General features: G+C 70.1%; 56 protein-coding genes and 1 tRNA gene (1 of these 57 cut by a window edge). 22 read left to right on the forward strand and 35 right to left on the reverse strand.

The genetic code is table 11. From position 1 onward, the window contains the following. Positions 1–140 precede the first annotated feature (140 nt). Both AC067M_RS28020 and AC067M_RS28025 read right to left on the reverse strand, forming a co-directional pair. Positions 141–1,484, reverse strand: a complete 1,344-nt coding sequence (locus AC067M_RS28020) for an ABC transporter substrate-binding protein (RefSeq protein WP_478699808.1) — start codon at positions 1,482–1,484, stop codon at positions 141–143. Between the two features lie 101 nt (positions 1,485–1,585). Then, positions 1,586–2,605: a LacI family DNA-binding transcriptional regulator gene (locus tag AC067M_RS28025; protein WP_478699809.1), complete on the reverse strand. Its 1,020-nt coding sequence runs from the start codon at positions 2,603–2,605 to the stop codon at positions 1,586–1,588. A 182-nt stretch (positions 2,606–2,787) separates the two neighbouring features. On the opposite strand from AC067M_RS28025, the gene AC067M_RS28030 reads away from it, so the two are divergent. The 3 genes from AC067M_RS28030 (at position 2,788) to AC067M_RS28040 (ending at position 5,247) form a co-directional block, all read left to right on the forward strand. Next, on the forward strand, positions 2,788–4,137 hold the full coding sequence (locus tag AC067M_RS28030) for a glycoside hydrolase family protein (RefSeq protein ID WP_478699810.1): 1,350 nt from the start codon (positions 2,788–2,790) through the stop codon (positions 4,135–4,137). 157 nt (positions 4,138–4,294) lie between these two features. Further along, positions 4,295–4,849, forward strand: coding sequence for a hypothetical protein (locus AC067M_RS28035; protein WP_478699811.1), 555 nt, complete (start codon positions 4,295–4,297; stop codon positions 4,847–4,849). Positions 4,850–4,944: 95 nt separating this feature from the next. Beyond that, on the forward strand, positions 4,945–5,247 hold the full coding sequence (locus tag AC067M_RS28040; RefSeq protein WP_478699812.1) for a hypothetical protein: 303 nt from the start codon (positions 4,945–4,947) through the stop codon (positions 5,245–5,247). A 65-nt stretch (positions 5,248–5,312) separates the two neighbouring features. Here AC067M_RS28040 and AC067M_RS28045 read toward each other — a convergent pair whose 3' ends face one another. Further along, positions 5,313–6,275: a GlxA family transcriptional regulator gene (locus tag AC067M_RS28045; protein WP_478699813.1), complete on the reverse strand. Its 963-nt coding sequence runs from the start codon at positions 6,273–6,275 to the stop codon at positions 5,313–5,315. Between the two features lie 143 nt (positions 6,276–6,418). Here AC067M_RS28045 and AC067M_RS28050 point away from each other — a divergent pair, with 143 nt between their 5' ends. Continuing rightward, the gene (locus tag AC067M_RS28050; RefSeq protein WP_478699814.1) at positions 6,419–6,868 is read left to right on the forward strand and encodes a hypothetical protein; all 450 of its coding nucleotides are present in this window, start codon (positions 6,419–6,421) and stop codon (positions 6,866–6,868) included. Here AC067M_RS28050 and AC067M_RS28055 read toward each other — a convergent pair. Further along, on the reverse strand, positions 6,855–7,220 hold the full coding sequence (locus tag AC067M_RS28055; RefSeq protein ID WP_478699815.1) for a VOC family protein: 366 nt from the start codon (positions 7,218–7,220) through the stop codon (positions 6,855–6,857). The two genes, AC067M_RS28050 and AC067M_RS28055, sit on opposite strands and share 14 nt — an antisense overlap. A gap of 158 nt (positions 7,221–7,378) precedes the next feature. Between AC067M_RS28055 and AC067M_RS28060 the strand changes: the two genes are divergently transcribed. After that, positions 7,379–8,842: an alginate lyase family protein gene (locus AC067M_RS28060; RefSeq protein ID WP_478699941.1), complete on the forward strand. Its 1,464-nt coding sequence runs from the start codon at positions 7,379–7,381 to the stop codon at positions 8,840–8,842. Between the two features lie 71 nt (positions 8,843–8,913). On the opposite strand, the gene AC067M_RS28065 is transcribed toward AC067M_RS28060, so the two are convergent. Then, positions 8,914–10,419 carry an MFS transporter gene (locus AC067M_RS28065; RefSeq protein ID WP_478699816.1) on the reverse strand — a complete coding sequence of 502 codons (1,506 nt, stop codon included), beginning with the start codon at positions 10,417–10,419 and terminating at the stop codon, positions 8,914–8,916. A 52-nt stretch (positions 10,420–10,471) separates the two neighbouring features. Further along, positions 10,472–11,803 carry a DUF445 domain-containing protein gene (locus tag AC067M_RS28070; protein ID WP_478699817.1) on the reverse strand — a complete coding sequence of 444 codons (1,332 nt, stop codon included), beginning with the start codon at positions 11,801–11,803 and terminating at the stop codon, positions 10,472–10,474. A gap of 197 nt (positions 11,804–12,000) precedes the next feature. Between AC067M_RS28070 and AC067M_RS28075 the strand changes: the two genes are divergently transcribed. Beyond that, complete coding sequence (locus AC067M_RS28075) at positions 12,001–13,335, forward strand: SGNH/GDSL hydrolase family protein (protein ID WP_478699818.1); 1,335 nt, start codon at positions 12,001–12,003, stop codon at positions 13,333–13,335. 240 nt (positions 13,336–13,575) lie between these two features. Here AC067M_RS28075 and AC067M_RS28080 read toward each other — a convergent pair whose 3' ends face one another. The 4 genes from AC067M_RS28080 to AC067M_RS28095 all read right to left on the reverse strand — a co-directional run bounded on the left by AC067M_RS28080 (position 13,576) and on the right by AC067M_RS28095 (position 17,046). After that, positions 13,576–14,394: a DUF1707 SHOCT-like domain-containing protein gene (locus AC067M_RS28080; RefSeq protein WP_478699819.1), complete on the reverse strand. Its 819-nt coding sequence runs from the start codon at positions 14,392–14,394 to the stop codon at positions 13,576–13,578. A gap of 33 nt (positions 14,395–14,427) precedes the next feature. Next, entirely contained in the window at positions 14,428–15,375 is a 948-nt protein-coding gene (locus AC067M_RS28085; protein ID WP_478699942.1) for an ABC transporter ATP-binding protein, read from the reverse strand. Positions 15,376–15,401: 26 nt separating this feature from the next. Further along, on the reverse strand, positions 15,402–16,166 hold the full coding sequence (locus AC067M_RS28090; protein WP_478699943.1) for an ABC transporter permease: 765 nt from the start codon (positions 16,164–16,166) through the stop codon (positions 15,402–15,404). Positions 16,167–16,245: 79 nt separating this feature from the next. Further along, entirely contained in the window at positions 16,246–17,046 is an 801-nt protein-coding gene (locus tag AC067M_RS28095; RefSeq protein WP_478699820.1) for an ABC transporter permease, read from the reverse strand. Between the two features lie 239 nt (positions 17,047–17,285). On the opposite strand from AC067M_RS28095, the gene AC067M_RS28100 reads away from it, so the two are divergent. After that, a complete protein-coding gene (locus tag AC067M_RS28100) occupies positions 17,286–19,679 on the forward strand; it encodes a transglycosylase domain-containing protein (RefSeq protein ID WP_478699821.1) in 2,394 nt (797 codons plus the stop codon). Between the two features lie 138 nt (positions 19,680–19,817). Here AC067M_RS28100 and AC067M_RS28105 read toward each other — a convergent pair whose 3' ends face one another. Further along, on the reverse strand, positions 19,818–20,174 hold the full coding sequence (locus AC067M_RS28105) for a GroES family chaperonin (RefSeq protein ID WP_478699822.1): 357 nt from the start codon (positions 20,172–20,174) through the stop codon (positions 19,818–19,820). Between the two features lie 44 nt (positions 20,175–20,218). Beyond that, complete coding sequence (locus tag AC067M_RS28110; protein WP_478699823.1) at positions 20,219–20,548, reverse strand: DUF3618 domain-containing protein; 330 nt, start codon at positions 20,546–20,548, stop codon at positions 20,219–20,221. Between the two features lie 148 nt (positions 20,549–20,696). On the opposite strand from AC067M_RS28110, the gene bcp reads away from it, so the two are divergent. Together bcp and AC067M_RS28120 are read left to right on the forward strand one after the other, a co-directional pair. Continuing rightward, the gene (gene bcp, locus AC067M_RS28115; RefSeq protein WP_478699824.1) at positions 20,697–21,164 is read left to right on the forward strand and encodes a thioredoxin-dependent thiol peroxidase; all 468 of its coding nucleotides are present in this window, start codon (positions 20,697–20,699) and stop codon (positions 21,162–21,164) included. 80 nt (positions 21,165–21,244) lie between these two features. Further along, positions 21,245–21,327 (forward strand) — tRNA-Leu (locus AC067M_RS28120). Positions 21,328–21,368: 41 nt separating this feature from the next. On the opposite strand, the gene rdgB is transcribed toward AC067M_RS28120, so the two are convergent. The 4 genes from rdgB to AC067M_RS28140 form a co-directional block, all read right to left on the reverse strand. Then, a complete protein-coding gene (gene rdgB, locus AC067M_RS28125) occupies positions 21,369–21,971 on the reverse strand; it encodes an RdgB/HAM1 family non-canonical purine NTP pyrophosphatase (protein WP_478699825.1) in 603 nt (200 codons plus the stop codon). 47 nt (positions 21,972–22,018) lie between these two features. After that, complete coding sequence (locus tag AC067M_RS28130; RefSeq protein ID WP_478699826.1) at positions 22,019–22,423, reverse strand: hypothetical protein; 405 nt, start codon at positions 22,421–22,423, stop codon at positions 22,019–22,021. A 144-nt stretch (positions 22,424–22,567) separates the two neighbouring features. Beyond that, positions 22,568–23,305: a ribonuclease PH gene (rph, locus tag AC067M_RS28135; protein ID WP_478699827.1), complete on the reverse strand. Its 738-nt coding sequence runs from the start codon at positions 23,303–23,305 to the stop codon at positions 22,568–22,570. Positions 23,306–23,391: 86 nt separating this feature from the next. Beyond that, positions 23,392–23,625 carry a PTS sugar transporter subunit IIB gene (locus tag AC067M_RS28140; RefSeq protein WP_478699828.1) on the reverse strand — a complete coding sequence of 78 codons (234 nt, stop codon included), beginning with the start codon at positions 23,623–23,625 and terminating at the stop codon, positions 23,392–23,394. 243 nt (positions 23,626–23,868) lie between these two features. Between AC067M_RS28140 and AC067M_RS28145 the strand changes: the two genes are divergently transcribed. Next, positions 23,869–25,119, forward strand: coding sequence for a PTS transporter subunit EIIC (locus AC067M_RS28145; RefSeq protein WP_478699829.1), 1,251 nt, complete (start codon positions 23,869–23,871; stop codon positions 25,117–25,119). A 72-nt stretch (positions 25,120–25,191) separates the two neighbouring features. On the opposite strand, the gene AC067M_RS28150 is transcribed toward AC067M_RS28145, so the two are convergent. Continuing rightward, on the reverse strand, positions 25,192–25,944 hold the full coding sequence (locus AC067M_RS28150; protein WP_478699830.1) for an MBL fold metallo-hydrolase: 753 nt from the start codon (positions 25,942–25,944) through the stop codon (positions 25,192–25,194). Between the two features lie 213 nt (positions 25,945–26,157). Between AC067M_RS28150 and AC067M_RS28155 the strand changes: the two genes are divergently transcribed. After that, the gene (locus tag AC067M_RS28155; RefSeq protein WP_478699831.1) at positions 26,158–26,658 is read left to right on the forward strand and encodes a type II toxin-antitoxin system PemK/MazF family toxin; all 501 of its coding nucleotides are present in this window, start codon (positions 26,158–26,160) and stop codon (positions 26,656–26,658) included. A 181-nt stretch (positions 26,659–26,839) separates the two neighbouring features. On the opposite strand, the gene AC067M_RS28160 is transcribed toward AC067M_RS28155, so the two are convergent. From AC067M_RS28160 to clpS, 9 genes are all read right to left on the reverse strand, one after another. Next, entirely contained in the window at positions 26,840–27,790 is a 951-nt protein-coding gene (locus AC067M_RS28160) for a PLP-dependent cysteine synthase family protein (protein WP_478699832.1), read from the reverse strand. 6 nt (positions 27,791–27,796) lie between these two features. Further along, a complete protein-coding gene (locus AC067M_RS28165; RefSeq protein WP_478699833.1) occupies positions 27,797–28,075 on the reverse strand; it encodes a MoaD/ThiS family protein in 279 nt (92 codons plus the stop codon). An 88-nt stretch (positions 28,076–28,163) separates the two neighbouring features. Continuing rightward, positions 28,164–28,259, reverse strand: coding sequence for a putative leader peptide (locus AC067M_RS28170; protein WP_478699834.1), 96 nt, complete (start codon positions 28,257–28,259; stop codon positions 28,164–28,166). 173 nt (positions 28,260–28,432) lie between these two features. Beyond that, positions 28,433–28,930: a hypothetical protein gene (locus tag AC067M_RS28175; RefSeq protein WP_478699835.1), complete on the reverse strand. Its 498-nt coding sequence runs from the start codon at positions 28,928–28,930 to the stop codon at positions 28,433–28,435. Then, positions 28,930–30,225: a tyrosinase family protein gene (locus AC067M_RS28180; protein ID WP_478699836.1), complete on the reverse strand. Its 1,296-nt coding sequence runs from the start codon at positions 30,223–30,225 to the stop codon at positions 28,930–28,932. The genes AC067M_RS28175 and AC067M_RS28180 overlap by 1 nt, the downstream gene beginning before the upstream one ends. Before the next feature lie 176 nt (positions 30,226–30,401). Continuing rightward, a complete protein-coding gene (locus AC067M_RS28185; RefSeq protein WP_478699837.1) occupies positions 30,402–30,824 on the reverse strand; it encodes a M67 family metallopeptidase in 423 nt (140 codons plus the stop codon). A 142-nt stretch (positions 30,825–30,966) separates the two neighbouring features. After that, on the reverse strand, positions 30,967–32,391 hold the full coding sequence (locus AC067M_RS28190) for an amino acid permease (protein WP_478699838.1): 1,425 nt from the start codon (positions 32,389–32,391) through the stop codon (positions 30,967–30,969). A gap of 341 nt (positions 32,392–32,732) precedes the next feature. Next, a complete protein-coding gene (locus AC067M_RS28195) occupies positions 32,733–33,335 on the reverse strand; it encodes a DUF2017 domain-containing protein (RefSeq protein WP_478699839.1) in 603 nt (200 codons plus the stop codon). Between the two features lie 41 nt (positions 33,336–33,376). Beyond that, a complete protein-coding gene (gene clpS / locus AC067M_RS28200; RefSeq protein ID WP_242773010.1) occupies positions 33,377–33,694 on the reverse strand; it encodes an ATP-dependent Clp protease adapter ClpS in 318 nt (105 codons plus the stop codon). A 136-nt stretch (positions 33,695–33,830) separates the two neighbouring features. Between clpS and AC067M_RS28205 the strand changes: the two genes are divergently transcribed. Continuing rightward, positions 33,831–35,177 carry a nicotinate phosphoribosyltransferase gene (locus tag AC067M_RS28205; protein WP_478699840.1) on the forward strand — a complete coding sequence of 449 codons (1,347 nt, stop codon included), beginning with the start codon at positions 33,831–33,833 and terminating at the stop codon, positions 35,175–35,177. A gap of 205 nt (positions 35,178–35,382) precedes the next feature. Continuing rightward, positions 35,383–35,967 carry an isochorismatase family protein gene (locus tag AC067M_RS28210; protein WP_478699841.1) on the forward strand — a complete coding sequence of 195 codons (585 nt, stop codon included), beginning with the start codon at positions 35,383–35,385 and terminating at the stop codon, positions 35,965–35,967. Between the two features lie 25 nt (positions 35,968–35,992). Here the strand turns inward: AC067M_RS28210 and AC067M_RS28215 are convergent, their stop codons facing one another. Together AC067M_RS28215 and AC067M_RS28220 are read right to left on the reverse strand one after the other, a co-directional pair. Beyond that, the gene (locus AC067M_RS28215) at positions 35,993–36,340 is read right to left on the reverse strand and encodes a hypothetical protein (protein WP_478699842.1); all 348 of its coding nucleotides are present in this window, start codon (positions 36,338–36,340) and stop codon (positions 35,993–35,995) included. Between the two features lie 122 nt (positions 36,341–36,462). Beyond that, positions 36,463–38,814: an immune inhibitor A domain-containing protein gene (locus AC067M_RS28220; RefSeq protein WP_478699843.1), complete on the reverse strand. Its 2,352-nt coding sequence runs from the start codon at positions 38,812–38,814 to the stop codon at positions 36,463–36,465. 300 nt (positions 38,815–39,114) lie between these two features. Between AC067M_RS28220 and AC067M_RS28225 the strand changes: the two genes are divergently transcribed. Next, positions 39,115–39,387 (forward strand): hypothetical protein, encoded by a 273-nt coding sequence (locus tag AC067M_RS28225; RefSeq protein WP_478699844.1) that lies wholly within the window; start codon positions 39,115–39,117, stop codon positions 39,385–39,387. 55 nt (positions 39,388–39,442) lie between these two features. Here AC067M_RS28225 and AC067M_RS28230 read toward each other — a convergent pair whose 3' ends face one another. Next, on the reverse strand, positions 39,443–40,102 hold the full coding sequence (locus AC067M_RS28230) for an RDD family protein (protein WP_478699845.1): 660 nt from the start codon (positions 40,100–40,102) through the stop codon (positions 39,443–39,445). A gap of 67 nt (positions 40,103–40,169) precedes the next feature. After that, positions 40,170–41,732: an RDD family protein gene (locus tag AC067M_RS28235; RefSeq protein WP_478699846.1), complete on the reverse strand. Its 1,563-nt coding sequence runs from the start codon at positions 41,730–41,732 to the stop codon at positions 40,170–40,172. A gap of 277 nt (positions 41,733–42,009) precedes the next feature. Between AC067M_RS28235 and AC067M_RS28240 the strand changes: the two genes are divergently transcribed. Next, on the forward strand, positions 42,010–42,423 hold the full coding sequence (locus tag AC067M_RS28240) for an SsgA family sporulation/cell division regulator (RefSeq protein ID WP_478699847.1): 414 nt from the start codon (positions 42,010–42,012) through the stop codon (positions 42,421–42,423). A gap of 1 nt (position 42,424) precedes the next feature. On the opposite strand, the gene AC067M_RS28245 is transcribed toward AC067M_RS28240, so the two are convergent. Next, positions 42,425–43,885 (reverse strand): FAD-binding oxidoreductase, encoded by a 1,461-nt coding sequence (locus tag AC067M_RS28245; protein ID WP_478699848.1) that lies wholly within the window; start codon positions 43,883–43,885, stop codon positions 42,425–42,427. Between the two features lie 92 nt (positions 43,886–43,977). Between AC067M_RS28245 and AC067M_RS28250 the strand changes: the two genes are divergently transcribed. Next, a complete protein-coding gene (locus AC067M_RS28250; RefSeq protein ID WP_478699849.1) occupies positions 43,978–45,438 on the forward strand; it encodes a tetratricopeptide repeat protein in 1,461 nt (486 codons plus the stop codon). A gap of 7 nt (positions 45,439–45,445) precedes the next feature. On the opposite strand, the gene hppD is transcribed toward AC067M_RS28250, so the two are convergent. Continuing rightward, positions 45,446–46,591 carry a 4-hydroxyphenylpyruvate dioxygenase gene (hppD, locus tag AC067M_RS28255; RefSeq protein WP_478699850.1) on the reverse strand — a complete coding sequence of 382 codons (1,146 nt, stop codon included), beginning with the start codon at positions 46,589–46,591 and terminating at the stop codon, positions 45,446–45,448. Between the two features lie 123 nt (positions 46,592–46,714). Between hppD and AC067M_RS28260 the strand changes: the two genes are divergently transcribed. The 5 genes from AC067M_RS28260 to AC067M_RS28280 all read left to right on the forward strand — a co-directional run bounded on the left by AC067M_RS28260 (position 46,715) and on the right by AC067M_RS28280 (position 50,869). Further along, the gene (locus AC067M_RS28260) at positions 46,715–47,197 is read left to right on the forward strand and encodes an Lrp/AsnC family transcriptional regulator (RefSeq protein ID WP_478699851.1); all 483 of its coding nucleotides are present in this window, start codon (positions 46,715–46,717) and stop codon (positions 47,195–47,197) included. Between the two features lie 19 nt (positions 47,198–47,216). Beyond that, on the forward strand, positions 47,217–47,864 hold the full coding sequence (locus tag AC067M_RS28265; RefSeq protein WP_478699852.1) for an ABC transporter permease: 648 nt from the start codon (positions 47,217–47,219) through the stop codon (positions 47,862–47,864). Beyond that, on the forward strand, positions 47,857–49,095 hold the full coding sequence (locus tag AC067M_RS28270; protein ID WP_478699853.1) for a betaine/proline/choline family ABC transporter ATP-binding protein: 1,239 nt from the start codon (positions 47,857–47,859) through the stop codon (positions 49,093–49,095). The genes AC067M_RS28265 and AC067M_RS28270 overlap by 8 nt, the downstream gene beginning before the upstream one ends. Continuing rightward, positions 49,092–49,919 carry an ABC transporter permease gene (locus tag AC067M_RS28275; RefSeq protein WP_478699854.1) on the forward strand — a complete coding sequence of 276 codons (828 nt, stop codon included), beginning with the start codon at positions 49,092–49,094 and terminating at the stop codon, positions 49,917–49,919. The genes AC067M_RS28270 and AC067M_RS28275 overlap by 4 nt, the downstream gene beginning before the upstream one ends. Before the next feature lie 68 nt (positions 49,920–49,987). Next, on the forward strand, positions 49,988–50,869 hold the full coding sequence (locus AC067M_RS28280; RefSeq protein WP_478699944.1) for a glycine betaine ABC transporter substrate-binding protein: 882 nt from the start codon (positions 49,988–49,990) through the stop codon (positions 50,867–50,869). Between the two features lie 181 nt (positions 50,870–51,050). Here AC067M_RS28280 and AC067M_RS28285 read toward each other — a convergent pair whose 3' ends face one another. The 3 genes from AC067M_RS28285 to AC067M_RS28295 form a co-directional block, all read right to left on the reverse strand. Beyond that, on the reverse strand, positions 51,051–51,842 hold the full coding sequence (locus AC067M_RS28285) for a S16 family serine protease (protein WP_478699855.1): 792 nt from the start codon (positions 51,840–51,842) through the stop codon (positions 51,051–51,053). Between the two features lie 195 nt (positions 51,843–52,037). Continuing rightward, positions 52,038–52,679 (reverse strand): IclR family transcriptional regulator, encoded by a 642-nt coding sequence (locus AC067M_RS28290; protein ID WP_478699856.1) that lies wholly within the window; start codon positions 52,677–52,679, stop codon positions 52,038–52,040. A gap of 367 nt (positions 52,680–53,046) precedes the next feature. Beyond that, on the reverse strand, positions 53,047–54,840 hold the full coding sequence (locus AC067M_RS28295) for a DEAD/DEAH box helicase (protein ID WP_478699945.1): 1,794 nt from the start codon (positions 54,838–54,840) through the stop codon (positions 53,047–53,049). 297 nt (positions 54,841–55,137) lie between these two features. Here AC067M_RS28295 and AC067M_RS28300 point away from each other — a divergent pair, with 297 nt between their 5' ends. Beyond that, on the forward strand, positions 55,138–55,612 hold the beginning of the coding sequence (locus AC067M_RS28300) for an MFS transporter (protein ID WP_478699857.1). Its footprint extends 815 nt past the window's final position; only the first 475 of its 1,290 coding nucleotides appear in the window; it begins with the start codon at positions 55,138–55,140; the stop codon falls past the right edge of the window.

Raw genomic sequence — 55,612 nt, forward strand, 5'->3', positions numbered from 1 at the left:
GAGAGAAGGGAGGGTGGGGGGGGGGAATCATGACCCGCGGGGGAGGCATGGGTCGGCCGCCCCCAGTCGCCTTCGTGGTGTCTTCCCCCCCCCGGGGGGGCCGCCCCCCCCCCCCCCCCCCCCCCCCCGGCCGATGGGTCCTACGGGATCTCGTAGCCGGCGTTGTCGGAGAAGTCCCGGTCGATGGCACGGGCGGCCTTGGACAGGGCGTCCTTGGGGTCGGCGCCGCCGTAGATGGAGCTCAGGGCCTCGCTGAACTTCGCGGTCACCACGGGGTATCCGGCGGTCACCGGGCGGGTGACGGCCACGCACGACTTGGTGATGTCACGGTCGCCGCACGGCTTGGCGAGCTGCTCGGCGAAGAGCTGGAGCGGGCCGCCCTGCTTGTACAGGTCACTCGCGGCGAGCGCGGACTTGGTGGCCGGCACCGCGCCGTTGGCCTTCGTCATCTCGGTGACGTGGGTGTCGCCCAGCAGGTTGTCGAGGAAGGCACCGGCCGCCTTGGCGTTCTTGGTGTTCGCGCCGATGCCCCAGGACCACGAACCCTGGCCGGCCTTGGGGCCGTTACCGAAGTTGGGCAGGGGCATCACGACGAGGTCGTCGCCGAGCGCCTCGCTGTACGCGGGGTACATCCAGTGGCCGACCCAGCTGAGCGCGACCCGGCCCTTGGCGAAGGCGCCCGCGTCGGTGTTCGGGTCGACGGAGGGCTTCCAGGACTGGAAGGTCTTCAGTGCCGAGACGACGGCCGGGGTGTCGAGGGCGCCGGCCGCCTTGCCGTCCTTGAGGAGCGAGCCGCCGGCGGACCAGACGACGGGGGCGAAACCGTAGGTGCCCCACTCGTTGTTGAGGCCGTTGTTCTCCTGGAGGTCGAGGACCTTGCCGTCGGAGTCCTTGGCCTTGAGTGCCTTCAGCGCGGCGCCGAACTGCTCGGCCGTCCAGTCGTCGGACAGGCTCTTGGGGTACTTCACCCCGGCCGCGTCCAGCAGCTTCTTGTTGCCGTACATACCGAGCCCGGAGTCGAACATGCCCAGGCCGTAGTGCTTGCCGTCGATCTCGCCCTGCGCCTTGTTGGCGTCGGTGGCGTTGCCCAGGGTCTTGGCGGAGACGTAGGAGTCGATCGGGGCGAGCTTCTTGTTGTAGACGAAGTTCGCCATGGTCGGGCCGTCGAACTCGATGACGTCCGGCAGCTTGGCGGCGTCGGTGGCGGTGATGGTCTTGGTGTAGTCCTTCTCGGGTATGAGCTTCAGCTCGACCTTCACCTTGCTCTGCGAGGAGTTGAAGGACTTCACCGCGTTCTGCAGTGCGGCGGCCTCGCTCTTCTGTCCCTGGTGGGCCCAGACGCTGATGGTGCCCTTGCCGCTGCCCGCCTCGGCCGCGGTGTCGGTGCCGCCGCCCCCGCCGCAGGCGGCCAGCGCCGCCAGGGGCAGGGCGAGGGCCAGGCCCGTACAGGCCGCGTGGCGGTGCCTTCTGTGTCCGGCGTTCATCGTGGGGTGCCTCCGTGCGTCGGTGCTGGGTGAGGGTCGGAACTGCTGGGTGCTGCCCGGCATGGGCGTGTGGGGCTCGAAGAGATGAGGGGCCTTGCGGGTTACTGCGGTCCGCGGGGGCTGGGCGGGGCCGTGGTCTCGCGCAGGACGAGACGGATCGGCATCTGTACGTGCCGGTGCTGGTCGGTGTCCGGTTCGTCGAGCTGTCGCAGCAGCAGCCGGGCGGCCTCGGCGCCCTGGCCGGCGACCGGCTGGGCGACCGTGGTCAGGCCCACGACCTCGGCGAGTTCGTGGTCGTCGAACCCGACGACCGACACATCGTCAGGGACCCGGAGCCGGTGGCGGCGCAGGGCGCGCAGCGCGCCCATCGCCATCTCGTCGGACTGCGCGAACACGGCGGTCGGCGGCCGGGAAGCGGCGAGCAGTCGGGTCATGGCCTGCTCACCGCCTTCGACGGTGTAACCGCCGTCGGCCTCCAGCGCCGGGTCGTGCTTGATTCCGGTCTCGGCCAGGACGTCCAGATACCCCTGGCGTCGCGCTATCGGGGTGGTCCAGTGCAGCGGCCCGCTGGTCCCGGCGATCATGCCGATCCTGCGGTGTCCCAGATTCACCAGATGCCGTACGGCACTCTCGGCCCCCGCCCGGTCGTCGATGCCGACCACGGTGAAGCCCTCCCTGGGCTCGCCGACGGTCGTGGCCAACGGCACGCCGAGCGAGCGCAGCGCGGCCTCCTCCGCCCGGTCGGGGATCAGCAGGGACAGCACCGCGTCGACCCGCTTGCGGACCGGCAGCTTGGTGAAGAAACGCTTGCGTGCCTCCGGTGAGCCGAGGTTGTACAGCAGCACGTCGTACCCGGCGGCACTGAAGACCTGCTCGGACGCGTCCAGCACGGTGCCGAAGAACCAGCGTCCGATGTACGGCGCGACCACCCCGATGGTGTACGTGCGCCCGCTGGCCAGGCTGGAGGCCGAGCGCGAGGCCGTGTAGCCCAACTCGGCGGCGACCGTGGCGATCTGCGCCCGCACCTCGTCCGAGACTCCCGGTTGGCCCCGCAGTGCGCGGGACACGGTGGACGCGGAGACCCCGGCGGCGCGGGCGACGTCGGTGATGCTGGCCGTCACGGGGCATTCCTCCAGGGCTGTTTCACGTCGATGTGGTCTGCGAGTGACGCGACCGTAAACCCGCTCACGTTGTTGCGCAAGCGTTTGCGTTCAGATTTACTTGGGCCGATTCTCAATTGACTCCTTCGTTATCGATACTCAGCGCACGCGTTTGGGCGCTGCGGAGCCGACAGGACCTGTGCATGCGATACGCCCCGCCCGGCCTCTGCGTGAACGACTTCGCCCTGCTCCGGGACCATGACGGCACCTACGCGGTGCTGCACCTCCAGGGCCCCTGGACGGACGAGTTCGACCACCTGCGGATGGAGACCTCCTACGGGCGGGCCACCTCCACCGACCTGGTCCACTGGCAGCCGCAGGGAACCGCGTTCGGCACCGGCCTGCCCGGCCGCTTCGACCAGCAGGCCGTGTGGACCATGCACCCCGTCCGGCACGGCGACGGAATGGCGATGTTCTACACGGGCGTGAGTGGACTGACGGCGGACGGCTGGCCGCTCCAGTCCGTCGGACTCGCGTACTCGGAGCGCACCGACGGCACGGGCTGGCGCCGCCACGGCACCGGTCCGGTCGTCGAGGCGGACGCGCGCTGGTACCGCACGGGCGAACGGATGGGCTGGCGCGACCCGTTCGTCGTCCGTGACGACGAGTCGGACGGCTGGTTCATGGTCGTGTGCGCCGCCGACGCCTCCCTGCCCGTCGAGGTCAGCGGCTGCGTGGCCTGGGCCACCTCCGATGACCTGGAGCACTGGACGGTCCACCCGCCGCTCCTGTCGCCCGGCGACGTCAACGAACTGGAATGCCCGGTCCTGGAACGCCTCGACGACGGCAGCTGGCTGCTGCTCGGCTCCATCGGCTCCACCCGCGGTTTCGAGGCGTGGACCGCCCCCCGCCTGCGCGGCCCCTGGACCCGCCGCGGCCCGCTCGGGCCCACCGGCTCCTACGCGCCCCGCGTCGTCCCCGCGCCCGACGGTTCCCGTGTCGTCCTGCACACCACTCCCCGCCGCGTCGGCCTCACCGACTCCGGCGACCGCTGCCGCGGCATGCTGGCCCAGCCGAAACTCCTGGTCACCTCGCCGGAGGAGGCACCCCGCCTGGAGTGGTGGCCCGGCCTGAACACCTGGCTCGGCGAGGAGACCGATCAGCCCGCCCTGCACGCGGTCGGCGACCTCGGCATGGCCGGACCCGTCGAGATCACCCTGCGCACCGACGTCCCCGGCGGTGACCGTCCCGCCCTCACGGTCGGCTGTGACGGCAAGAACCTCTGGGTGAGCGGTCCCGACGGGGCCCGCATCGGCGAGACCGTCCTGACCGAACCGGCGTCCACCCTGCGCATCCTGACCATCGGTGAGTACATCGAGGTCTACGCCGACGGGGTTTTCGCCCTGACCACGCTGTGCTACTCCGGCCACCCCGCTCCGTGGACGGCGGTCACCGACGGAGTCGCACGCACCATCCCCGTCCGTCCGGTCCGGCTGCCCGACCCCCACCGCGACGACGCCTCGGCCATCTGGCCCGGTCCGTCACCGCGGTGACGGACTCCCCCATCCACAAGGGCGCCAGCGGCCCTGCTGTGACACTCCTGTTGCCGGAACTGTGGGCTCCGCCACAGGTGGGGCGGGCTCGTCGTGTTGGACTCGGTGGTCGACCCGACGATCGGCCGATCGTCGGCAACCGGGGGGCCGCGACTCGATGTTCTACCTGCTCATTCTTCTCCTCATCGTCGCGGCCGTCACCGTCTTCGGTCTGACCGGGTTCGGCTTCGGGCAGCTGGCCCAGGCGGGCGTACGCCATGCCGGGGAGGCGACCCTGCTCCGCGCCCTGGCCGCGCTCACCGGGGCCGCCGCCCTCGCGGTGTACACCTGGGGGCTGCTCATGGTCACCGGCGCGGTGATGACAGCGGAGGACGGCGGGACGGACTCGTCGCCGCCGCAGTCCTGTCGTACGGCCGGGTGGTGGGAGCGGCACCAGCAGGGAATCCAGATCACCGACTACTCCGTGCACTTCGTGCCCCTCGGGTTCGTCTGCGAGACGAGCGACGGCGGGAGTTACGACAACGGCGACGTCCCGGGGTACGTCAATCCCGCCGCCCTCGGCCTGGCCCTGACCTCCGCCGGATGTGCCGTCGGCGCGCGCCGCCTGCCGGAGCGGGGCGCCGGGGCCGACGGCGGTCAGCCGGACGGCGGTCAGCCGGACGGCGGTCGGCCCAGCGAGGCGGACTCCCCCCGGCCGAACAGCGGTGCGTGAGGGGCGGAGAATGGGCAGGTCGAGGCGTTGGCCTCGGCGTCATCACGGTTTCACGCATACGCATCACGGCATCACGGCATCACGAGGAGGCAGTCATGGCGAAGGTTCCCAGCTCGGTGATCGCCGCGGGCGGGCTCGTCGGCGGGTACGGCGTGGCCCGCTGGACGAAGAAGCGGCAGCTCGGCGGGGTCGTCCTGGCCGCCGCGGGGGCCGCGGCCGCGCAGCAGTGGCGGCAGCGGGCCGGCGGGAAGGCCGCGGGGGCACTGACCGCCGCGTACGTCGCCGCGTTCGCCGGGTCCCACCCGCTGGCCAAGAAGGTCGGCGCCTGGCCGTCGGTGTTCGGCGTGGCAGGCGCCGTCGCCCTCGCGTCGTGGGCGGTCGCCGACCGGCGGGCGTGACCTGGCGCGTGTTGCGAAGGTTCCGTCGTCCGCTTGCAGGGCAGGCGGGATGTTCGCAACACGCCCTATCCCGCTTGCCCCGGCCGCTCCGACCGGAACGCCCTGCGATAGCCCTGCGGGCTCGTCCCCACCACCCTTCGGAACCGCTCCCGGAACGCCGTCGGTGAGCCGAAGCCCGTCTGGGTGGCGATGCGTTCGACCGGGTGCGCGGTGGTCTCCAGCAGGTGCTGCGCGCGCCGTACCCGTGCCCGGTGCAGCCACTGCAACGGCGTCGTGCCGGTCTGTTCGCGGAAGCGGCGGTTGAGGGTGCGGGTGCTCATACCGGCCCGGGCGGCGATCTCGTCCAGGGTGAGGTCCCGGTCGCAGTGCTCCTCCAGCCAGCCCAACAGGGGTTCGAGGGCCGCTCCCGCGGGTGCCGGGGGCAGGTCGTGGACGATGAACTGGGCCTGGCCGCCCTCCCGTTCCAACGGCATGACCGCCATCCGGGCGGCGTGCGCGGCGACCGCCGAGCCGTGGTCCCTGCGGATCATGTGCAGGCACATGTCCATCGCGGCGGCCGCGCCCGCCGAGGTGAGGAACTGGCCGTTGTCGACGTAGAGGACGTTGGGGTCGACGCTCACCCGCGGGTAGCGCGCCGCCAGGTCCGGCGCCGCGATCCAGTGCGTCGTCGCGCGCAGGCCGTCCAGCAGTCCCGTGGCGGCGAACAGGAACGCACCCACACAGATCGAGGCGATGCGCGTACCGTTCGCCGCCGCAGCGCGCAGGGCCTCGGTGACGCCCGGCGGCAGCGTGTCGGGCGGGTCGTCGACGCCGGGCAGGACGATCGTGTCCGCCTCCGCGAGCGCCTCCAGGCCGTACGGCGTCCGTACGGTGAAGATGCCCGCGCTCACCTCCCGGTCCGGGGAGCAGACCCGCACCCGGTAGGCCTCACGGCCGTCGGGCAGCCGGGCCCAGCGGAAGGTGTCGATCGGGGCGGAGAGATCGAAGGGGATGACGCCGTCGAGCGCCAGTACGGCCACGGTGTGCATGGCGAGAGCGTAGGCATACGACGGACACCGGCCAACGGCGCGCCCGCGTTTCGCCGCACACCGCGCGTCTCCTGGCGAGAATCCGTCGACACCTGGCATTACCGCCACTTCTGCGAGACCCCTGGCCCTTCTACCGTCGGCCCGTGACCAAGTTCCTCCTCGCCGTCCACGTCCTCGCCGCGATCGTCGCCATCGGTCCCGTCACCGTCGCCGCGAGCATGTTCCCGCCCGCCGCGCGCCGCGCCCTGGCCGCGCCGGACGATCCCCGGGCCACGGAGACCGTGCGGCTCCTGCACCGCATCTGCCGCGTCTACGCCGGCATCGGCATCGCGGTCCCCGTCTTCGGCTTCTTCACGGCAGGCGCGATGGGCGTCATGGGCGACACCTGGCTGATCGTGTCCATCGCCCTGACCGTGCTGGCGGCCCTCGTCCTCGTCGTCCTGGTCCTGCCCCGCCAGGAACCCCTGGTCGAGGGAAGGGGGACCCGCGAGGCGACCATCCAACTCGCCATGTTCACCGGCGTGTTCAACCTGCTGTGGGCGACGGTGACGGTCCTGATGATCATCCGCCCGGGGTCCACTACCGGGGCCTGAGATGCCCCAGCACGTTCACCACCTTCCCGTTCGGGTCCCGCACGAAGAAGCGCCGTACGCCCCACTCCTCGTCCCGCAGCTCCCGTACGACCTCCGCGTCCGAGGCCACCACGCGCGCGTACACCGCGTCGACGTCCTCCACCTCCACACTCAGGTCGGGGACGACGGGCGCGGTGCGCTCCTCGGTGAAGAAGCTGATCTGGGCGGTCGGGTTGGCGGGTGAGGCCAGGGTCGTCACCCACCCCAGGTTCATCACCTCCTCGAAGCCCAGCAGGCCGTAGAAGTCGCGGTTCGTGCTCACCGCCTCCTCCGAGTCGACCTGGATGTCGGGAACGATCCTGCGCACGGTCATGGCGTACGGCTCCTCACGATCGGCACCACGTTTCGGCGGATCCTCAGTTTTCGTTATCGGCTCGCCCTTCCGCACGTCTCCTCACCGTCCCCTCCACAGGAACGCGACTTACGACGCCGAGGTACGAAGACGTGACACGACAGATCAGCCGCCGAAGCATGATGAAGGCCGCGGGTGCGGCAGCCGGAGCGGTCGGCATCGGTACGGCCGTCTCGCCCGTCCCCGCCGCGGCGGCCGGCAGCGCCTACGCGCACCCCGGTCTGCTGCACACCCGCGACGACCTGGCCCGTATGGCCGCCGAGGTGAAGGCGGGCGCCGCCCCCTGCACGGCCGGGTTCGCCAAGCTGACCGCCAACAGGCACGCGCAGAGCGGCTGGACGCCCAACCCGCAGGCGATCGTGTACCGGGGTGCGGGCAGCCCGCAGAACTACGCGATCCTCTACAACGACGTCCACGCGGCCTACCAGAACGCCCTGCGCTTCCACGTCAGCGGCGACACCGCACACGCCGACACCGCCGTCGCGATCCTCAACGCCTGGTCGGCGAAGCTCACCTCGGTCCAGGGCTCCGCCGACCGGTTCCTGGCGGCCGGGCTGTACGGCTACCAGTTCGCCAACGCCGCCGAGCTCGTCCGTGATCACGACGGCTTCGACCTCGCCCGCGCCCAGAAGCTGCTGCGCGACGTCTTCGCCCCGCCCAGCGAGTCCTTCCTGAAGGTCCACAACGGCGCCGTCGTCACCAACTACTGGCCCAACTGGGACCTGGCGGCCCTCGCCTGCGTCCTCGCCGTCGGCGTCTTCTGCGACGACAGCGCGAAGGTCGACCAGGCGGTGGAGTACTTCAAGCACGGCGCCGGGCTCGGCGCGGTCAAGAACGCCATCCCCGTCGTACACGACGACGGTCTCGGCGAGTGGCTGGAGGCCGGCCGCGACCAGGGCCACGCGCTGCTCGGCGTCGGCCTCATGGGCACCGTCTGCGAGATGGCCTGGAACCAGGGCATCGATCTCTACGACTACGACGACAGCCGCTTCCTCAAGGGCGCCCAGTACGTCGCCAAGTGGAGCCTCGGCGGTGACGTGTCCTACACGGCCAACACGCGCCGCAAGGGCGCCATCGGCGGCTGGTCGGGGACGGAGACCGCCACCGACGCCGCCGGCGTGGACCCGGCGATGACCCGCCCCATCTGGGCGATGATCGCCAACCACTACACCAAGCGCCGGGGCCTCTCGGCGACGTACCTCACCCGCGCCGCCGCCAAGGCCGCGCCCGAGGGCGGCGGCGGGGACTACGGGCCCAACAGCGGCGGCTACGACCAGCTGGGGTTCGGGACGTTGGCGTACACCAGGGACCGGGCGGCCGATCCGTCGGCCGCACCGCGCCCGGCTTCCTCGGCTTCGGGGTCAGGCGCTTCGGGTCCCCGGCCGCAGAGCGCGTCCACTCCGCCCGCGACCGCCGCGGCAGCCTCGAAGGACGGCTCGAAGGACGGCTCGAAGGGCGGGGACCTCGCCGCCACCGGCTCCGCCGATCTCGTCGGCTGGACCGCCGCGACGGGGATCACCGCCCTCGCCGGAGGACTGCTGTTGCTGCGTCGGCGCGGCCGGGTCCGGGGCGAGTCCCAATAAGGGAGCCCCCATGAGCGGCAAGGGGCGCCCCCTCCGCCCAAGGGGGCGCCCCTTGCTCTGTTTCGCGGCGCTCACGCCGTCGCCGTACTCGACCCCTCCCGCTCGGTCTTCGCCGACTTCGCCTTCGTCGTCGCTGTCAGCGGCTTGGCGATGTCCTCCAGGGAGCGCCGTTCGGCGTTCACGGCCAGCAGCGCGGCCACCACTCCGGCCACGCACATCAGCGCCGCGCCGATCTGGAAGGCGAGGACCGTGTCGCCGACCTTGCCCGTGCCGGTGAGGTCGGCGAACAGCAGGGGGCCGCTGATGCCGCCGGCGGCGGTGCCGAGGGCGTAGAAGAAGGCGATGGACATCGCGCGTGTCTCCATCGGGAAGACCTCGGAGACGGTCAGGTACGCGCTGGACGCGCCCGCCGAGGCGAAGAACAGGACCGCGCACCAGCAGGCCGTCAGTGTCGCAGCGCTCAGGGAGCCGCGGTCGAAGAGCCAGGCCGTGCCGAAGAGCAGCAGGCCGGAGAGGAGGTACGTGGACGAGATCATCACGCGGCGGCCCACCGTGTCGAAGAGCTTGCCGAGCAGCAGCGGGCCGACGAAGTTGCCGACGGCGATGACGGCGAAGTAGTAGCCGGTGTTGCCGCTCGGCACGTCGAAGAACGTGGTGAGGATCGCGCCGAAGCCGAAGGTGATCGCGTTGTAGAGGAACGCCTGGCCGATGAAGAGGGCGAAGCCGAGGACGGCCCGCTTGCGGTAGTCGGAGAAGACCGTGCGGGCGATCTCGAGGAAGGTGACGCTGCGGCGCTGGTGGATGGTGATCTCGCCCTCGGCGGCCGGCAGTTCCTCGCCCTTCTCCTCCGCCACCCTCCGCTCGATCGAGGACACGATCCGTTCGGCCTCGCCGTCCCGGCCGTGGATCATCAGCCAGCGCGGGCTCTCGGGGACGTGCCGGCGTACGAGGAGGATCACCAGGGCGAGTACGGCACCCAGGGCGAACGTCAGCCGCCAGCCCACGTCCGCCGCGAAGATGTCCGTGTTCAGCGCGAGGATCGACAGCAGGGAGCCGCCGACCGCGCCCAGCCAGAAGCTGCCGTTGATCATCAGGTCGACGCGGCCGCGGTACTGGGAGGGGATCAGCTCGTCGATGGCGGAGTTGATGGCCGCGTACTCGCCGCCGATGCCGAAGCCGGTGAGGAAGCGGAAGAGCAGGAACCACCAGGTGTCGAAGGAGACCGCGGTCAGGGCGGTGGCCCCGAGGTACACCGCGAGGGTGACCATGAAGAGCTTCTTGCGCCCCCAGATGTCGGTCAGGCGGCCCCAGAAGAGGGCGCCGACGCAGGCACCCGCCACGTAGAGCGCGGCCGCGATGCCGGTGACCTCCCCGGACGTGATCGGCAGTCCGCTGCCGGGTTCCGACAGACGGCTGGCGATGTTGCCGACGACCGTGACTTCCAGGCCGTCGAGGATCCATACGGTGCCGAGTCCGATGACGATCGTCCAGTGCCAGCGGGACCAGGGCAGGCGGTCCAGGCGGGCGGGGATGTTCGTGGTCACGGTACGGCCGGTCGCGGCTTGCGCGGTGGTCATGGGCTCCCTCCCCATCGAGCGAACCCCGGTCGAGTGCCCTGCGGCGGCGGGACTACGCCCCGAGCACCCGCGACACCGTGTAGATCACCAAGCCGGCCAGGGAGCCCACGACCGTGCCGTTGATGCGGATGAACTGCAGGTCACGGCCGATGTTGGCCTCGATCTTGCGGGTGGTGTGCTGGGCGTCCCAGCCGGCCACCGTGTCGGTGATCAGGGAGGTGATCTCCTTGCGGTAGGTCGTCACGACGTGGACGGCGGCGTCCTCGACCCAGCTGTCGACCTTGTTCTGGACCTTGGGTTCGGTGGCCATGCGGGTGCCGAGGGAGAGGAAGGAGGCGCGGGCGCGCAGGCGGAGCTCGCTGCGCTCGTCCTCGGCGGCCGCGACGATCATGGCCCGTACGGCGGTCCAGGCGGAGGCGATGAGGTCCTGGACCTCGCCGCGGCCCAGCACCTCGCCCTTGAGCCGCTCCACCCGCGCGCGGGTGTCCGTGTCGGACTGGAGGTCGGAGGCGAAGTCGGTGAGGAAGCGGTCCAGGGCGCCGCGGGCGGGGTGGGAGGGCATGTCGCGCATCTCCGCGCAGAAGCGCAGCAGCTCCTTGTAGACGCGCTCGCCGACCTTCCTGTCGACGAACCGCGGGGTCCAGCCGGGCGCGCCGCCCTGAACGGCGTCCATCACGGACTCGCCGTGCAGCACCAGCCAGTCGTGCGCGCGGGAGACGACGAGGTCGACGGCGCGCCGGTGGCCGCCGTCGAGGACGATCCCCTCCAGCATCTTGCCGATGCCGGGCCCGATCTCCTTGGCGTTGGCCCGGCGGGTGATCGCCTCACCGACCACCGCCTGGACGTCCGAGTCGCGCAGGACCTTCAGCGCGCCCCTGAGGGCGGTCGACAGCTCCGCGGTGACCCGGTCCGCGTGCTCCGGCTCCGCGAGCCACGCGCCGAGGCGGCTGCCGATGCCCACGGCCCGCAGCCGCTGGCGTACGACGTCCTCGGAGAGGAAGTTCTCGCCGACGAACTCGCCGAGGGAGACGCCCAGCTGGTCCTTCTTGTTCGGGATGATCGCGGTGTGCGGGATGGGCAGGCCGAGCGGGTGACGGAAGAGGGCGGTGACGGCGAACCAGTCGGCCAGCGCGCCGACCATGCCGGCCTCGGCGGCCGCGGCGACGTATCCCGCCCAGGGGCCGGCGCCCTGGTGCCTGGACCACTCCGCGAGGACGTACACCAGCGCCACGAAGAGCAGCATTCCGGTGGCGGTCAGCTTCATCCGGCGCACACCGCGCCGCTTCTCCTCGTCGGCGGCGCTGAAAACGGTCATCGCGCGGGCGGGCGGCACCGTCCGGCCCGCTCGCACAGCGTCCGTTTCACCCGGATTTGTACGCTTCATCCGCTCCACCCGTCACGTTTTTCCGCACACATTGTCCCTTCCTGCCTTACTCCTGGAACAGATCGAGAGTTCCCTGCGTCTGATAACGGGGGCCCAATGGGGGGTCCTGCTCAATCCTCCCCCTACCTCATGTCGCATCATGAGGTGATCATTTTCGGAGCCCTGGGCTCCCCTCCTCCGAGGAGACGCACACCCGCATGACCAAGCGTCACGGTTATGCCCTGCTGTCCGCGATCGTCGCAGCGATCGTGGCCATCTCCGCCGCGATATACGTCGGGGTCGCAGCGGACAACGGCACGAGCGAGGACACCCTCGCCGCACCCCGCACCGCCCACAACTCCGCCGCCCCCGCCTCCACCGGCGTCTGGGTCGGCACCTGGGCCGCCTCCCCCGTGGGGGCCGAACCCGGCACCGAGCTGAACGGCCTCGCGGGCCGTTCGGTCCGCAACGTCGTCCACACGAGCGTCGGCGGTACGAGTGCCCGCATCACGCTGTCCAACCTCTACGGCACCCAGCCGCTGACCATCACCCACGCCTCCGTCGCCGTCGCCGCAGTCGACAACAGCGCCGCGGCGGCCGCGGCGACCATGCGGCGCCTCACCTTCAACGGCGGCAACCCCGCGGTCGTCATACCGGCCGGTGACCAGGTGATCAGCGACGCGGTCGCGGTGCTCGTCCCGCGCGACACCGACGTGCTGGTGACCACCTACTCCCCCACCCCGTCCGGGCCGGTGACCTACCACCCGCACGCCCGCCAGCTGTCCTACCTGGCCGAGGGTGACCGTACGGAGGACGCCGACGCGGGCGCGTTCACCGCGCACGCCGAGTACTGGCGCTACCTCACCGCGCTGGACGTGCTGAGCAACGAGTCCGACGGCACGGTCGTCGTCTTCGGCGACTCCATCACCGACGGCGTGACCTCCACGCTGGGCGCCGACCGCCGCTGGCCCGACGTCCTCGCGGACCGGCTGCGCGCGGCGGTCGAGCAGCGGGAGGACGTGGCGCGCTACAGCGTCGTCAACGAGGGCATCAGCGGCAACCAGGTCCTCGCCGACGGGCGGGGGCGGCCGGCTGAGAACCCCAGCGGTCTGAAGCGCTTCAGCCGCGACGTCCTCGCCCGGACCAACGTCAAGGTCGTCGTCATCGACCTCGGCGTCAACGACATCCTGCGCAACCGGCGTCTCGCCGATCCCGACCGGATCCTCACCGGCCTGCGCCTCATGGTCGGCCAGGCCCACGCCCGCGGCATCAAGGTCGTCGGCGCGACCCTCATGCCCTTCCAGGGCCACCGCGGCTACACCCCGGCCCGCGAGGCCGTCCGCCAGGAGATCAACGCCACGATCCGCTCCGGCGACGTCTTCGACGCGGTCGCCGACTTCGACAAGGCCCTCCGCGACCCCTACGACCCCCGCCGCTTCCGCCCCGACTACGACTCGGGCGACCACCTCCACCCCAGCGACGCGGGCTATGCCCGGATGGCCGAGGTCTTCAACCTGACGACGCTGAAGGGCTCGGCTCCGGCGGAGCTGTAGCGCGCGGCGCTGATGCCGACGGGCGGGCCGCGCAGCCCGGCGCTCACGGGTTGCCGCCCGCGGGCAGTCGTGCCGCCGGGGCCAGGGGAGTCCCCCATTCGAGCGAAGCCGAGAGTGGGGGAGGGTGGGCGCGGGCGGCGCCCTGGCAGCCCCGGGCTGCGCGGGCGGCGCCCTGGCAGCCCCGGGCTGCGCGGCCCGCCCCCGGCCCAGTCCAGCGCCGGACCAGATCCCAGCGCCGCCTCAGTGCTCCCGATGGCGGTGCCGGTCGCGGCGTGCCTCGTGCCGTTCCTCGCGGCGCCTCTCGCGGCGTTCCTCGCGCCGCTCCCGCATCACATCCCGGTGCCCGTCCAGCATCTTGCGGTGGGCCTCCTGGATGTCCTCGCGGAAGGAGCCGTGGACGTCTCTCATCGCGGCCTTGCGGTCCAGCTTCTCCTGCCGCCGCTCCGCCTTGGTCCGCTTGCGTTCGACGCCGACGCCGCCCCAGAAGGCGAACCCGGTCACGACGACCCGAGGCGCCCCGGGGTCCGGCGGCACGCCCACCTCACTGTGGTCGAAGCCGCCCATCACACCGATGCCCCGCACCACGACCTCCACCCCGGGCGGCACGACGATGTTCATGCCGCCCATGATCGCGACACAGTTGATCTCGACCTCACCGTCCGCGAAGTTCGCCTCGCGCAGATCGATCTCGCCGCCGCCCCAGAAGGCGAAGCAGTTGAACCGCTTCGGCACGGTCCAGCGCCCCCTGCGCTGAAACCCCGACATGACGGCCACCGCCCACGTCGACGACCCCCCGCCGCCCACGATCCGCCGCCCCCAACCGGGCCCGCCCTCCGGCTCCTTCGCCAGGGACACGGACGGCGGCGTGACACCCGCGACCGGCAGATCACGGGTGATCGGCGCCAGTTCACCGTACGTACGCGCCTGGTACGTCGCCTCCAGCCGCTCCTCGAACTCCGCCATGTCCAGACGGCCCTCCGCGAGGGCGTCCCGCAGGACCTCGGCGACTCGCTCACGATCGGCGTCGGAGGCACGCAGTTCCGGAACGTTGTCGGTCATACCCAGCAGCCTACGAGTTCCCGGCGCAGGGCACTATGCGCTCGCTCGCTCCGCGTACATTTTGGCGATCACGGCCTCGATGTCCGGCTCCCGCACCGACAGATCCACCAGCGGATACGCCTCCGCGATCCGCGCCACCAGCGGCGCCGCCGACTGCGCCGCCGGGAACGCCAGCCACTGCCGCGGCCCCTCCACCCGCACCACGCGCGCGGGCGCCGGCGCCTCGATGGGCGGCAGTTCCCGCTCCAGGTCCACCACCAGCGTCCGCTCGCTCTCCCCCGCCTCGTGCAGCCCCGCGAGCGGACCGTCGTACATCATCCGCCCGTGGTCGATGACCATCACGCGCGAGCACAACTGCTCGATGTCCTGGAGGTCATGGGTGGTCAGCAGCACCGTCGTGCCGCGCTCGGTGTTCAACTCCCGCAGGAACTCCCGCACCTTGGACTTGGACACCACGTCCAGGCCGATCGTCGGCTCGTCGAGGTACAGCACCTCGGGGTCGTGCAGCAGGGCCGCCGCGATGTCGCCGCGCATCCGCTGACCGAGCGACAGCTGCCGTACCGGGACGTCCAGCAGGTCGCCCAGGCCGAGGAGTTCGACGAGCCGGTCGAGGTTCTCGCGGTAACGGCCGTCGGGGATGCGGTACATGCGGTGCACCAGCCGGTAGGAGTCGATCAGCGGCAGGTCCCACCACAGGGTCGTACGCTGCCCGAACACCACCCCGATACGGTGCGCGAGGCGGGTGCGCTCGCGGGACGGGTCGATGCCGGCCACCCGCAGCCGGCCACCGCTCGGCGTCAGGATCCCCGTCAGCATCTTGATCGTCGTCGACTTCCCGGCACCGTTCGGCCCGATGTAGCCGACCATCTCCCCGCGTGCCACGGTGAAGGAGAGCGAGTCGACCGCCCGGACCTGCCGCACCTCCCGCTTCAGGAAGCCGGTCTTCTTGCGCACGTCGAAGACCTTCTCGACGCGGTCCATCTCGATGAAGGCGTTCTCGGTCACGCTCAACTCCCTGTACTCCGATAAGACCGCAGCCCCGCCCGCCAGGCCAGCCCCGCCAGCGCACAGCACACGGCCGCCACCAGCGGAGGCGCGAACGCCGCCCACTCCGGCAGGCCGAGCGGGTACGACCGCCCCAGCACGTACGCCGCCGGCACCCAGTTGACGAAGGCCAGCGGCAGCACGAAGGTCACCCCGCGCACCAACTCCTTGCCGAACACGGTCGGCGGGTACTGAAGCAGCGTCGTCCCGCCGTACGTGAACGCGTTCTGCACCTCCGACGCGTCCTGTGCCACGAACTGGAAGGCCGCACCGGCCACGAACACCGCGCAGAAGATCACCGCCCCGCTGACCAGCATCACCGGCATCAGCAGCACCTTCAGCGGGCTCCACGCGATGTCGGACACGGCGATCCCGTAGCCCAGCACCAGCACGCCCTGAGTGATCCGCGCGACCCGGCGCAGCGCGAAGCGGTCCGCGGCGACCTGCGCCAGCAACGGCGCCGGCCGCACCAGCAGCGTGTCGAGGGTGCCGTCGCGCACCCGCCTGCCCAGCCGGTCCATCGAGCCGATCGCCAGGTCCGCGAAACCGAACGCCGTGGCGGACAGGCCGTAGAGGAAGGCGACCTCGGGAAGCGCGTAGCCGCCGAGCGCGTCGATCCGCGAGAACATCAACAAGATCGCCACAAAATCGAGCCCGGTCACCGCCAGCCCGCCGAGCACGGTCAGAACGAAGGAGACGCGGTAGGCCATCGTGGAACGGATCCACATCGCGGCGATCAGCCGGTAGGCACGCAGCCCCTCCGCCAGGCGACTGCTCTCACCGGCCCAGCTCTCTCCCGCCCCGCTCTCACCCACCCTGCACCACCACCCGCCGCGTCGCCGCCGACTGCAACAACCGCCCCGCCGTCAGCAGCACCGCCGCCCAGGTCACCTGAAAGACGTACGTGCCCAGCGGAGCCGTCTCACCCATCAGGACGTCCGCGGGCATCTGCAGCAGCGCCGACCACGGCAACGCCCGTACGACCTCCCCGAGCACCCCCGGAAACACGTTCAGCGGCAGCATCATCCCCGAGCAGAACAACCCGGTGATCATCAGCGCCTGCAGGACGCCCGTGCCGTCCATCAGCCAGAACGCGCTCAGCGCCACCAGATACCGGATCGCGAAACTGACCACCATCGCGAGCACCACCGCGACCAGGAAGGCCACCCAGGTCAGCCAGTCGTCCGGCAGCGCCATCGGGAAGACGAGCATCCCGAAACCGAAGGGGATCACACCCCGCCCCACCAGCTGGAACAGCGCCCGCCCCAAGTCACTCGCCAGCCACCACAGTTGGAGGTCCGCCGGCCGGTACAGGTCGATGGCGACCTCACCGGTGCGGATGCGTTCCATGAGATCATTCTCGAAGCCGCCGCCCTGGACGGCCAGCGTCGAGTACAACGCCTGCCCCAGCCACACGTAGGTGACCGCCTGCGCCTGGTCGTAACCGCCCAGGTGCGGCCGCTCGTCCCACAGGGCGAGATACGTGTAGACGAGGATCAGACCGAAGACCGTGTTGGTGAACACCCCGGCGGCAGTCGCCGCCCGATACGTCGCGTACCGTCGGAAACCACCCGCCGCGACGGCCGCGTACAACCGCGCCGAACCCACGGCAACCGCCCTCCTTGCCCGCCCGAAAGTCCGCCCGAAGCCTGCCCGACACCGAAGCGCAGGAGCCTAGCCCGCGGGTGACCTGGCGTGCCACGCCTTTTCCGGGCACGACGCGTGTGACGAACGCGCGCCTATGGCCGGGAACGGAACGCATGGTGCGACAGTCTTCAACAGGGGGCGCAGAAGGCGTACGAGGGCGTACGGGAACGTACGACGCGAAACAGGAGTCCGTGCACGAGATGAGTGACGAGCCGCAGCCGCAGCAGCCGACACAGGGCCTGCCACCGAGCGAGCCCGAGGGGGACGGCAAGAAGGCGAAGCGACCCAAGCGCACCGGCTGGCGCCGGATCATCCCGACCTGGCGCATGGTGCTGGCCACCTTCGTCCTCGGCGTCCTGCTCCTCGTCGGCCTGTTCTTCCTCGGCTACTCGATGGTCAAGATCCCGCCGGCCAACGCCCTCGCCATGAAGCAGAGCAACGTCTACCTGTACGCGGACGGCAGCGAGATCGCCCGCGACGGCGAGGTCAACCGCGAGAACGTCACCCTCGCGCAGATCTCCAAGGACGCCCAGCACGCCGTCCTCGCCGCCGAGGACCGCGACTTCTACACCGAGTCCGCCATCGACCCCAAGGCGATGCTGCGCGCCGGCTGGAACACCGCCCTGGGCAAGGGCAAGCAGTCCGGCTCCACGATCACCCAGCAGTACGTCAAGAACTACTACCTCGCGCAGGAACAGACCGTCTCGCGCAAGGTGAAGGAGTTCTTCATCTCGATCAAGCTGGACCGCACCCAGAGCAAGAACCAGATCCTCCTGGGCTACCTGAACACCAGCTACTTCGGCCGCAACGCCTACGGCCTGCAGTCCGCCGCCCAGGCCTACTACGGTGTCGACGCCATCGACCTCACCCCGGCCCAGGGTGCCTACCTCGCGGCCCTGCTCAACGCGCCCAGCGAGTACGACATCGTCGCCCACCCGCAGAACAAGGCCGCCGCCGAGGCCCGCTGGAACTACGTCCTCGACGGCATGGTCAAGAAGGGCTGGCTCAGCGAGTCCAAGCGCGAAGGCATGAAGTTCCCCATGCCGAAGGAGCAGACCGTCTCCACCGGCCTGTCCGGCCAGCGCGGCTACCTCGTCGAGGCGATCAAGGACTACCTCCGCGAGAACAAGATCCTCACCTCGGACGAGCTCACCTCGGGCGGCTACCGCATCACCACCACCATCCAGAAGAAGAAGCAGGACGCGTTCGTCGACGCCGTCAACGACCAGCTGATGTCCAAGCTGGACAAGAAGAACCGCAAGGTCGACAACTACGTCCGCGCGGGCGGTGCCTCCGTCGACCCCAAGACCGGCAAGGTCATCGCCATGTACGGCGGCGTCGACTACGTCAAGCAGTACACGAACAACGCCACCCGCGGTGACTTCCAGGTCGGCTCCACCTTCAAGCCCTTCGTGTTCACCTCCGCCGTCCAGAACGGCTCCGTCACCCAGGACGGCCGCACCATCACCCCGAACACGATCTACGACGGCACCAACAAGCGCCCCGTACAGGGTTGGAGCGGCGGCACCTACGCCCCCGAGAACGAGGACCAGCACTCCTACGGCGACATCACGGTGCGCCGCGCCACCGACAGCTCCGTCAACTCGGTGTACGCGCAGATGGCGGTCGACGTCGGCGCCGAGAAGGTCCGCGAGACCGCGATCGACCTCGGCATCCCCGCGAACACCAAGGACCTCAACCCCTACCCGTCCATCGCCCTGGGCACCGCCACCGCCAGCGTCCTCGACATGGCGGAGGCGTACGCGACCCTCGCCAACCACGGCAAGCACGGCACGTACACCCTGATCGAGAAGATCACCAAGGAGGGCAAGGACGTGGTGGAGCTGCCCAAGCGCAGTACCCGCCAGGCCGTGAGCCGCGAGGCCGCCGACACCACGACCTCCATCCTGCGCAGCGTCGTCCAGAACGGCACCGCGACCGGCGCACTGGCCGCCGGGCGCCCCGCGGCCGGCAAGACCGGCACCGCCGAGGAGGACACCGCGGCCTGGTTCGCCGGCTACACGCCCGACCTGGCCACCGTCGTCGCCGTCATGGGCCAGGACCCGGTCACGGCCGCCCACAAGCCGCTGTACAACGCACTGGGCGTGGCCCGCATGAACGGCGGCGGCCCGCCCGCGGACATCTGGGCCCAGTTCACCAAGAACGCCCTCAAGGGCAAGCCGGTCAAGGACTTCGACCTGGTCCTGGAGGAGGGCGCCGACCAGGTCCAGGAGCCCCCGGCCCAGTCCAGCCCCGACCCGGGCACCAGCGAGGACGAGGACGAGGACAAGACCCCCGGGAGCGAGGACCCCGAGAAGGGGCGCACGGCGGGCCAGACCCAGGGCCAGACCGACGGCGGCACCACCGGCGCCACCACGCCCGAATCGCCCACGACCGGCGGCGGCACGCAGGACGGCGGCTCCACAGCCGGCACGCCCACCACGGGCGGCACGGACGACGGGGACACCACCGACGGCGGTACCACGGACGGCGGCACCACCGACGGTACGACCGACGGCGGCACGACCGCGGGCGACGGCACCACGACGGGGACGACGAGCGGCGCGGGGCCCTTCCCGCCGACACGCAGTTAGCGCCTTTCGTTTGGATCACGCCGGCTCGCGGGGTCCGGCCTGATCCAAACGAAAGACCCTAGGCGCGAGCGGCGCCCAGGGCAGGCACGAGAAAGGGCTGGTGGCTATGGCCACCAGCCCTTCTCCTTGTGCGTTGCTCTACAAGTACAACCCGGTCGAGTCCTCCGACCCCTCGAAACGGTCGGCGGCCACGGCATGCAGATCACGCTCACGCATGAGCACGTAGGCGACGCCGCGCACCTCCACCTCGGCGCGGTCCTCCGGGTCGTAGAGCACCCGGTCGCCCGGCTCCACGGTCCGTACGTTCTGTCCCACCGCCACGACCTCCGCCCAGGCCAGTCGACGACCGACCGCCGCCGTGGCGGGGATCAGGATGCCGCCGCCCGAACGCCGCTCGCCCTCGCTGGTGTCCTGCCGCACGAGTACACGGTCGTGCAGCATCCGGATGGGCAGCTTGTCCTGATGAGTACTGTGCTCGTTTCTGTTGGCGCTCACGCCTTAGAACCTATCTGCCTGAAACGGATCCGTACGCCGCCGGGTCAGTCCTTGCGCCGCCGGGTGCTCAGCGCGAGCAGCCCCACGACGCCGACCACGGCGAGCGCGACGGGCACGACACGCTCGAGCCGCGGCCCGCCGTTCTCGTCCACGAACTGCGCCCTCGCCCGGGTCACGGCACGGTTGACCTGTACGTAGGCCCTCCCGACCGTGTGATCGATGTTGGCCGCGACCTTGGCCTTCGCGTCCCCGACGATGGTCTTCGGATGCACCCGCACCCCGATCTCGTCGAGCGTCTCGGCCAGCACCTCGCGGCGACGCTTGATGTCCGCCTCGATCTGCGCCGGGGTTCTGGTGTCCGACGTGTCCGCCACCGTACGGCCTCCGAAGTCTGCTGATGCTGTTCGGGACAGTCTGTCAGCTCTGCACCGCATCGCACCGTCAGGACCCCCCGTTAGGCTCGGACCGACACCGCACAGACGCACGCACCGCACGCACCGCGCACACGAGGAGACGACACCGATGTCCGAGCGACTCCAGCCCGGGGACGAGGCCCCCGCGTTCACCCTGACCGACGCCGACGGCAACGAGGTGTCCCTGTCCGACCACAAGGGCCGCAAGGTCATCGTCTACTTCTACCCGGCGGCCCTGACCCCTGGCTGCACCAAGCAGGCGTGCGACTTCACGGACAACCTCGACCTCCTGGCGGGCGCCGGCTACGACGTCCTCGGCATCTCCCCCGACAAGCCCGAGAAGCTCGCCAAGTTCCGCGAGAAGGAGTCCCTCAAGGTGACCCTCCTCGCCGACCCCGACAAGAAGGTCCTCGACGCGTACGGCGCCTTCGGCGAGAAGATGAACTACGGCAAGACGTACATGGGCGTCATCCGCTCCACGATCGTGGTGGACGAGCAGGGCAAGGTCGAACGCGCCCTGTACAACGTCCGCGCGACGGGCCACGTGGCCAAGATCATCAAGGACCTGGGGGTCTGAGGACGCGCGTTGTTCGGCGTGCGCCGGAGCTGGAGCGGCTTCCGCGCAACGGTCACCAGCCCGCTACGATGGCTGGGCCGGCGGCCGTTGCTGAATGGTATAAGCAGAGGTTTTAGGTGCCTCGGGGCATTTGCCCATGTGGGTTCGACTCCCATCGGCCGCACGCACAGAGGGGCCGCCGACAGGCGGCCCCTCTCCCGTAGCTCAGCCCAACAGCTGCCGCACCACCGGCACCAGCGCCCGGAACGCCTCTCCTCGATGGCTGATCGCGTTCTTCTCCTCGGGGGTCAGCTGCGCGCACGTGCGCGTCTCGCCGTCCGGCTGGAGGATCGGGTCGTAGCCGAAGCCGTTCGTGCCGACGGGGGTGTGGCGGAGGGTGCCGCGCAGGCGGCCCTCGACCACCTCCTGTCGGCCGTCGGGCAGCGCCAGGGCCGCCGCGCAGGTGAAGTGGGCGGCGCGGTGTTCGTCGGCGATGTCGGAGAGTTGGGCCAGCAGCAGGTCCAGGTTGGCTCGGTCGTCGCCGTGCTTGCCGGACCAGCGGGCGGAGAAGATGCCGGGGGCGCCGTTCAGGACGTCGACGCACAGGCCCGAGTCGTCGGCGACCGCCGGGAGGCCCGTGGCCTGGGCGAGGGCGTGGGCCTTGAGGAGCGCGTTCTCGGCGAAGGTGACTCCCGTCTCTTTGACGTCCGGGATGTCGGGGAACGCGTCCGCGCCGACGAGGTCGTGCTGCAGACCTGCGTCGGCGAGGATCGACCGAAGCTCGGTGATCTTTCCGGCGTTGCGGGTGGCGAGAATCAGGCGGGTCATGGGACCAGTATCCCGACCCGCCGGCCCCGGCCCACCGCCCGTCTTCCCTACGGCGTGCACACCTTCGTCAGTTCGCCCGCCGCGTCCGTGATGGGCGTGAGGTCGGGGGTCTTGTCGCCGTTGTCGACCGCGGTGCGGACGTTCTCCACCGCCTTGCCGAGGTCCTCGACCGCCTTGTTGACGTCGGCGTTGTCGGTCTTGTCGCCTATTTTGTCGAGGTTGTTGTCGATGGAGGTGAGGGATTCCTCCAACTGCGTCGGGTCGTCGGCCGCGTTGCTGACGGCCTGCTGGAGGTCCGTGACGCTGTCGGCGATCGCATCGGCGGTCTGGACGCAGTCGAGTGCCTTGCTGACGGCGTCACAGCCGGTGGTGAGGCCGGCGGTCAGTGCGACGGCCGCCAGGGTGGCGGCAACAGCGGCGGTGCGGCGTCCGCGTCGGCGGCTCGCGGCCATGGAACGGTCCCTCCCTCGTGCGGGCCCTGTCGGAGCCCCGTGTAATGGCCGGGCGCACGGCGGTGAGCCGTGCGCCCGTACTTCTGGAGACGCTGCGGCGGTCGGTGTGGTTGCCGCCGCAGATCGTTTGTTTTGGCGTGCCCTTTACTTTTCGAGGGCGGTGTCGAGGGCCTTGTGCTGGAGTGCGGCCAGATCGGTGCAGCCGGCGACGGCCAGGTCGAGGAGGGAGTTGAGTTCCTCGCGGGCGAACGGCTCGGCTTCCGCCGTGCCCTGGACCTCGACGAAGCGGCCGTCGCCGGTGCAGACGACGTTCATGTCCGTCTCGGCGCGGACGTCTTCCTCGTAGCAGAGGTCCAGGAGCGGTACTCCGCCGACGATGCCCACCGAGACCGCCGACACCGTTCCCGTCAGCGGCTGGCGGCCTGCCTTGATCAGCTTCTTGCCCTGGGCCCAGGAGACCGCGTCGGCGAGTGCCACGTACGCGCCGGTGATGGCCGCGGTGCGGGTGCCGCCGTCCGCCTGGAGGACGTCGCAGTCGAGGACGATGGTGTTCTCGCCGAGGGCCTTGTAGTCGATGACGGCGCGCAGGGAGCGTCCGATGAGGCGGCTGATCTCGTGGGTGCGGCCGCCGATCTTGCCGCGGACGGACTCGCGGTCGCCGCGGGTGTTGGTGGCGCGGGGCAGCATGGAGTACTCCGCGGTGACCCAGCCCTCGCCGCTGCCCTTGCGCCAGCGCGGGACGCCTTCGGTGACGGAGGCGGTGCAGAAGACCTTCGTGTCACCGAAGGAGACGAGGACGGAGCCTTCGGCGTGCTTGCTCCAGCCGCGTTCGATGGTGACCGGGCGGAGTTGTTGGGGGGTGCGGCCGTCGATTCGAGACATGCGCTGAGCCTAGCCGCACAAGGCGAGAGGCCCCTCCCACGGAGGGGAAAGGCCTCAGCCCACGACCGCCCAGGTGTCCCCGGGCATCACATCATGTCTTCGATCTCCGCGGCGATCGGGTCGGCGTCCGTGCCGATGACGACCTGGATCGCGGTGCCCATCTTGACGACCCCGTGGGCGCCGGCGGCCTTCAGGGCGGCGTCGTCGACCTTGCCGGCGTCGACGACCTCGGTGCGCAGGCGGGTGATGCAGCCCTCGACCTCTTCGATGTTGTCGATGCCGCCGAGCCCGGCGACGATCTTCTCAGCCTTGGTGGCCATGTTCCTTCTCCCTGATCCGAACCGCTGGGTCGCGGTAACCGTCCGAAACTGGTCTACACCACCCGGCCGAGGGTCGCCAAGCCCAGGCGTCGACGACGTCACGAGGGTACGAAGAGGGTCAGTCGGCGCCACGGAGGGTAGCGCTCCGGTTGCGGGATTCAACGGGTTCCTTATCCCGCCTTCATCATGCTACAAACAGGTCTACACCACTGAGTGGTGTAGACCACCACCGATGGAGGACGTATGAGCACCGCCACCGCAACGGCGGCCCCTGCGAAGAAGCGGGGTTCCGGTCTTTTCCAGGGGCTGCAGAAGGTCGGCCGCAGCCTGCAGCTCCCGATCGCCGTACTGCCGGCGGCGGGCATCATGGTCCGGCTCGGCCAGCCCGACATCTTCGGCAAGGACGGCCTCGGCTGGGACAAGGTCGCGGCGGTGTTCAACGCCGCGGGTGGCGCCATCACCGGCAGCCTGCCGATGCTGTTCTGCATAGGCGTGGCGATCGGCTTCGCCAAGAAGTCGGACGGTTCCACCGCGCTGGCCGCGCTGGTCGGCTTCCTCGTCTACAGCAAGGTCCTCGAGGCGTTCCCGCTGACGGAACAGCACATCGAGAAGGGCCAGATCGTCGAGGCGACGTACAACAACCCCGGTGTCCTCGGCGGCATCATCATGGGTCTGCTGTCGGCCGTGATGTGGCAGCGCTTCCACCGCACCAAGCTGGTCGACTGGCTCGGCTTCTTCAACGGCCGTCGTCTGGTGCCGATCCTGATGGCCTTCGTCGGTGCGCTGGTCGGTGTCTTCTTCTGCCTGGTCTGGGAGCCCATCGGTGACGGCATCACCAGCTTCGGCGAGTGGATGACGGGCCTCGGCGCCTTCGGCTCCGCCCTGTTCGGCCTGGTCAACCGCGCGCTCATCCCGATCGGCATGCACCAGTTCGTGAACACCGTGGCGTGGTTCCAGCTCGGCGACTTCAAGGACGCCGCCGGCGCAGTCGTGAACGGTGACCTCACTCGCTTCATGCACGGCGACCCGTCCGCCGGTATGTTCATGTCCGGCTTCTTCCCGATCATGATGTTCGGTCTGCCGGCCGCCGCCCTGGCCATCGCGCACTCCGCCCGCCCCGAGCGCCGCAAGGCCGTGACGGGCATGATGATCTCGCTGGCGCTGACCTCGTTCGTCACCGGTGTGACCGAGCCGATCGAGTTCTCGTTCATGTTCATCGCCCCGGTTCTGTACGCGATCCACGCCGTGCTGACCGCCGTGTCCATGGCCGTGACCTGGGGGCTGGGTGTCCACGCGGGCTTCAACTTCTCGGCGGGCGCGATCGACTACGCGCTGAACTGGAACCTGGCGACCAAGCCCTGGTTGATCGTCCCGATCGGCCTGGTCTTCGCGGCGATCTACTACTTCCTCTTCCGCTTCGCCATCACCAAGTTCAACCTCCCCACCCCGGGCCGCGAGCCCGACGAGGAGGTCGAGGACCTCACGAAGGCCTGAACACCGGCCGTACGGCGTGACGAAGGCCCCGGGACCGACCAGGTTCCGGGGCCTTCGTGCACGTACAGGGATTCAGATCGCGTACGACACCCGCGGTACCGCCAGTTCGACCGGGCCGTCGAAGCTCGCGCGGGCGTCGGCGAGGTTGACCTCGGGGTCGGTCCACGGGGGGATGTGGGTGAGGACCAGGCGTCTCGCGTTCGCGCGGCGGGCCGTCTCGCCGGCCTCGCGGCCGTTGAGGTGCAGGTCGGGGATGTTCTCCTTGCCGTGCGTGAACGCGGCCTCGCACAGGAACAGGTCGGCGTCCCGGGCGAGTTCGTCGAGGTGCGCGCTGACGCCGGTGTCGCCGGAGTACGTCAGTACCTTCCCGCCGTGCTCGACGCGGATGCCGTACGCCTCCACCGGGTGGGCCACGCGTTCCGTGTGCACCGTGAACGGGCCGATCTCGAAGGTGGAGGGCTTCACCGTGTGGAAGTCGAAGACCTCGCTCATGGAGGAGGCCGAGGGGGTGTCGGCGTAGGCGGTGGTCAGCCGGTGTTCGGTGCCCTCAGGGCCGTAGACCGGCAGGGGTGCGCAGCGTCCGCCCTCGTGCCGGTAGTAGCGCGCCACGAAGTAGGCGCACATGTCGATGCAGTGGTCGGCGTGCAGATGGCTGAGGAAGATCGCGTCGAGGTCGTAGAGACCGCAGTGGCGCTGCAGCTCGCCGAGGGCACCGTTGCCCATGTCGAGAAGCAGCCGGAAGCCGTCGGCCTCGACGAGGTAGCTCGAGCAGGCCGATTCCGCGGACGGGAACGACCCCGAGCAGCCGACGACGGTGAGCTTCATGAAACAGAAACCTCCGCTGGCGGGAAACGAGAGAAGGGGCGTCGGGGGTCGTGCGGTCCGTCGAGCGTAAGGCGCAAAACCCCCGGTCGCTCCTCCGCCAAGGGCTGTTGTGGGCGAACTCACCTGTGCTGTCACCGGTTCGGCTGGCCAAGGGGCGCACAGGGTGTGAGGGAGGGCGCACACCGGGCCGCGCGCCCGGTAACGTCCTCCAGTATGGACACGTCCTGGTGGCTCGCGATCGCGGCGGTGGTGCTGCTCGCGCTGGTCGCCACACTCGTCGACGGCTCGGGGCGCGGGCGGCGTCCCAAGGGCCGCAGGACACGGCCGCCGGGGCGACCCGAGCGGCGGCCGTCCGAACGGCCTGAGAGGCGGCCTTCAAAGGCACCGGTGCCGCGGCCCTCCGGGCGGCCGCAGCCCGCGGAGATCTGGTGGGCGAACGTGCCGTTCGAGGACGGGCCGGGTGCGAAGGACCGGCCGTGTCTGGTGCTGACGGTGCGCGGCCGGCACGCGACCGTCGCGAAGATCACCAGCAAGTACCACGACGACCGGGCCGGGGTGATCCCGCTGCCGCCGGGCGCCGTGGGTGACACGCGGGGCCGGGCGAGCTTCCTGGAGACGGACGAGCTGCGCCGCGTCCCGGTGGGCGACTTCCGCCGCCGGGTGGGTGTGGTGGACCCGGTCCTGTGGGACCAGGTCCGGCGCCTGACGAGGTAACTGGCGAGGCGACTAGGGTCTTTCGTTCGGATCAGGCCGGATCAGGGAGCGGGGTCCGGTGCCGTGCGTCGCAAGGCGGAGGAGGGCGGCAGGGCGGAGCCCTGCCGAGCGACGACAACGCGGCGAGGCGCGGTGCCGGGGCCCGCGAGCCCGGCATGATCCAAACGAAAGACCCTAGGGCTCACGCCCAGAGCTGGCCCTGGAGGGTCTCGATCGCTTCCTCCGTGGTGGCCGCCGTGTAGACGCCGGTGGAGAGGTACTTCCAGCCGCCGTCGGCGACGACGAACACGATGTCGGCGCTCTCGCCCGCCTTCACGGCCTTGTTGCCGACGCCGATCGCGGCGTGCAGGGCCGCGCCGGTGGAGACGCCCGCGAAGATGCCCTCCTGCTGGAGCAGCTCCCGGGTGCGGGTGACGGCGTCCGCGGAGCCGACGGAGAAGCGGGTGGTGAGGACGGAGGCGTCGTACAGCTCGGGGACGAAGCCCTCGTCGAGGTTGCGCAGGCCGTACACCAGGTCGTCGTAGCGCGGCTCGGCGGCGACGATCTTCACGTCCGGCTTGTGCTCGCGCAGGTAGCGGCCGACGCCCATGAGGGTGCCAGTGGTGCCGAGGCCCGCGACGAAGTGGGTGACCGAGGGGAGGTCGTTGAGGATCTCCGGGCCGGTCGTGGCGTAGTGGGCGCCCGCGTTGTCCGGGTTGCCGTACTGGTAGAGCATCACCCAGTCGGGGTGCTCGGCGGAGAGCTCCTTGGCGACGCGTACGGCGGTGTTGGAGCCGCCCGCGGCCGGGGAGGAGATGATCTCGGCGCCCCACATGGCGAGCAGGTCCCGGCGCTCCTGGGAGGTGTTCTCGGGCATCACGCAGACGATGCGGTAGCCCTTGAGCTTGGCCGCCATGGCCAGGGAGATACCCGTGTTGCCGCTGGTCGGCTCCAGGATCGTGCAGCCGGGCGTGAGGCGGCCGTCCTTCTCCGCCTGCTCGATCATGTGCAGGGCCGGGCGGTCCTTGACCGAGCCGGTGGGGTTGCGGTCCTCCAGCTTGGCCCAGATGCGGACGTCGGCGGACGGCGACAGCCGCGGCAGGCGCACCAGAGGTGTGTTGCCCACCGCGGCCAGCGGGGAGTCGTAGCGCATGGGAGATCAGGCCATACCGCCGGCCACGGCCGGCAGGATCGTCACGTTGTCGCCGTCGGACAGCTTGGTGTTGATGCCGTCGAGGAAGCGGACGTCCTCGTCGTTCAGGTAGACGTTGACGAAGCGGCGCAGCTGGTCGCCGTCCACGATGCGGGCCTGTACGCCCGCGTGCCGGGTCTCGAGGTCGGCGAACAGGTCGGCGAGGGTCTCACCATTGCCCTCCACCGCCTTCTGACCGTCGGTGTACTGGCGGAGGATGGTGGGGATGCGGACCTCGATGGCCATGGCTCAGGGCTCCTGTCGGGAAGTGTCGGTTGGGGACGCGCGCGGCAGCGCGGCGCCGCGGCTCACGGCCGTACGGTGGCAGGGGGCGTCAACAGATGGCGCTGTGCAGCCTGCACAGATCGACGTGCAGCCGCGCCACGAGCAGTGCGCCCGGCGTCTTCTCGCTCACGTCGTTCAGAACCATGGGCTCATCGTATCGATTCCCGGTCCCGCTCCCGGAGTGTGATTCCACATGCCGGACCGATTCAGGCCGGTACGTGAGATGAGCGGCGTTCACGCCGGGACGCGGACCATCCCGATCGGCACACCACCGACGGCGACGGCCTCGCAGCCGTCGCCGTCGGTGGGAGACCGGGTTCAGTGTGGCTGGACTCCGGTGCTGTCGTGAATGAACAGGGTTCGGTTGTCCGCGGCGCCGTAGCGCTCCCTGAACTCGAACTCGTCGGCGGTACCCGCCTCCGGGGCGTCCGGCGGTTCGAAGTACAGGACGTAGGTCTTGGCCGTCTCGGTTTCGCTCTCCAGCTGCAACCACCCCGAGTAACCTGCCGCGGGGAAGGTGCCGGTCGCCTTCACGGTGACCGTGGTCGCGGTGCGGGTGACCGCGATCTGTGCGCTGCCGATCTCGAGGCGCTTGAAACCGGTCTCCTTCCAGCGCCTGAACAGGTCGACCCATTCCTGTGGCCACGGTCCGCCGAGCGAGGCCGGTGGCATGTCCGTCTCCAGACGCCCGAGGATGTCGTCCGCGTTCTCGACCACAGCCTCGTACGACCACAGATCCACCGCGAACCTCATGTGATCGCGGTCCGTCGCACGGAACATGGGCCGGATGTGGAGCTCGTACGTGGGCGTGCGCATCAGGAGTAGACCTCGAACCGTACGCGCTCCAGCGAGACCTCTTCGAGGAGCCGCGCAGCCTCTTCACGGCGGTCTGTGCTGGACATGGGGGCGTACTGGAGGGTGAGTACGTAGTCGTCCAGGCCGCCCGCGGGCGCGGACTCCAGTACGTTCGTCACTTCGAAGCGAGCCGCACAGGTGGCGGGGTGGTGCGCGACGACCTTGTCATCGCCGGCGTGCATGGGGTGGGTGCGCCACAGTGCCACATAGCCCACTCCGAACTCCCGCGTGAAATCCTCCGCGTCGGGCTGGAAGGGCACGTCGGCCGGATGCACGAAGCCGTTGATGATGTAGTTCCCGGTCTTCGGCACCTTCAGTTCGTCCAGCCGGACGAACAGCCGTCGGCCGGTCTTTGGCGGCGGGCTGAACGCGAGCTGGACGTGCCCCCGGTCGCGCAGCTCTGTCACGAGGTCGACGTCGTTCAGCGTGGCGAGCGGCGGGGACAGCAGTCGCTCGAGGGGGGCCGGGGGCGGCACCGGCACATCGAACGCCGCCTTGAGCTTGTCCGTGTACAGGTACTCGTAGTCGAGGTCCGCGGGGTGGGTGAACTCGGCGACCTTGTTCCTGGGCTGCGTCGCGAAAGCGCTCATGACCCGGTCGGGGGACGTGAGGGGTGGCGTCCCGTTGCGGCTCTGCCACTCGGCCCACATCAGGTCGATGAAGCAGTGGAAGCTGAAATAGATGGGGTCTTCGGACGCAGTTTCCGGACTTCCCATTTTTCCGCCGATATACTTACCGTGCATGTAGTTGTGCGGGCCCGCCTCAAGCCGCCCGAAATCGTCATCGGGATGTTCTTCGGGGAATCCCGCGAACAGCTGCTGGTCGGTCTCCGTCGTCACGAGGGCAAGGGTGTCCGACGGCAGCGGCGTCGCATCGTTTTTGCGACCCGGCGATTTCAGTCCTGGCTTCTCGAATGCGAGGGGGAACCTTTTCGGCGTCTGCTCGCCGATCCAGTCCCAGTAGGGAATCGTGACGTTCTGGGTGCGCGGCGGATCAGCCTCTTGGAGCAGCTTCTCGAAGTAGTGCAGGTGGGCCCGGTGCCAGGGCAGGAAAGTATCGCTGCCGTGCTCGCACGGGCCCACCATGCTGCCGTCCGGCAGGAACATGCCGCCGTTGTGCAGAGCGGCCTGGAAGTCGTACCCGGTGGGATCCTCCGGATTCACCGCCGACCTCTGGCGCAGCACGTCGATCGCGTGAATGTAGTCGTCCAGTTCGACTTCGGTCAGCGTGTTGATGTCTTTGCGCACCTTGGGCATTGCCGGTCCCCTCACAAAGGGCTGAACCTCAGCAGACCATTGACCTCCAGCATTGGACGGGAACGGGAATGCCGCAACTCGGAAAAAGTATATCCGTCAATAATTCAGCATTGGCCATCGGCTGAGCGGCGGGAGCACGAAACCCCGGCCGCCCCGCACCGAACGGCATGAGCGGCTCAGTACGCGTCGACGACCTTCACTTCCTCCTCCGTGACCTCGCCCTCGACGATGCGGAAGGAGCGGAACTGGAACTCGCCGGCCCCGTCGGTGTCCGCGGTGGAGACCAGGACGTAGTGGGCGCCGGGCTCGTTGGCGTAGGAGATGTCGGTGCGGGAGGGGTAGGCCTCGGTCGCCGTGTGGGAGTGGTAGATGACCACCGGCTCCTCGTCGCGGTCGTCCATCTCGCGGTACAGCTTGAGCAGGTCCTGCGAGTCGAACTCGTAGAAGGTGGGCGAGCGGGCCGCGTTCAGCATGGGGATGAAGCGCTCGGGACGGCCGGAGCCCGCCGGGCCCGCGACGACACCGCACGCCTCGTCGGGGTGGTCCTCGCGCGCGTGGGCGACGATCTGGTCGTGGAGGGCCTGGGTGATGGTCAGCATGCTGGTCAGGATAAGCATGAGGGCCGCCCTGTACCGAGGGATGGTACGGGGCGGCCCATATGCCGGACGTCCTGAGCGGCAGCCGGAGGGGGTGCCACGAGTACTCCCTACGGCTGGACGTCCTGTCCGTGGGTCGGCCTGGTCAGCCGACCTTCTCGAGCTCCGGGTCGCGGCGCTGGGTGACCTGCGGGTTGCTCGCCTTGAGGATGAACCAGCCGATGGCGAGGGCGGCGGCCCAGCCGGCCATGACGTACAGACAGATGCGCGATTCGGAGTCGTAGGCGATGAGGCCGGTGACGAAGAGCAGGAAGACGATGGCGATCCAGCTGCACACCGCGCCGCCCGGGGCCGGGAAGGAGGAGGCGGGCAGCCGGCCCGCGTCGACCGCGCGGCGGTAGAGGACGTGGCTGACCAGGATCATCAGCCAGGTCCAGATGCCGGCCGCGGTGGCGACGGAGGTGACGTAGCCGAAGGCCTTCTCCGGGACGATGTAGTTCAGGACCACGCCGATGCCCATGAAGAGGACCGAGACGGTGATGCCGAAGGCCGGCGTCTTGGACGCGGACAGCTTCCGGAAGACCGCGGGCGCCTCACCGCTGTCGGCCAGGTTCCGCAGCATGCGGCCCGTGGAGTACATGCCGGAGTTGCAGGAGGACAGGGCCGCGGTCAGCACCACGAAGTTGACGATGCCCGCGCCCGCCGGGATGCCGATCTTGGCGAAGGCTGCGACGAAGGGGCTGAGGCCCGGCGTGAACTCGGTCCACTTCACCACGCAGAGGATGACGGTGAGGGCGCCGACGTAGAAGAGCGCGATCCGCCAGGGCAGGGTGTTGATCGCCTTGGGCAGGGTCTTCTCGGGGTCCTCGGACTCGCCGGCCGTGACGCCGACCAGTTCGACGGCGAGGTAGGCGAACATGACGCCCTGCAGGGTCATCAGGGACGAGCCGACGCCCTTGGGGAAGAAGCCGTCGAAAGCCCACAGGTTGGAGACCGCGGCGGTGTCGCCGGCGGAGCTGAAGCCGAAGGTGAGCACGCCGAGGCCGATGACGATCATGCCGATCAGGGCGGTGACCTTGACCATCGAGAACCAGAACTCCAGCTCGCCGAAGAGCTTCACGGAGATCAGGTTCACCCCGAAGAGCATCACCAGGAAGACCAGGGCCGTCACCCACCGGGGGATGGCCGGGAACCAGTAGTTGACGTAGATCGCGGCGGCCGTGAGCTCGGCCATGCCGGTGACGACCCACATCAGCCAGTACGTCCAGCCGGTGAAGTAGCCGAAGAACGGGCCGAGGAATTCGCGCGAGTACTCCGCGAAGGAGCCCGAGACGGGGCGGTAGAGCAGCAGCTCGCCGAGCGCCCGCATGATGAAGAAGATGATCACGCCCGCGAGGGCGTACATGAAGATGAGGCTGGGACCGGCCTTGGCGATGTTCGCCCCGGCACCCAGGAAGAGGCCGACGCCGATGGCGCCGCCGATCGCGATCATCTGGACCTGGCGGCTGCCGAGGCCGCGCTCGTACCCCTCTTCGGGGGTCGTGTCCTTGTCGACCTGCGCTGAGGTCATGTGTGTGCGCCTTTCTCCATGCCGACCCGGGCCTCTCGTCGGCCTCGGATCGGGTCTCGATCCCCCCGGATGATGGAGTTGAGCGGACTTCGCGAGCCCGCTCGTGCCTGGCCGACGATCCGTCGGCTCGGTGGCGCACCCGGCCGAACATTTGGGTGGTGTTCGCCGGGCGGTCGTGAAGATTTATCACGGCCGCATCATTGATCACGCGGGCGACATGTGACGCATGACTCAAGGAGAACCGGACAAAACGCTTAACGACACGCCAACAGGGCCGTCACAGTGACGTGATCGTTATCCGGATTTGAGCGTCCTCTGAGCGAACACAAAACCCTCACACATCAGGGCATAAGCGTCGCGATCAGTGTCTCCTGGAGCCCGCCCAGCCACAGGTACGCCATGACCATCGGCTTGCGCGGGTCCTCGTCCGGGAGCCGGTACAGCAGATCGGTGTCGTCCTCGTCGCCGATCTCCAGCCGGGAGCCGATCGCCAGGCGCAGGTCGTTGAGGGCGCCGAGCCACTGCTGGGCCTCCTCGGGCGACAGCTTGAGGACCGCCCCGCCCTCCCCCGCCGACGCGAGCGCATCCAGGGAGCGGATCACCGCGAGGGCGTTGTCGCGCTTGCCGGCGCGCAGGTCGTTCTCGGTGTAGCGGCGGAACTCGGCGGAGTGCGCCCGCTCCTCCTCGGCCTGCTGCGGGCCCGGGGTGCCCTCCGGATCGATGTAGGCGTCCGGGAAGAGCCGGCGCAGCACCGGGTCGGCGGGCGGCTCGCTCGGCCCCTCGGCGAAGAGCTCGGCGAGCGGGTCGTCGGGGGCGTCCTCGGCGGGGCCGGGGCCGATGAGTTCCAGGAGTTGGACGGCCAGCGAGCGGATGATGGAGATCTCGACGTCGTCGAGGGCGACGGCCGCGCCGCCGCCGGGGAGCGGTTCGAAGGTTCCTGGCATCAGGGGTTGTCGCTACTTCCGGTCCTGCGGGCGGGGTCGGGTCATTTCCGGTCCTGCTGGAGGGTGGCCCACAGGCCGTAGCCGTGCATGGCCTGAACGTCGCGCTCCATCTCCTCGCGTGTGCCGCTGGAGACGACCGCACGGCCCTTGTGATGGACGTCGAGCATGAGCTTGGTGGCCTTGTCCTTGGAGTAGCCGAAGTACGTCTGGAAGACGTATGTCACATAGCTCATGAGGTTGACCGGGTCGTTGTGGACGATGGTGACCCAGGGGACGTCCGGCTCGGGGACGGCGAAGACCTCCTCCGCCGACTCGGTACGTTCGATCTCCAGGGGCGCGGGTGACGTCACACGGCCCATGCTGCCACGCCTGACAGATATCGTCACACCGACGAAAAAGGAGTACGATCTCCGCATGCCGCATGCACCGGGGGACAACCCCCGAACCCCCGGCCGCCCCGGGGGCACCCGGCGAGTCGTAGCTAGGAGAGCTTTCGTGGATGTAGCGGACCTTGGGCTGCCGGTGGACGTTCCCTCCACGGCGCTCTTCACGGACCAGTACGAGCTGACGATGCTGCAGGCCGCGCTGAGGGCGGGCACCGCCGGGCGACGGTCGGTGTTCGAGGTATTCACCCGGCGGTTGCCGGAGGGGCGGCGCTACGGCGTCGTCGCGGGCACCGGGCGTGTCCTGGACGCCGTGGAGAACTTCCGGTTCGACGCGGGCGTCCTCGGCTTCCTGCGCGAGCGGAAGATCGTGGACGAGGCGACCCTCGAATGGCTCGGCTCGTACCGCTTCTCGGGTGACATATGGGGCTACCCGGAGGGCGAGGTGTACTTCCCCGGCTCCCCGATCATGCGCGTCGAGGGCTCCTTCGCCGAGTGCGTGCTCCTGGAGACCGTGATCCTTTCCATCCTCAACCACGACTCCGCCATCGCGGCCGCCGCCTCCCGGATGTCCTCGGCGGCCGGGGAGCGGCCGCTGATCGAGATGGGGGCCCGCCGCACCCATGAGCTGGCCGCCGTGGCCGCCTCCCGCGCCGCGTACGTCGGCGGCTTCGCCACCACCTCCGACCTGGCCGCCGGCTTCCGCTACGGCATCCCGACGGTCGGCACCTCCGCCCACGCCTTCACCCTGCTGCACGACACCGAGCGGGACGCCTTCACGGCCCAGGTCGACTCGCTGGGCCGGGGCACGACCCTCCTCGTGGACACCTACGACGTCGCCGAGGCCGTACGGACGGCCGTGGAGGTCGCCGGGCCCGAGCTGGGCGCGGTGCGCATCGACTCCGGCGACCTGCTGCTCGTCGCGCACCGGGTGCGCCAGCAGCTGGACGAGCTGGGCGCGACCGACACGAAGATCATCGTGACGTCCGACCTCGACGAGTACGCCATCGCCTCGCTGGCCGCGGCGCCCGTGGACGCGTACGGCGTGGGTACGCAGCTGGTGACCGGCTCCGGGCATCCGACCTGCTCGATGGTCTACAAGATCGTCGCCCGCGCCGAGTCCGCCGACCCGAAGGCCCCTCTGCTGCCGGTGGCGAAGAAGTCGTCCGGCGGCAAGACCTCCATCGGCGGCCGCAAGTGGGCCGCGCGACGGCCGGACGCGTACGGGGTGGCGGAGGCCGAGGTCGTCGGCACCGGACAGGTGCCGGCCGAGCTGGCCGACCGGCAGCTCCTCGTCGAACTGGTCAAGGGTGGCGAGGTACTCGCCCGTGAGCCACTGGACGTCGTGCGCGACCGGCACACCGCCGCCCGTGCCGGTCTGCCGATGTCGGCGACCCAGCTGTCGCGCGGGGAACCGGTCATTCCGACGGAGTACGTCCAGGGGCGGTCGGGTAGCTAGTGGTTGACCGGAAAGGTTCACCGGCTCACGACGCCCGGCACGCGAGCTCTCCGTCAAACCTCTCCGGTCACAGCACCGGAGGAGGTGCCCGCGTACGCCCCCTTGACGCCCCCTCCCGTACCGCACCGGAAGTCTCTAGGCTCGGAAGCTTGCGGCCGGGCCCGCAGCCTCATCACCGAGATCCCATAGTCGAAGGACACCGACCATGCGCCGCGCCTTGATCGTCGTAGACGTTCAGAACGACTTCTGCGAGGGGGGCAGTCTCGCGGTGGCCGGGGGTGCCGATGTCGCCGCCGCCATCACCGAGCTGATCGGGCAGGCACCCGCCGGCTACCGGCATGTCGTGGCCACCCGCGACCATCACATCGCACCCGGCGGCCACTTCGCCGACAACCCCGACTTCATGCACTCCTGGCCCGCGCACTGCGTCGCCGGGACGGAGGGCGTGGGGTTCCACCCGAACTTCGCTCCCGCGGTCGCCTCCGGCGCGATCGACGCCGTCTTCGACAAGGGGGCGTACGCGGCCGCCTACAGCGGGTTCGAGGGCTCTGACGAGAACGGGGTGATGCTGGGCGACTGGCTGCGCGCCCGGGAGATCGACGAGGTGGACGTCGTGGGCATAGCGACCGACCACTGTGTGAAGGCCACCGCCCTGGACGCGGCTCGCGAGGGCTTCCGCACCCACGTCCTGCTGGACCTCACCGCCGGCGTGGCCGAGGAGACCACCGAGAGGGCCCTGGGCGAACTGCGCGAGGCCGGGGTGGAGCTCTCCGGCAAGCCCGTGGTGTAGCCGCTCCTCAGGGGGCTCACGGGGCTCATGCCTGGGCCGTGGGCCTCCTCAGGAGGGAGCGGATCGGGCGCCAGAGCTCGATGACCGTGACGCCGTTGTCGGGGGCGGTACGCCATATCAGGCCGTCGGGGTGGTGCAGGACGGCCGTGATCTCGTCCGGTGTGGGCGGAGCGGCGTTGCCCCGCAGGTAGACCGCGCGCATGCCGAGGTTGCGGAGCCTGGTCAGGGCCCGGGCGCGGTTCTGCGCGTGGACGAGCACGCGCACTCCCCCGGGAGCGGTGCTCCCGGCGAAGCCGTCGGCGGCGGGGCTGGGCAGGTTGAGTGCCACCACCACCATGCCGTCGGGCAGCTTGCAAAAGCCTCCTGCGGCCATGCGGTCACACCCCCGTGTGCGTCGGTGTCAATAAGAAAGCCACAGGACGCACCTAAACACGATCGGCGGCGACCCGCCAGGGGGGTCACCGCCGATACGCTTCTGACCTGCTAAAACGCCGACTACTTGGACGACGGTCCAACCTGGAGCGAGATCGTCGAGCCGTCCACCGGCTCCTGCGTGATCTTGATCCGGGTGTTGGTGTCAGTGACCTTGACGCCCGCGAGCGGGGTCTTCGGGTCGTAGTACGTCGACGTGCCGTCGTCGAAGACCGGGATGCCGATCCGCGACTTCACCTTCGTCACGACGCCCGCCTTGTGCAGCGTGAACGCGTCGGTCGCGTAGCGGCTGAAGGTCGAGTCGAAGGACTGGATCCGGCTGGGCATGAAGGTGCCGTCGGACCACTTCAGCGCCTGCGAGTGGGCGTCGACCGGAAGGATCAGGCCGGTGCCGGGGTGCTGGCTGGTGTTGTCGTCCGCCTGCGAGGTGTCCCACTTCCAGATCAGCAGACCGTTCTGGTACGGGTAGTGCTCGACCCAGGACGGACGGGTCGTCGTGAAGCCGAAGTTGTACGGGCCGACCTTGAGGGTCTTGTCGTACGACACGTACTGGCGGTTCTCGGCGATGTAGTACTGCGGGTAGTCGTCCGTGATGGACGCGCCGATGCGGCTGAAGCCGTTCGCCGTCCAGGCCGCGTCCTGGGACTCGGCGTTGTCGGAGAAGACGGTCGCGCCGTTCGCGGTGACGGTGATCTCGTCGGCCGCGAAGCCCTGCTGGGCCACACCGCCGTCGGTCTGGTAGCGGAAGCGCAGGTCGATCTTCTTGCCCGCGTACGCGTCCAGCGAGTACGTCAGCTTCTGGTAGGCCGCGACCGTGCCGGTGAGGGCGGGCTTGCCGCTGCCGTCACGGGGGATGGCGGTGCCGTCGGCCAGCTTGCCGTCGACGGGCGTCCAGTTGGCGCCGCCGTCGGTGGACACCTCGGTGTAGACGTAGTCGAAGTCCTTCTCGGTGTCCCACCAGCCGTCGAGGGTGAGGCTCGCGGTGGTCTTGCCGGTCAGGTCGACCGAGCGGGACAGGGAGTTGCGCAGGTCGTTGCCGCTGCCACTCCACCACTGGGTGGCGCCCTGGGCCGGGGTGACGACCTTGGTGGTGACCCGCTTGTCCGGCAGCGTGACCACGAGGGCCTGCGGGTTCGCGGTGTTGTACTCCGCCAGGCCCAGCTTGTGGTTGGACCGCACGCCGGCCTTGGCGACGTCGTAGTCGAGCCAGCCGAGCTGGAGCTTGTCCCAGGCGTTCATGTCGCCGGGCAGGTCGCCGATGGCCTCCTTGCCGGTACCGAGCCAGGAGCCGGACGACATCAGGGTCCAGAAGCCGGTGGAGTTGTCGCCGCCGCCGGAGGTGTCGTACTCGTCGGGCAGGCCGAGGTCGTGGCCGTACTCGTGGGCGTAGACGCCGAGTCCGCCGTTCTCCGGCTGGATGGTGTAGTCGCCGACCCAGATGCCGGTGGTGCCGATCTGGGTGCCGCCGAGCTTGTTGGAGGCCGGTCCGGTGGTTCCGGAGTCGGTGCCGAAGGCGTACCAGCGGTGGGCCCAGATCGCGTCCTCGCCCTGGGCGCCGCCGCCGGCGGACTCGTCCTCACCGGCGTGCACGATCTGGAAGTGGTCGATGTAGCCGTCGGGCTCGTTGAAGTCGCCGTCGCCGTCGAAGTCGTAGCGGTCCCACTGGTCGAACGCCGCGAGTTCCTTCTTGATCTTCGCGGGGGTGTCGCCGGCCGCCTTTCGCTGGGCGACCCAGGCGTTGACGCCGTCCTGCACCGCGTACCAGGCGCCGGTGGAGGCGTCGTTGGAGCCGTAGCGGGCCTCGTTGTAGGGGACCTTGACCCAGTCGGTGACCTGGCCGTCGACCGAGTAGCGGCCCGAGGACTGCTTCTCGTAGTACTTCTTCAGCGACTCGGTGTTCTTGCCGGTGCCGAAGTACAGGTCCTGGAAGTGCTTCTGGTCGTAGTCCGCCTGCCAGGCCGTGCTGTTGTCCTGCTTGCGGTCCGGCTTGGTTATCTGGTTGTGCAGCGGGCCGGGGGTGCCGCCGTAGCGGCTGTCGACCTTGTTGCCGAACTCCACGAGGATCGTGAAGATCTTGTCGGTCTTCTCACGGCCGAGCTCGACGTACTTGCTGTCGCCCTTGGTGCTCTTGAGCTGGACGACCTTCGAGCCCGCGCGGTTCTTGACCTTGGCCTTGCCGGATATGACCTGCTTCAGGGCCTCTTCCCGCTGGGCCTCCTGAGTCTTGCTCATGGGCCCGTCGAAGTCGTGTTCCTTCATCTTGGCCGGCTGCGGGTCGTGCCGGTCCACTGCGGGGGTCCGCTTCGACGTGTTGTCGGCGGCCTGTGCCACGGCGAACGTCGAGAACGTCGCCGAGGCCGCCGCGAGCGCGACGACCGTCGCGGCGGCCCTGAAGGTCCAGGGTCTGCTGGTCACTTGCTGTCCTCCCCTGACGCGCGGTTATACGCGTGTAGTCAAGTGACGTCATTTGACTACTGGTTGGCAAGAAAAGACAGATCTTGACTTGAGCAGGTCAACTGCATTATTGGGAGCTGACGTCCGCATTGCGGACACGTGACCTTGGCATAACCGGCGCGCCCGCCCGTCCACTTGCTGGACGGCATGACTCCGTGCGCCCCCTGTGCACCGGTACTGTTGGTTAGGTCACGCTTACTGTTCGATCTGTTCGGGCATGCAGCCGGATAGGACACCCCCACCTTCGAGGACACGATTGCCATGCCTCGTCCGACTGCTGCACAGATCGCCTACGGCTCGTGCACCGTGATCTTCTCGACACTCGCCATGCTGCTGCTGTCGCAGACGAGTTCGGGGGCGGGGATCACGGTCGTCGCCGTGGCAGCGCTCGCCCTCGGGCTCCTGGTCGCCATGACGGTGCCGCTGCCCAAGCAGACACCGAAGGCCGTCGCCCAGGTCCCGGCACAACAGCCCGTGGCGGCCTCGGTCGCGGCGGGGCCGCCGGAGCCGGTGCGCGAGACCTCCTCCCCCTGAACAGGACGACCGGCGGGCCGTGCTGAGCACGGGCCCGCCGTTGTGCTGCCCGCCGTCAGGTCGCGGTGACCATCACGGTCTTCGCCGCCTTGTCGTGCAGCCCCTGCTTGTAGGGCTTGTCGAAGAAACTCCAGCCGCCCGCGATGATGGTCCAGACGCAGGCACAGCAGTACGCGAACGGCAGCCACAGCACCAACGCGCGCACCAGTGAGGTCTGTACGGAGGGCGTGGAACCGTTGTCGAGGTTCGCCACCCGCATGCCGAGCCACTTCTTGCCGAGCGTCTGCCCTGACCTGCTGATCAGGAAGGTGTCGTAGGCGACGTAGAGCACGGCGGCGATGGTGGACTGCGCGAGGGACTTGCCGACCTCGATCCGGTCGCTGTCCACGTTGTACTCGTGGACGTCGAACCCCCAGGTGAGCAGCCAGACCACGATGCCGACGAGGATCATGTCGATGATCCGCGCGAGGGTGCGCTTGCCGCTGTCGGCCAGCGGGGGCATGCCGGCGAGCGGATCACCCGGGTAGGGGCCACCGCCGTGGGGGCCGCCTCCATAGGGGCCGCCGCCCTCCCCGTACGGAGGGGGCGGCGGTTGACCTCCGCCGTACGGGGCGTCGTACGGCGAACCGGCGCCCTCGCCCTGCGGGGGCCGCTTCCTGAAGCGATCGTCCTCCGGTGGCTGGTCTCCGGAGCCGGGAGGCGGTTCGGTGGTCATGGCCCGAGTGCACCCCGAACCCCCCGACTCCGCATCCGGCGGGCCGCCGTCCGGAGTAGCGGTTCGCTCAGGTGCGGCCCGCGACGAACGTACGCGCGGCCTTGTCGTGCCAGCACTGGCGCCACGGCCGGTCGAACAGGCACCACAGGACGCCGAGGACACCGATGCCGAGCAGGCCGGGGACGCTGTAGACCAGCCAGCGGCGCAGGGCGGCGCCGAAACTCGGCGGCTCGTGCGCCTCGATGTCCCGGACCTCCAGACCCAGCAGCTTCTTGCCCAGGGTGCGGCCCCACTTGGCGGTGGGCAGTGCCTCGTAGAGGACGCCGAAGACGAGCAGGACGGCGAGGACGATGCCGAGGTACGTCGACGTCGTGCTGTCGAGCAGCCACACCGTGACGGTGCGGCCGGAGAGCTTGGCCTCGTCGATCTTCTCGTTGACGTGGTCGAGCGCCTTGACGCCGAGCGGTACGGCGGCCGCGGCGGTGACGGCGCCGAGGACGACGGTGTCGACGAGCCGGGCGAGGAGCCGTCTGCCCATCCCCGCGGGGCGGGCCGCCGCCTGCCGGCGCGCGGCCGCCTGGAACGGGTCCTCGACGGGCGGCTTCCAGGGCGCCACCCGCTGCTCGTCCTCACCGGCCCCCGCCAGGCGGTGCACCTGCTGCGCCCAGGACTGCTGGCCACCTCCGACACCGACGGCCATGGGAGCCGCCGCCTGGGCGGGGGTGGCCTGTGGGGGAACACCGACGCCCTGTTGGGGCACGCCCGCGCCCTGTTGCGGGACACCCGCGCCCTGCTGAGGCTCGACCGACGTACTGGGAGCGCTCGGGGCACTCGCAGTGGCCTGCTGCGGACCGGAGAGGGCGGACGGTACGCCGGCGGACGACGGGGCTCCTACGGCGGACTGAGCACCGCCCACCGGACCGGCGACCCCACCCGCACTCGCCCCCGTCTGCCCCTCACCCTGCGCCCGCGCCGCCCGTTCGACCGCCGCCTTCCCCGCACCGAACCCGCGCCCGGCGGCCGCCCCGGCACCCGCGCCGGCCGCCCCGCCGCTGGACACGCCCTGCTGTCCCGCTCCTGCCCCCTGAGGTCGGAAGGTCATGGTGCCGTCGTCCCGGGAGGGAGCCGTGTCGGTCCTGGGGCGGCGGAAGACGAACGTGCCGTCGGAGGGCAGGTCGCCGGAGGCCGGGGCGGGTTCGGGGTCCGTGGGTGGGATGGTCGCCGTGCCGTCCGTGTGGGCGGAGTGACCGTCGGGCTGGGCCGGGGGGTCGGCCGGGACCCTGGGGTCGGCCGACTGCGGTGACCCCCATGACACCCGCCGGTCCTGCTCGCCGCCGAAGCCGGACTGCCGTGACCGGTCGGCGCCCCACGCGGACGCCGGTTCGGGACGGCTGCCGTACTGCTGCTCACCGCCCGCGGCCGGCTCCGGGTCCTCGTCGAAGAAGTGCGGGCCGGTCTCCTCCACGGAGGCCGGGGGCGCGAGCGGTTCACCGTCGGACGGCGCCGGACGGCTGGTGCCCGGCACCCAGGAGGCACCGTTCCAGTACCGGACGTATCCAGGAATGGACGGGTCCGGGTAATACCCTTCGCGGGGCCTGTCGTCGCCAGGGGCCGGGGTTGGGGCGCTCATGTCCGTCGTCCCGTATCTGCTCGGGGGTCGTCTGGGGGGCTCCACATCTATCATCCCGGCGCGCGCCCCAGCGCCTGTCCTGGCGTACCCACTCCTTTCCGGGCAACCTCGTACACGTACTTCACACGAGTGGAACGCCAAGCGGAACCTCCGCGGAACCCCTTCGGACAAAAGTGCGGTGAAAAAGTTCCGCGAACCCGCGTAATGCCCGGCGCCGGGCCCCCTCTCTCCCGGTGCGGGCCCGCCCACAGGGCCGTAGGAGAGAGGACGTACGACCATGCAGCACACCGTGGTGGAACGCGAGTTGGAGATCAGACTCGTGCTGTCGCCGGAGCGCAGCGTCCCGGTGCCGGCCAGGCTGGGCTACCGCAGCGACGACCCCTTCGCCGTCCATGTCACCTTCCACGTCAACTCCGAGCACCCGGTGGAGTGGACGTTCGCCCGTGAGCTCCTGGTGGAGGGGGTGTTCCGGCCGTGCGGGAACGGGGACGTGCGGGTGTGGCCGACGAAGGTGGACGGGCGCAGCGTCGTGCTGATGGCGCTGAGTTCACCCGGGGGTGACGCCCTCCTTCAGGCGCCCGCCGCGCCGGTGTCGGCCTGGCTGGAGCGGACGCTGCGGGTGGTGCCGCCGGGGAGCGAGGGCGAGCAGCTGGGGATGGACGACGCCCTGGCCCAGTTGCTCGCGCGGTGAGTCAGAACAGCTTGCCGGGGTTGAGGATGCCCAGCGGGTCGAAGACGTGCTTGACGGCCCGCTGCATCTCCACGCCCACGGGGCCGATCTCGCGCGCAAGCCACTCCTTCTTCAGGACGCCCACGCCGTGTTCGCCGGTGATGGTGCCGCCGAGTTCCAGGCCGAGCGCCATGATCTCGTCGAAGGACTGGCGGGCGCGCCGGGACTCGTCGGGGTCCTGGGCGTCGAAGCAGACGGTGGGGTGGGTGTTGCCGTCACCCGCGTGGGCGACGACTCCGATGGTCAACCGGTGCTTCTCCGCGATGCGCTCGACCCCTTCGAGCATGTCGCCGAGGCGGGAGCGGGGCACGCACACGTCGTCGATCATCGTGGTGCCCTTGACCGCCTCCAGCGCGACCAGCGACGACCGCCGTGCCTGCAGGAGCAGTTCGGACTCGGCCGCGTCCTCGGCCGGTACGACCTGGGTGGCGCCGGCGGCTTCGCACAGCGCGCCGACGGCGGCGAGGTCGGCGGCCGGGTCGGTGGTGTCGAACGCGGCGAGCAGCAGGGCCTCGGTGGTGTCGGGGAGGCCCATGTGGGTGAGGTCGTTGACGGCCTTCACCGTCGTACGGTCCATCAGTTCGAGGAGGGACGGTACGTGTCCGCCCTCCATGATCCGGCACACCGCGTCGCAGGCGGCGGCGCCGGAGGCGAACTCGGCGGCCAGCACCAGCTGCCCGGGCGGCTGCGGCTTGAGGGCCAGGGTCGCCCCGACGACGATGCCGAGGGAGCCCTCGGAGCCGACGAAGAGGCGGGTGAGGTCGTATCCGGCGACGCCCTTCGCGGTGCGGCGGCCGGTGGACATCAGCCGGCCGTCGGCCAGCACGACGTCGAGGCCGAGGACGTACTCGGCCGTCACTCCGTACTTCACGCAGCACAGCCCGCCGGAGGCGGTGCCGATGTTGCCGCCGATGGTGCACATCTCCCAGCTGGAGGGGTCGGGAGGGTAGGCGAGTCCGTGCTCGGCGACCGCGCGGGAGAGGGCAGCGTTGACGACGCCCGGTTCGACGACCGCGATGCGGTCGACCGGGTTGATCTCCAGGATGCGGTCCATCCGGGTGAGCGACAGCACGATGCAGCCGTCGGAGGCGTTCGCGGCGCCCGACAGACCGGTGCGGGCGCCCTGTGGGACGACCGGGACGCGCAGCGCGGTCGCGACGCGCATGACGTGCTGGACCTGTTCGACCGTACGCGGCAGGACGACCACCGCGGGGGTGCCCGCCGGGCAGAAGCTGGCCATGTCGTTGGCGTAGGAGGCGGTGACGTCGGGGTCGGTGAGGACGGACTCGGCGGGCAGCCCGGCGAGGAGGCGGTCGAGGAGGCCGCCGGTCGCTGCCGTGTCTTCCTCGGCTGCGTGCTCCACGGCGGCTGCCGCGGCTGCGTCGTCTGCGTCGCGAGGCGCTTCGATACGGCTCATGATCACAGCGTCGCACCCGGGGCCATCGGTGTGAACCCCGTCCGCGGCACCCTTGGGCCGCCGGGGTGTGCTCGTCGTACTGACGCACAGTGAGCGCCATGGAGAACGAAGTGGGCGCGGTGAGGCAGGGGCGCGGGCGGGTTCTCAAGCGGGTGCTGATCACGCTGCTCGCGGGGGGCGTCGTCGCCGGCGGGGTGATGCTGTTGCCGCACGGCGGACGTGTCGCCCGGCCGGTGGGACCGGCGCCGGGCGCGCAGGCGGGTTCGGCGGTACGGGCCGGGGTGCCGGCCGCGCTGCCCGACCTTGCGGTGCTGATCGGCGAGCGCGAGGCGCACCTGCGGACGCATCCCAGGGACGCGCGGTCGTGGGCGGTGCTCGGGGCGGCGTACGTCGAGCAGGGGCGGCGGACCGCCGACGCCGCCGCGTACTACCCGAAGGCGGAGCGGGCGCTGCGTACGTCGCTGACGGTGCGCCCGGCGCGCAACCCCGAGGCGCTGGCCGGTATGGCGACGCTGGCCGACGCGCGCCGGGACTTCCGGTCGGCGCGGGCCCTGGGCGAGGCCGCGCTGAAGGCGGACCCGAAGCGGTGGACGGCGTATCCCCCGCTGATCGACGCGTACACGGGGCTGGGCGACCACGCGGCCGCCGAGCAGGCGCTGGACCGGCTCCTCGAACTGCGTTCCGGGCCGGCCGTCCTGGCGCGGGCCGCGGCCGTCTACCGGGACCGGGGCCGGCGGGAGGACGCGGCGGCCGCGCTGTCCGACGCGGCGGCGGGGGCGCAGGCGCCCGCCGAGCGGGCGGCTTGGCTGGAGCGGGCCGGGCAGCTCGCCTGGGAGCGGGGTGAGCGGGAGGTCGCCCTGCGGCACTTCGAGGAGGCCGTGCGGCTCGACCCGGACCAGCGGGCCGCGCAGGCCGGGCAGGCGCGGGCGCTGGCGGCGCTGGGGCGGACGTCGGAGGCGCTGAGCGCGTACCGGGCGGCGCTCACCAAGCAACCGGTGCCGCAGTACGCGCTGGAGCTGGGAGAGCTGTACGAGTCGCTGGGGCTCGCGCAGGCCGCGCAGGTGCAGTACGACCTGCTGCGGGACCGGGTCCGGCGGGACGCGGCGGGCGGGGTCGACGGGGATCTGGTCCTCGGCGCGTTCGAGGCGGACCACGGCGACCCGAGGACGGCGGTGCGGCTGCTGCGGGAGGAGTGGGCGCGCCAGCCGGGGATCGAGGTCGCGGACGCGCTGGGGTGGGCGCTGCACCGGTCCGGGGAGACCGAGGAGGCGCTGCGCTTCGCGACGGTGGCGACGGACAGGGCCCATGAGGGCACGGTGCGCAGCGCGTCGTACATGTACCACCGGGGCATGATCGAGCGGCGGCTGCGGCTGGACGGGCCGGCCCGCAGGCACCTCGAGGAGGCGCTGCGGATCAACCCGTACTTCTCGCGGCTGGGGGCGCCGGCGGCACGGACGGCCCTGGCGGATCTGGGTGAGGCGCCGTGGACGGACGTGCCGGTGAGGGACGACGAGGACGAGGCGGCGGAGCCGGAGGAGACCGAGGAGGCCTCGGAGTGACCGCCTGTCACAGGTTGCCGCGCTTGGCCTGCTCCCTCTCGATCGCCTCGAACAGCGCCTTGAAGTTGCCCTTGCCGAAGCCCATCGAGCCATGGCGTTCGATGAGCTCGAAGAACACGGTCGGCCGGTCCTGGACCGGCTTGGTGAAGATCTGCAGCAGGTAGCCGTCCTCGTCGCGGTCGGCGAGGATCTTCAGTTCGCGCAGGGTCTCGACGGGGACGCGGGTGTCGCCGACCCACTCGCCGAGGGTGTCGTAGTACGAGTCGGGCGTGTCCAGGAACTGCACGCCGGCCGCCCGCATCGTCCGTACCGTCTGGACGATGTCGTTGGTGTTGAGCGCGATGTGCTGGACGCCCGCGCCGCCGTAGAACTCCAGGTACTCGTCGATCTGGGACTTCTTCTTGGCGATGGCGGGCTCGTTGATCGGGAACTTGACCTTGAGGGTGCCGTCGGCGACGACCTTCGACATCAGCGCGCTGTACTCGGTGGCGATGTCGTCGCCCACGAACTCCTTCATGTTGGTGAAGCCCATGACGTTGTTGTAGAACTCCACCCACTCGTTCATGTGGCCGAGTTCGACGTTGCCGACGCAGTGGTCGACGGCCTGGAAGGTGCGGTGGGCGGGCGGCTCGACCAGGGGGGCGGCGGTCACGTAGCCGGGGAGGTAGGGGCCGTCGTAGCCGGTCCGCTCGACGAGGGTGTGCCGGGTGGTGCCGTAGGTGGCGATGGCGGCGAGGACGACGGTGCCGTGCTCGTCCTTCAGCTCGTACGGCTCGGCGACCGAGCGGGCGCCGTGTTCGATCGCGTAGGCGTACGCGCGGCGGGCGTCCGGGACCTCGATGGCGAGGTCGACGACGCCGTCGCCGTGCTCGGCCACGTGCTCGGCCAGGAAGTGGCCCCAGGGGGTGGTGGGCCTGATGACCGAGGTGAACACGAAGCGGGCGGAGCCGTTCTCCAGGACGTAGCTCGCGGTCTCGCGGCTGCCGTTCTCCGGTCCGGAGTACGCGACCAGCCGCATGCCGAAGGCCGTGGAGTAGTAGTGCGCCGCCTGTTTGGCGTTGCCCACGGCGAAGACGACCGCGTCCATTCCCTTGACCGGGAAGGGGTCTGCCTGCCGGGCGGTGTCGGGAGTGTGGTGTGTGGTCTGGGTCATGACGAAAGCGTCGCGCCAGGAGGCAAGGTGCGCAATAGTTCGTGAATTCACTGGGCAGCTTGTACAGCGGAGAACCGATCACGCGGGTCTTTCTGTACATGATGACCATCCCGGGAGGGTGCCATGGCGATCGATCAGTTGGACGGCCGGATCATCGCGCTGCTGGCGCGCGAGCCACGCGCGGGTGTCCTGGAGATGTCACGGCGGCTAGGGGTGGCCCGGGGGACCGTGCAGGCGCGGCTGGACCGGCTTCAGTCGAATGGAGTCATCCGCGGGTTCGGACCCGAGGTGGACCCGGCGGCGCTCGGCTATCCCGTGACCGCGTTCGCGACGCTGCAGATCCGGCAGGGGCAAGGGGCCGACGTACGGGCGCACTTGACGACCGTGCCGGAGGTGCTGGAGCTGCACACGACCACTGGCAGCGGGGACATGCTGTGCCGCCTGGTGGCCCGCTCGAACGCCGATCTCCAGCGGGTCATCGACCTGGTCGTCGGTTTTGATGGGATCGTCCGGGCCTCCACCGCGATCGTGATGGAGAACCCCGTTCCGCTGCGGATCATCCCGCTGGTGGAGCAGGCGGCGGAGGACTCGGTGAGGATGGCGTAGCGGAGCGGGGTGAGCGGGTGTGAACTTCTGGGAGTACCTGGGCAACCGGCACCAGCAGCTGCTCGTCGACGCCTATCAGCACGCCAGCGTCGTCTTCCAGTGCATGGTCGTGGCGACCGCGCTCGGTGTGCTGATCGGGGTCGTCACCTACCGCAGCGAGTGGGCCGGCGGCCTCGCCACCACGACCACCGCCACCTTCCTCACCATCCCCTCGCTCGCCATGATCGGTCTGCTGATCCCGGTGGTGGGCCTGGGCGTGCCGCCCACGGTCATCGCGCTGACGCTGTACGGGCTGCTGCCGGTCGTACGGAACTCGATCGTGGGCCTGCGGGGCGTCGACCCGGCGCTGGTCGACGCGGCCGACGGCATCGGGATGTCCCGGCCGGCACGGCTCGCGCGGGTCGAGCTGCCGCTGGCCTGGCCGCCGATCCTGATCGGGATCCGGGTCGCGACCCAGATGCTGATGGGTATCGCGGCCATCGCCGCCTACGCCTCCGGGCCCGGCCTCGGCAACGAGATCTTCCGCGGACTCGCCTCCCTGGGCAGCGCGAACGCCCTCAACCAGGTCCTCGCGGGCACCCTGGCGATCGTCGTCCTCGCGCTGCTGTTCGACGCCGCGTACGTCCTGATCGGACGGCTGACCATTCCGAGGGGGATTCGTGCCTGAGAGCCGTGCCACGGGCGCCACGATCGAGCTGGAGAACCTCTCCAAGCGGTACCCCGGCACTCCCAGCCCGGCCGTCGACAACGTGAACATGGAGATCAGGGCGGGTGAGACGGTCGTCTTCGTCGGCCCGTCCGGGTGCGGCAAGTCGACCACCCTGAAGATGATCAACCGTCTGATCGAGCCGACCGGCGGCCGCATCCGCATCGGCGGCGACGACGTCACCCACATCGACCCGGTGAAGCTGCGCCGGAAGGTCGGGTACGCGATCCAGTCCTCCGGGCTCTTCCCGCACATGACCGTCGCCCAGAACATCGCACTGGTCCCGAAGATGGTCGGCTGGCCGAAGGAGCGGGTCTCGGCGCGTGTCGAGGAGATGCTCGACCTCGTCGGACTCGACCCCGGCGAGTTCCACGGCCGCTACCCACGCCAGCTCTCCGGCGGCCAGCAGCAGCGCGTGGGCGTGGCCCGGGCGCTCGCGGCCGATCCGCCGGTGCTGCTGATGGACGAGCCGTTCGGGGCCGTCGACCCGATCACCCGCGACCACCTCCAGGACGAGCTGATCCGCCTCCAGCACGAGCTGCACAAGACGATCGTCTTCGTCACCCACGACTTCGACGAGGCGATCAAGCTGGGCGACCGGATCGCGGTGCTGCGCGAGCACTCGCACATCGCGCAGTTCGACACCCCGGAGGCGATCCTCACCAATCCGGCGGACGACTTCGTGTCCGGGTTCGTGGGCGCGGGCGCCGCCCTGAAGAGGCTGAACCTCACCCGCGTACGGGACGTGGGCATCGCCGACTACCCGACGGTGACCATCGACGACCCGCTCCAGGAGTTCTTCAACAGGCTCCGGGACAGCGGTACGAACGAGATCTTGCTGCTCGACCGGCGCGGCCGGCCCTACAAGTGGCTGCGGCGCGGTGACCTGATGCGCGCCAGGGGCTCGCTGGCCCGCGCGGGCACCCTGGTGACGGACACCGTGACCCGGGACGCGACACTGCGGGACGCGCTGGAGGCGGTGCTCACGGACAGCGCGGGGCGGGTCCCGGTCACCGGGCGGCGCGGGGAGTACCTGGGGGTCGTCGACGTGGAGACGCTCATGAACTCCGTGCACGACCTGATCGAGGCCGACCGTCTCGAGGCCGCCGAGCACCGGCACGCGCTGGAGGAGCTCCGGGCCGCGCAGACGCACGCGGAACAGGAGGGCGTCGGCGGGGAGGAGAAGGCGTGATCGTCCCCGAGATCGAGGACCCTACGACGGAGGATCCGGCCTACGAGGAAGAGGAGGAGGCTCCTCCCCCACCGGGCCCGGAGCGCAGGCGGATCACCTGGCAGAAGCTGACGTTCCTGCCGCTGTTCCTGGTGGCCCTGCTGCTCGCGACCTGGCTGTGGTTCCGGCAGGCGGACCTGGACCAGATCTCCGAGAACGCGCTGTCGAACGGCCAGGTGTCCAAGGCCCTGTGGCAGCAGGTCCAGCTCACCGCGATCTCCACCTTCTTCGTGCTGATCATCGCCATTCCGCTGGGCATCCTGCTGACCCGCCGGTTGTTCCGGAAGGCGACCCCGATCGCGATGACCCTCGCCAACATGGGTCAGGCGACCCCGGCGATCGGTCTGCTCGCCCTGCTGGTGATCTGGCTGGGCATCGGCCGCAGGTCGGCCCTGATCGGCATGATCGCCTACGCCGTGCTGCCCGTGCTGTCGAACACCATCGCGGGCCTGAAGGCGAACGACCCGACGCTGTTGGAGGCCGCGCGAGGCATCGGCATGTCCCCGATGGAGGTGCTCAGGAAGGTCGAGCTCCCGCTGGCCGTCCCGCTGATCCTGGCGGGCGTGCGCACGGCCCTCGTCCTGAACGTCGGCACCGCGACCCTGGCGACCTTCGGCGGGGGCGGCGGTCTGGGCGTGCTGATCACCACCGGCATCACCAACCAGCGGATGCCGGTGCTGGTGCTGGGCTCGGTCCTCACCGTCGCCCTGGCGCTGCTCGTCGACTGGCTGGCCTCACTGGCCGAGGTGCTGCTGCGGCCGCGGGGCCTGGAGGTGCGGAGGTGAGGCGGCTCGTGTGGCCGGCGGCGGCGCTGGTGCTGGCGTCCGGCTGCGGGCTGACCAGCGGCTCCCCCATGGTCGACGACGTGGAACCCGGCTCGATCGGGCGGGGCGAGCCCCTCAAGGGCGCCGACCTCACCGTGACGTCCAAGTCGTTCACCGAGAACCTCATCCTCGGCGCGATCATGGGCATCGCCTTCCAGGCGGCCGGCGCGGACGTGCTGGACCGCACCGGCATCCAGGGCTCCATCGGCGGACGCGAGGCGGTCCTCAAGGGTGACGCGGACGCCATGTACGAGTACACGGGCACCGCCTGGATCACGTACCAGGGCAACAGCGAGCCCATCGACGACCCGCACCGACAGTGGGAGGCGGTGCGCGACGCCGACCTGAGGAACGGGCTGACCTGGCTGCCGCCGTCCCGGCTGAACAACACGTACGCGCTCGCCATGAACCAGGCCAACTACAAGAAGTACGGCACGAAGACGCTGTCCGACGCGGCCGCGCTGTCCCAGCGGGACCCGGGCGCGGTGACGCTGTGCGTGGAGGGCGAGTTCGCCAACCGCGCGGACGGGCTGCCGGGGATGCAGAAGGCGTACGGGATGAACGTGCCGCTGGACCGGATCACACAGATGGACACCGGGATCATCTACACGCAGGCCGCGAAGGGGAGCTGCGTGTACGGGGAGGTGTTCACCACCGACGGGCGGATCAGGTCCATGGACCTGGTGGTGATGGACGACGACAAGAAGTTCTTCCCCAACTACAACGCGGCCCCCGAGATCAACACCAAGACCCTGAAGCAGTGGCCGGCGATCGCCGAGGTCCTGAACCCGATCACCGCGAAGCTGGACAACACGGTGGCGCAGCGGCTGAACGCGAAGGTGGACGTCGACGGGGAGGACCCGCATCAGGTGGCGTTGGACTGGCTGAGGCAGGAGGGGTTCGTGAGGTAGGGGGCGGGCCGGGGCCGGGGAGTTGGCGTACGGCGTCTGCGTCTGGCGTGCAATGCATGGCGGGCGGCCGTCCAGTCCTGCACCTGGCCTCCGCAACGCGCCCTGGTGATCAATGCACCTAGGGTCTTTCGTTCGGATCAGGCCGGACCCCGCGAGCCCGGCATGATCCAAACGAGAGGTCCTAGCAGCTCGGTACCGAGCCCTTGCCCTTCTCCAGGGACACGAGGGCGTCGACCGCGCTCTTCAGGGTGGTCACCGGGACCAGGCGCAGGCCCTTCGGCAGGTCGGACCTGGCGTCGGAGCACTCGTCCTTCGGTACGAGGAAGACCGTCGCACCGTCCCTGCGGGCGGCCTGCGTCTTCAGCGCCACGCCCCCCACCGCGCCCACCGTCCCGTCGGCGTCGATCGTCCCCGTACCGGCGATGGTGCGGCCACCGGTGAGGTCGCCGCCGCTGCCGTCGCCGTCGAGCTTGTCGATGATGCCGAGCGTGAACAGCAGTCCGGCGCTGGGGCCGCCGACGTCGGCGAGCTTCAGCGTGACCTTGACGTTCTTGCCGTCGAGGTCGAGGTAGTCGAGCGCGGCCTCGGTCGCGGTGTCCTGCGACTCCTTCATCTGCTCGGTGTTGTGCTGCTCGATCTCCTTGGTGGACTTGCCGCTGGGGTACACCGCGTCGCGCGGCATGATCGCCTGGTCGGTGCGGAACCAGCCGTCGATCACGTCCCCCAGCGAGACGTCCGCATCCGGGGAGGTCGCCTCGATGGTCGTCATCCGCAGCTGACCGGTCGTCTTCCGCGTCGGCGCCCCGGAGATCGTGATCACCGCCTCCCCCTGGTTCGCCCCCAGCACATTCGCCGTCATCCCCGGCTCCGCCACGGAAAACGGCAGCGGCACGAACACAGCCGTGGCGACCAGCCCGACGACGGGCAGGGCACAGACGGCGAGGGCCTGGGGGCGTGTGAGGCGAGAGAGCACGGGTTCAATCTAACGCGGGGTGGAGTTCCGGCCATGCCCCGGTAGGGCTGGTGGGGATGGTGGCCTGCCGGCCCAGCCTGCGGGCACGCGTGCCGCGTGGGGCGGCACGGGTGGGCGCAGGCGGCACCCCGTAAAGCGCCGGGCTGCGCGACCCACCCCCGCCCCCACCAGCCCCGGGCAACAACGCAAGCCGCCTCAGCGCAACGCTTCGGCCACCTCCCGCGCCGCATCCACCACCCGCGGCCCCACCCTCTCCGGCACCGCATCAGCCAACATCACGACCCCCACACTCCCCTCGACGCCACTGACCCCCAGCAACGGCGCCGCAGCCCCACTCGCCCCCGCCTCCAGCTCCCCGTGCGTGAGGGTGTACCCCGGCTCCTCCGACGGCTGCCGTCGCGCAGCGAGAATCGCCCGCCCCGCAGCCCCCCGGTCCAGCGGATGGCGAAATCCCGCCCGATACGCCACGTGGTAGTCCGTCCAGGACGGTTCGACGACCGCGACGGCCAACGCCTCCGCCCCGTCCACCAGCGTGAGATGCGCGGTCGCCCCTATGTCCTCCGCCAGCGAACGCAGCGCCGGCAACGCGGCCTCCCGCACCAGCGGATGCACCTGCCGGCCCAGTCGCAGCACCCCGAGGCCCACCCTGGCACGTCCGCCCAGATCACGCCGTACGAGTGCGTGCTGCTCGAGTGTGGCGAGCAACCGGTACACCACGGTCCGGTTCACGCCCAGTTTGTTGGATAGCTCGGTGACGGTCAGCCCATGGTCCGTGTCGGCCAGCAGCTTGAGGACCCGTAGCCCTCGGTCGAGCGTCTGAGAGGTCTCCGCGGTCACGACGCCCACTCCTCCAAGTGGTGAGGTCGGCAGCCCCCTCGCGAAATGATGCGTCGTCGAGTCCCGTCGGCGACGCGCTTCAGAGGCCGTCGATCGGCCGCGGCCCGGTCCGCCCGGGCCGAGTCGCTTCACGGCTGCGCTCCGCGGCGGCGCTGCCACGGGGCGTGTGCGTAGCGGGACAGTAGCGAAGCAGGTTCGCTGAGCGGAAGGCTCCGTCCAGAATCCGGGCAGTGACCGGGATGGACTACCTGTGTTTGCCCCGATACGTACGGCACATACAGCAAACACACAGCGTGTACGCTCCACCACGCGCCCCCACGACACGCCCCGCGCGCCCGTCACTTCATCCGGGTACGGGCCGGGCCCGTCACTTCATCCGGGTCGCCCACTCCTGCACCTTGGCTATCCGCTGCCGCAGCTGCCCCGCCGTCGCCTCCGCGCTCGGCGGTCCACCGCACACGCGGCGCAGCTCGGTGTGGATCACGCCGTGGGGCTTGCCGCTCTGGTGGACGTACGCGCCGACCATCGTGTTGAGCTGCTTGCGCAGCTCCATCATCTCCTTGTGCGAGACGACCGGCCGCCGCTCGGCCGGCACCTCCAGCAGGTCGGCCTCCGCGTCCGGCTTCTTCTTGCTGTGCGCGATCTGCTTGGCCTGCCGCTTCTGGAGCAGCAGCTGCACCTGGTCGGGTTCGAGGAGGCCGGGAATGCCGAGGTAGTCCTGCTCCTCCTCGCTCCCCGGGTGGGCCTGCATGCCGAACTCGGCGCCGTTGTACATCACCCGGTCGAAGACGGCCTCGGACTCCAGTGCCTCGAAGGCGAACTGCTCCTGCTCACCGGTGTCCTCGTCCTGCTCCCGGTTCGCCTCGTCCATCTCCTTCTCGGACTCGGCGTACGGGTCCTCCTCGCCCTCCTTCTTGGGCTTGTCGAGGACGTGGTCGCGCTCGCGCTCCATCTCGTTGGCGAAGCCGAGCAGGTCGGGCACGGTCGGCAGGAACACCGAGGCGGTCTCGCCGCGCCGCCGGGACCGTACGAAACGGCCGACGGCCTGCGCGAAGAACAGCGGCGTCGAAATGGTCGTGGCGTACACCCCGACCGCGAGGCGGGGCACGTCGACGCCCTCGGACACCATGCGGACGGCGACCATCCAGCGGTCGTTGTTGCCGCTGAACTCGTCGATCCGCTCGGAGGCGCCGGCGTCGTCGGAGAGGACCAGGGTCGCCTTGTTGCCCGTGATCTCCCGGATCAGCTTGGCGTACGCCCGCGCGGAGTCCTGGTCGGAGGCGATGACGAGCGCGCCGGCGTCCGGGATGGCCTTCCTGACCTCGGTGAGCCGCTGGTCGGCCGCGCGCAGCACGCTCGGCATCCACTCGCCGCGCGGATCCAGCGCCGTACGCCAGGCCTGGCTGATCGCGTCCTTGGTCATCGGCTCGCCGAGCCGGGCGGCGATCTCGTCGCCGGCCTTGGTGCGCCAGCGCATGTTGCCGCTGTAGGAGAGGAAGATGACCGGGCGCACGACGTTGTCCGCGAGGGCGGAGCCGTAGCCGTAGGTGTAGTCGGCGGCGGACCGCCGGATGCCGTCGTTGCCCTCCTCGTACGTCACGAAGGGGATGGGGTTGGTGTCGGACCGGAACGGCGTACCGGTGAGGGCGAGGCGGCGCGTGGCGGGCTCGAACGCCTCCAGGCAGGCCTCGCCCCAGGACTTGGAGTCACCGGCGTGGTGGATCTCGTCGAGGATCACCAGGGTCTTGCGCTGTTCGGAGCGGTTGCGGTGCAGCATCGGCCGGACCCCGACGCCCGCGTACGTCACGGCGACACCGTGGTAGTCCTTGCCGAGCGGGCCCGCGCTGTACTCGGGGTCCAGTTTGATGCCTATCCGCGCGGCGGCCTCCGCCCACTGCTTCTTCAGGTGCTCGGTGGGCGCGACGACGGTCACCTGCTGCACGACGTGGTGGTGCAGCAGCCAGGACGCCAGCGTCAGCGCGAAGGTCGTCTTTCCGGCGCCGGGCGTGGCGACGGCGAGGAAGTCACGCGGCTGCTCCTGGATGTACTTCTCCATCGCCCCCTGCTGCCAGGCGCGCAGCTTGCTGGCGGTGCCCCAAGGGGCGCGGCCTGGGAAAGCGGGCGACAGGTGGTGGGAGTGCGAGGTGGAGGAAGCAGACATAGGCGTGGGCCCGGAGGGCCCTCCGTTGAAGGTGGTGGCGGGTGACGGGCGGGCGGTAGTCACGGTCTCCGTACGGGGTCGGGCGGCTCGAGGATGGGGTCGGCTACGTATGACAACCGGGCCACCCTACCGGCGGCGCGGAGGCGTCAACGCGCGAACAACGCCGGGGCCCGGGGAGGTGGGATTCACGTCACAGCGAACCCCGGCCGGGGCTCCAGGCCGGGGCGGCGAAGAGGTCGGCGAAGCTGTCCGAAGATCGCATGGACGAGGCGGAGACGGCCCGCCTAGCGTGCGGGAGTGACGAGAGAACGCAGGTACCGGATCCTGATCGGGGGCTACGCGCTCTCGTCGTACGGCACCTACCTGAACATGGTGGCGCTGAACCTGTACGTCTACGCCGTCACCGAACGGGCCGTGGCCGTCGGCGCGTTCATGGCCGTACGGCTCGCGGCGGGGTTCGTAGCGGGGCTGGTCGTCGGTCCCGTGCTGGCCCGCTGGTCGGCGCGGGGTGTCATGTTCTGGGTGAACGTGGTGCAGGCGGCCGTACTGGTAGTCCTGGTGACGGTGCCCGACGGGCTGCGCACGGCCACGCTGTTCGTCGTATCGGCGGTGGGTGGCGTCACGGGCACGGTGTTCGTGGTGGCGCTGCGCAGCTCGGTGATCCCGGAGATGGTGGCCGAGGAGCGCCGTACCTGGGCCAACTCGCTGATGGTGAGCTGGCGTTCGCTGGCGATGGTGGCGGGGTTCGCCTCGGCCGGTGTGGTGGTGTCGC

The organism is Streptomyces sp. NPDC043427 (assembly GCF_056436655.1).

Coding starts and splice junctions, on each gene's coding strand:
- AC067M_RS28225 (WP_478699844.1), top strand. CDS start 39,115: ATGCCTCGTCCGACTGCTGCACAGATCGCCTACGGCTCGTGCACCGTG.
- AC067M_RS28235 (WP_478699846.1), bottom strand. CDS start 41,732: ATGAGCGCCCCAACCCCGGCCCCTGGCGACGACAGGCCCCGCGAAGGG.
- AC067M_RS28130 (WP_478699826.1), bottom strand. CDS start 22,423: ATGGCCGCGAGCCGCCGACGCGGACGCCGCACCGCCGCTGTTGCCGCC.
- AC067M_RS28210 (WP_478699841.1), top strand. CDS start 35,383: ATGCGCCGCGCCTTGATCGTCGTAGACGTTCAGAACGACTTCTGCGAG.
- hppD (WP_478699850.1), bottom strand. CDS start 46,591: ATGACCCAGACCACACACCACACTCCCGACACCGCCCGGCAGGCAGAC.
- AC067M_RS28185 (WP_478699837.1), bottom strand. CDS start 30,824: ATGCTGACCATCACCCAGGCCCTCCACGACCAGATCGTCGCCCACGCG.
- rph (WP_478699827.1), bottom strand. CDS start 23,305: ATGTCTCGAATCGACGGCCGCACCCCCCAACAACTCCGCCCGGTCACC.
- AC067M_RS28240 (WP_478699847.1), top strand. CDS start 42,010: ATGCAGCACACCGTGGTGGAACGCGAGTTGGAGATCAGACTCGTGCTG.
- AC067M_RS28045 (WP_478699813.1), bottom strand. CDS start 6,275: ATGCACACCGTGGCCGTACTGGCGCTCGACGGCGTCATCCCCTTCGAT.
- AC067M_RS28150 (WP_478699830.1), bottom strand. CDS start 25,944: ATGAAGCTCACCGTCGTCGGCTGCTCGGGGTCGTTCCCGTCCGCGGAA.
- AC067M_RS28075 (WP_478699818.1), top strand. CDS start 12,001: ATGACCAAGCGTCACGGTTATGCCCTGCTGTCCGCGATCGTCGCAGCG.
- AC067M_RS28090 (WP_478699943.1), bottom strand. CDS start 16,166: ATGTGGATCCGTTCCACGATGGCCTACCGCGTCTCCTTCGTTCTGACC.
- AC067M_RS28100 (WP_478699821.1), top strand. CDS start 17,286: ATGAGTGACGAGCCGCAGCCGCAGCAGCCGACACAGGGCCTGCCACCG.
- AC067M_RS28215 (WP_478699842.1), bottom strand. CDS start 36,340: ATGGCCGCAGGAGGCTTTTGCAAGCTGCCCGACGGCATGGTGGTGGTG.
- AC067M_RS28035 (WP_478699811.1), top strand. CDS start 4,295: ATGTTCTACCTGCTCATTCTTCTCCTCATCGTCGCGGCCGTCACCGTC.
- AC067M_RS28280 (WP_478699944.1), top strand. CDS start 49,988: ATGGTCGACGACGTGGAACCCGGCTCGATCGGGCGGGGCGAGCCCCTC.
- rdgB (WP_478699825.1), bottom strand. CDS start 21,971: ATGACCCGCCTGATTCTCGCCACCCGCAACGCCGGAAAGATCACCGAG.
- AC067M_RS28230 (WP_478699845.1), bottom strand. CDS start 40,102: ATGACCACCGAACCGCCTCCCGGCTCCGGAGACCAGCCACCGGAGGAC.
- AC067M_RS28260 (WP_478699851.1), top strand. CDS start 46,715: ATGGCGATCGATCAGTTGGACGGCCGGATCATCGCGCTGCTGGCGCGC.
- AC067M_RS28180 (WP_478699836.1), bottom strand. CDS start 30,225: ATGCCCAAGGTGCGCAAAGACATCAACACGCTGACCGAAGTCGAACTG.
- bcp (WP_478699824.1), top strand. CDS start 20,697: ATGTCCGAGCGACTCCAGCCCGGGGACGAGGCCCCCGCGTTCACCCTG.
- AC067M_RS28055 (WP_478699815.1), bottom strand. CDS start 7,220: ATGACCGTGCGCAGGATCGTTCCCGACATCCAGGTCGACTCGGAGGAG.
- AC067M_RS28140 (WP_478699828.1), bottom strand. CDS start 23,625: ATGGCCACCAAGGCTGAGAAGATCGTCGCCGGGCTCGGCGGCATCGAC.
- AC067M_RS28065 (WP_478699816.1), bottom strand. CDS start 10,419: ATGACCACCGCGCAAGCCGCGACCGGCCGTACCGTGACCACGAACATC.
- AC067M_RS28195 (WP_478699839.1), bottom strand. CDS start 33,335: ATGCCAGGAACCTTCGAACCGCTCCCCGGCGGCGGCGCGGCCGTCGCC.
- AC067M_RS28060 (WP_478699941.1), top strand. CDS start 7,379: ATGATGAAGGCCGCGGGTGCGGCAGCCGGAGCGGTCGGCATCGGTACG.
- clpS (WP_242773010.1), bottom strand. CDS start 33,694: ATGGGCCGTGTGACGTCACCCGCGCCCCTGGAGATCGAACGTACCGAG.
- AC067M_RS28170 (WP_478699834.1), bottom strand. CDS start 28,259: ATGGTTCTGAACGACGTGAGCGAGAAGACGCCGGGCGCACTGCTCGTG.
- AC067M_RS28250 (WP_478699849.1), top strand. CDS start 43,978: ATGGAGAACGAAGTGGGCGCGGTGAGGCAGGGGCGCGGGCGGGTTCTC.
- AC067M_RS28040 (WP_478699812.1), top strand. CDS start 4,945: ATGGCGAAGGTTCCCAGCTCGGTGATCGCCGCGGGCGGGCTCGTCGGC.
- AC067M_RS28145 (WP_478699829.1), top strand. CDS start 23,869: ATGAGCACCGCCACCGCAACGGCGGCCCCTGCGAAGAAGCGGGGTTCC.
- AC067M_RS28190 (WP_478699838.1), bottom strand. CDS start 32,391: ATGACCTCAGCGCAGGTCGACAAGGACACGACCCCCGAAGAGGGGTAC.
- AC067M_RS28155 (WP_478699831.1), top strand. CDS start 26,158: ATGGACACGTCCTGGTGGCTCGCGATCGCGGCGGTGGTGCTGCTCGCG.
- AC067M_RS28020 (WP_478699808.1), bottom strand. CDS start 1,484: ATGAACGCCGGACACAGAAGGCACCGCCACGCGGCCTGTACGGGCCTG.
- AC067M_RS28175 (WP_478699835.1), bottom strand. CDS start 28,930: ATGCGCACGCCCACGTACGAGCTCCACATCCGGCCCATGTTCCGTGCG.
- AC067M_RS28080 (WP_478699819.1), bottom strand. CDS start 14,394: ATGACCGACAACGTTCCGGAACTGCGTGCCTCCGACGCCGATCGTGAG.
- AC067M_RS28085 (WP_478699942.1), bottom strand. CDS start 15,375: ATGGACCGCGTCGAGAAGGTCTTCGACGTGCGCAAGAAGACCGGCTTC.
- AC067M_RS28160 (WP_478699832.1), bottom strand. CDS start 27,790: ATGCGCTACGACTCCCCGCTGGCCGCGGTGGGCAACACACCTCTGGTG.
- AC067M_RS28030 (WP_478699810.1), top strand. CDS start 2,788: ATGCGATACGCCCCGCCCGGCCTCTGCGTGAACGACTTCGCCCTGCTC.
- AC067M_RS28070 (WP_478699817.1), bottom strand. CDS start 11,803: ATGAAGCGTACAAATCCGGGTGAAACGGACGCTGTGCGAGCGGGCCGG.
- AC067M_RS28165 (WP_478699833.1), bottom strand. CDS start 28,075: ATGGCCATCGAGGTCCGCATCCCCACCATCCTCCGCCAGTACACCGAC.
- AC067M_RS28295 (WP_478699945.1), bottom strand. CDS start 54,840: ATGTCTGCTTCCTCCACCTCGCACTCCCACCACCTGTCGCCCGCTTTC.